At 72.9% G+C, this 56,101-nt stretch carries 56 protein-coding genes (1 of these 56 cut by a window edge); 47 read left to right on the forward strand and 9 right to left on the reverse strand.

Annotated elements, in window-relative coordinates; genetic code table 11:
• Nucleotides 1–163: 163 nt before the first annotated feature.
• Nucleotides 164–862, reverse strand: coding sequence for a class I SAM-dependent methyltransferase (locus AB0C69_RS00005; protein WP_360347661.1), 699 nt, complete (start codon nt 860–862; stop codon nt 164–166).
• Between the two features lie 129 nt (nt 863–991).
• On the opposite strand from AB0C69_RS00005, the gene AB0C69_RS00010 reads away from it, so the two are divergent.
• The 9 genes from AB0C69_RS00010 (at nt 992) to AB0C69_RS00050 (ending at nt 8,016) form a co-directional block, all read left to right on the forward strand.
• A complete protein-coding gene (locus tag AB0C69_RS00010; protein WP_345185728.1) occupies nt 992–1,879 on the forward strand; it encodes a sugar phosphate isomerase/epimerase in 888 nt (295 codons plus the stop codon).
• On the forward strand, nt 1,876–2,475 hold the full coding sequence (locus tag AB0C69_RS00015) for a TetR family transcriptional regulator (protein WP_345185730.1): 600 nt from the start codon (nt 1,876–1,878) through the stop codon (nt 2,473–2,475). The genes AB0C69_RS00010 and AB0C69_RS00015 overlap by 4 nt, the downstream gene beginning before the upstream one ends.
• Before the next feature lie 102 nt (nt 2,476–2,577).
• Nucleotides 2,578–3,330 carry an ABC transporter ATP-binding protein gene (locus tag AB0C69_RS00020; RefSeq protein ID WP_345185733.1) on the forward strand — a complete coding sequence of 251 codons (753 nt, stop codon included), beginning with the start codon at nt 2,578–2,580 and terminating at the stop codon, nt 3,328–3,330.
• Nucleotides 3,327–4,061 (forward strand): ABC transporter permease, encoded by a 735-nt coding sequence (locus AB0C69_RS00025; protein WP_360347666.1) that lies wholly within the window; start codon nt 3,327–3,329, stop codon nt 4,059–4,061. Before AB0C69_RS00020 ends, AB0C69_RS00025 begins: the two co-directional genes overlap by 4 nt.
• A 110-nt stretch (nt 4,062–4,171) precedes the next feature.
• On the forward strand, nt 4,172–5,344 hold the full coding sequence (locus tag AB0C69_RS00030; protein ID WP_360347669.1) for an LCP family protein: 1,173 nt from the start codon (nt 4,172–4,174) through the stop codon (nt 5,342–5,344).
• A 60-nt stretch (nt 5,345–5,404) separates the two neighbouring features.
• On the forward strand, nt 5,405–6,325 hold the full coding sequence (locus AB0C69_RS00035) for a proline dehydrogenase family protein (protein ID WP_360347672.1): 921 nt from the start codon (nt 5,405–5,407) through the stop codon (nt 6,323–6,325).
• Nucleotides 6,326–6,426: 101 nt separating this feature from the next.
• Entirely contained in the window at nt 6,427–7,221 is a 795-nt protein-coding gene (gene proC, locus AB0C69_RS00040) for a pyrroline-5-carboxylate reductase (RefSeq protein ID WP_345185744.1), read from the forward strand.
• Between the two features lie 68 nt (nt 7,222–7,289).
• Nucleotides 7,290–7,724 (forward strand): hypothetical protein, encoded by a 435-nt coding sequence (locus tag AB0C69_RS00045; RefSeq protein WP_360347676.1) that lies wholly within the window; start codon nt 7,290–7,292, stop codon nt 7,722–7,724.
• Nucleotides 7,725–7,860: 136 nt separating this feature from the next.
• Nucleotides 7,861–8,016: a hypothetical protein gene (locus AB0C69_RS00050; protein ID WP_360347678.1), complete on the forward strand. Its 156-nt coding sequence runs from the start codon at nt 7,861–7,863 to the stop codon at nt 8,014–8,016.
• Here the strand turns inward: AB0C69_RS00050 and AB0C69_RS00055 are convergent.
• Complete coding sequence (locus AB0C69_RS00055; RefSeq protein ID WP_345185753.1) at nt 8,013–9,011, reverse strand: alpha/beta hydrolase; 999 nt, start codon at nt 9,009–9,011, stop codon at nt 8,013–8,015. The two genes, AB0C69_RS00050 and AB0C69_RS00055, sit on opposite strands and share 4 nt — an antisense overlap.
• A 158-nt stretch (nt 9,012–9,169) precedes the next feature.
• On the opposite strand from AB0C69_RS00055, the gene AB0C69_RS00060 reads away from it, so the two are divergent.
• The 10 genes from AB0C69_RS00060 to AB0C69_RS00105 all read left to right on the forward strand — a co-directional run bounded on the left by AB0C69_RS00060 (nt 9,170) and on the right by AB0C69_RS00105 (nt 18,660).
• Complete coding sequence (locus AB0C69_RS00060) at nt 9,170–10,384, forward strand: acetoin utilization protein AcuC (protein ID WP_345185756.1); 1,215 nt, start codon at nt 9,170–9,172, stop codon at nt 10,382–10,384.
• On the forward strand, nt 10,381–11,250 hold the full coding sequence (locus AB0C69_RS00065; protein WP_360347683.1) for a phosphatase: 870 nt from the start codon (nt 10,381–10,383) through the stop codon (nt 11,248–11,250). The genes AB0C69_RS00060 and AB0C69_RS00065 overlap by 4 nt, the downstream gene beginning before the upstream one ends.
• Nucleotides 11,251–11,611: 361 nt before the next feature.
• Nucleotides 11,612–11,815: a helix-turn-helix domain-containing protein gene (locus tag AB0C69_RS00070; RefSeq protein WP_021591693.1), complete on the forward strand. Its 204-nt coding sequence runs from the start codon at nt 11,612–11,614 to the stop codon at nt 11,813–11,815.
• 371 nt (nt 11,816–12,186) lie between these two features.
• Complete coding sequence (locus AB0C69_RS00075) at nt 12,187–12,285, forward strand: AURKAIP1/COX24 domain-containing protein (protein WP_018654693.1); 99 nt, start codon at nt 12,187–12,189, stop codon at nt 12,283–12,285.
• Nucleotides 12,286–12,334: 49 nt separating this feature from the next.
• On the forward strand, nt 12,335–13,330 hold the full coding sequence (locus tag AB0C69_RS00080) for an NAD-dependent epimerase/dehydratase family protein (RefSeq protein ID WP_345185812.1): 996 nt from the start codon (nt 12,335–12,337) through the stop codon (nt 13,328–13,330).
• Nucleotides 13,331–13,362: 32 nt separating this feature from the next.
• Nucleotides 13,363–14,310 (forward strand): lysophospholipid acyltransferase family protein, encoded by a 948-nt coding sequence (locus tag AB0C69_RS00085; RefSeq protein ID WP_345185763.1) that lies wholly within the window; start codon nt 13,363–13,365, stop codon nt 14,308–14,310.
• A gap of 30 nt (nt 14,311–14,340) precedes the next feature.
• A complete protein-coding gene (locus AB0C69_RS00090) occupies nt 14,341–15,507 on the forward strand; it encodes a low temperature requirement protein A (RefSeq protein ID WP_360347688.1) in 1,167 nt (388 codons plus the stop codon).
• 154 nt (nt 15,508–15,661) lie between these two features.
• Nucleotides 15,662–16,849, forward strand: a complete 1,188-nt coding sequence (locus AB0C69_RS00095) for a cytochrome P450 (RefSeq protein ID WP_360347691.1) — start codon at nt 15,662–15,664, stop codon at nt 16,847–16,849.
• Nucleotides 16,850–16,921: 72 nt separating this feature from the next.
• On the forward strand, nt 16,922–17,878 hold the full coding sequence (locus AB0C69_RS00100; protein WP_360347694.1) for an ATP-binding cassette domain-containing protein: 957 nt from the start codon (nt 16,922–16,924) through the stop codon (nt 17,876–17,878).
• Nucleotides 17,875–18,660, forward strand: coding sequence for an ABC transporter permease (locus AB0C69_RS00105; protein WP_345185773.1), 786 nt, complete (start codon nt 17,875–17,877; stop codon nt 18,658–18,660). The genes AB0C69_RS00100 and AB0C69_RS00105 overlap by 4 nt, the downstream gene beginning before the upstream one ends.
• On the opposite strand, the gene AB0C69_RS00110 is transcribed toward AB0C69_RS00105, so the two are convergent.
• The 3 genes from AB0C69_RS00110 to AB0C69_RS00120 all read right to left on the reverse strand — a co-directional run bounded on the left by AB0C69_RS00110 (nt 18,657) and on the right by AB0C69_RS00120 (nt 23,818).
• Nucleotides 18,657–21,824 carry a BTAD domain-containing putative transcriptional regulator gene (locus AB0C69_RS00110; RefSeq protein ID WP_360347697.1) on the reverse strand — a complete coding sequence of 1,056 codons (3,168 nt, stop codon included), beginning with the start codon at nt 21,822–21,824 and terminating at the stop codon, nt 18,657–18,659. The two genes, AB0C69_RS00105 and AB0C69_RS00110, sit on opposite strands and share 4 nt — an antisense overlap.
• Nucleotides 21,825–21,897: 73 nt before the next feature.
• Nucleotides 21,898–22,788: an HAD-IB family hydrolase gene (locus tag AB0C69_RS00115; protein WP_345185784.1), complete on the reverse strand. Its 891-nt coding sequence runs from the start codon at nt 22,786–22,788 to the stop codon at nt 21,898–21,900.
• Nucleotides 22,789–23,140: 352 nt separating this feature from the next.
• Nucleotides 23,141–23,818, reverse strand: a complete 678-nt coding sequence (locus tag AB0C69_RS00120; protein ID WP_360347700.1) for a sigma-70 family RNA polymerase sigma factor — start codon at nt 23,816–23,818, stop codon at nt 23,141–23,143.
• Between the two features lie 134 nt (nt 23,819–23,952).
• On the opposite strand from AB0C69_RS00120, the gene AB0C69_RS00125 reads away from it, so the two are divergent.
• The 8 genes from AB0C69_RS00125 to AB0C69_RS00160 all read left to right on the forward strand — a co-directional run bounded on the left by AB0C69_RS00125 (nt 23,953) and on the right by AB0C69_RS00160 (nt 32,627).
• A complete protein-coding gene (locus AB0C69_RS00125) occupies nt 23,953–25,269 on the forward strand; it encodes an antibiotic biosynthesis monooxygenase (RefSeq protein WP_353834318.1) in 1,317 nt (438 codons plus the stop codon).
• Between the two features lie 16 nt (nt 25,270–25,285).
• The gene (locus AB0C69_RS00130) at nt 25,286–25,522 is read left to right on the forward strand and encodes a glutaredoxin family protein (protein WP_360347834.1); all 237 of its coding nucleotides are present in this window, start codon (nt 25,286–25,288) and stop codon (nt 25,520–25,522) included.
• A gap of 235 nt (nt 25,523–25,757) precedes the next feature.
• Nucleotides 25,758–26,498 (forward strand): redox-sensing transcriptional repressor Rex, encoded by a 741-nt coding sequence (locus AB0C69_RS00135; RefSeq protein ID WP_345185792.1) that lies wholly within the window; start codon nt 25,758–25,760, stop codon nt 26,496–26,498.
• A gap of 148 nt (nt 26,499–26,646) precedes the next feature.
• The gene (locus AB0C69_RS00140; RefSeq protein ID WP_360347704.1) at nt 26,647–28,203 is read left to right on the forward strand and encodes a glutamyl-tRNA reductase; all 1,557 of its coding nucleotides are present in this window, start codon (nt 26,647–26,649) and stop codon (nt 28,201–28,203) included.
• Entirely contained in the window at nt 28,200–29,120 is a 921-nt protein-coding gene (gene hemC, locus AB0C69_RS00145) for a hydroxymethylbilane synthase (protein WP_345185798.1), read from the forward strand. The genes AB0C69_RS00140 and hemC overlap by 4 nt, the downstream gene beginning before the upstream one ends.
• 212 nt (nt 29,121–29,332) lie before the next feature.
• Nucleotides 29,333–30,862 (forward strand): bifunctional uroporphyrinogen-III C-methyltransferase/uroporphyrinogen-III synthase, encoded by a 1,530-nt coding sequence (locus AB0C69_RS00150; protein ID WP_345185819.1) that lies wholly within the window; start codon nt 29,333–29,335, stop codon nt 30,860–30,862.
• Between the two features lie 28 nt (nt 30,863–30,890).
• The gene (gene hemB / locus AB0C69_RS00155) at nt 30,891–31,877 is read left to right on the forward strand and encodes a porphobilinogen synthase (protein WP_353834315.1); all 987 of its coding nucleotides are present in this window, start codon (nt 30,891–30,893) and stop codon (nt 31,875–31,877) included.
• Nucleotides 31,878–31,982: 105 nt separating this feature from the next.
• Complete coding sequence (locus AB0C69_RS00160; RefSeq protein ID WP_360347709.1) at nt 31,983–32,627, forward strand: bifunctional DNA primase/polymerase; 645 nt, start codon at nt 31,983–31,985, stop codon at nt 32,625–32,627.
• A 49-nt stretch (nt 32,628–32,676) separates the two neighbouring features.
• On the opposite strand, the gene AB0C69_RS00165 is transcribed toward AB0C69_RS00160, so the two are convergent.
• Nucleotides 32,677–34,380, reverse strand: a complete 1,704-nt coding sequence (locus AB0C69_RS00165) for a serine/threonine-protein kinase (RefSeq protein WP_360347712.1) — start codon at nt 34,378–34,380, stop codon at nt 32,677–32,679.
• Nucleotides 34,381–34,467: 87 nt separating this feature from the next.
• On the opposite strand from AB0C69_RS00165, the gene hemL reads away from it, so the two are divergent.
• Nucleotides 34,468–35,766 carry a glutamate-1-semialdehyde 2,1-aminomutase gene (gene hemL / locus AB0C69_RS00170; protein ID WP_360347715.1) on the forward strand — a complete coding sequence of 433 codons (1,299 nt, stop codon included), beginning with the start codon at nt 34,468–34,470 and terminating at the stop codon, nt 35,764–35,766.
• A 10-nt stretch (nt 35,767–35,776) separates the two neighbouring features.
• Here the strand turns inward: hemL and AB0C69_RS00175 are convergent, their stop codons facing one another.
• Entirely contained in the window at nt 35,777–36,649 is an 873-nt protein-coding gene (locus AB0C69_RS00175; RefSeq protein ID WP_360347718.1) for a dihydrodipicolinate synthase family protein, read from the reverse strand.
• Nucleotides 36,650–36,663: 14 nt separating this feature from the next.
• On the reverse strand, nt 36,664–37,614 hold the full coding sequence (locus AB0C69_RS00180; protein WP_360347721.1) for an EamA family transporter: 951 nt from the start codon (nt 37,612–37,614) through the stop codon (nt 36,664–36,666).
• 72 nt (nt 37,615–37,686) lie between these two features.
• Between AB0C69_RS00180 and AB0C69_RS00185 the strand changes: the two genes are divergently transcribed.
• The 8 genes from AB0C69_RS00185 to AB0C69_RS00220 all read left to right on the forward strand — a co-directional run bounded on the left by AB0C69_RS00185 (nt 37,687) and on the right by AB0C69_RS00220 (nt 44,812).
• On the forward strand, nt 37,687–38,616 hold the full coding sequence (locus tag AB0C69_RS00185; protein WP_345178184.1) for a LysR substrate-binding domain-containing protein: 930 nt from the start codon (nt 37,687–37,689) through the stop codon (nt 38,614–38,616).
• Nucleotides 38,617–38,623: 7 nt separating this feature from the next.
• Complete coding sequence (locus AB0C69_RS00190) at nt 38,624–39,262, forward strand: histidine phosphatase family protein (protein ID WP_345178185.1); 639 nt, start codon at nt 38,624–38,626, stop codon at nt 39,260–39,262.
• A gap of 82 nt (nt 39,263–39,344) precedes the next feature.
• The gene (locus tag AB0C69_RS00195; RefSeq protein ID WP_345178187.1) at nt 39,345–39,947 is read left to right on the forward strand and encodes a TlpA disulfide reductase family protein; all 603 of its coding nucleotides are present in this window, start codon (nt 39,345–39,347) and stop codon (nt 39,945–39,947) included.
• 20 nt (nt 39,948–39,967) lie between these two features.
• Nucleotides 39,968–40,687 (forward strand): cytochrome c biogenesis protein CcdA, encoded by a 720-nt coding sequence (locus tag AB0C69_RS00200; protein ID WP_353834989.1) that lies wholly within the window; start codon nt 39,968–39,970, stop codon nt 40,685–40,687.
• A 1-nt stretch (nt 40,688) separates the two neighbouring features.
• Nucleotides 40,689–42,383 carry a cytochrome c biogenesis protein ResB gene (locus tag AB0C69_RS00205; RefSeq protein ID WP_360347727.1) on the forward strand — a complete coding sequence of 565 codons (1,695 nt, stop codon included), beginning with the start codon at nt 40,689–40,691 and terminating at the stop codon, nt 42,381–42,383.
• Nucleotides 42,384–42,387: 4 nt separating this feature from the next.
• Complete coding sequence (gene ccsB / locus AB0C69_RS00210; RefSeq protein WP_360347730.1) at nt 42,388–43,380, forward strand: c-type cytochrome biogenesis protein CcsB; 993 nt, start codon at nt 42,388–42,390, stop codon at nt 43,378–43,380.
• Between the two features lie 137 nt (nt 43,381–43,517).
• On the forward strand, nt 43,518–44,492 hold the full coding sequence (locus AB0C69_RS00215) for a hypothetical protein (protein WP_345178195.1): 975 nt from the start codon (nt 43,518–43,520) through the stop codon (nt 44,490–44,492).
• Nucleotides 44,493–44,542: 50 nt separating this feature from the next.
• Nucleotides 44,543–44,812, forward strand: a complete 270-nt coding sequence (locus tag AB0C69_RS00220; RefSeq protein WP_360347733.1) for a hypothetical protein — start codon at nt 44,543–44,545, stop codon at nt 44,810–44,812.
• Between the two features lie 225 nt (nt 44,813–45,037).
• Here AB0C69_RS00220 and AB0C69_RS00225 read toward each other — a convergent pair whose 3' ends face one another.
• Nucleotides 45,038–45,241 carry a BldC family transcriptional regulator gene (locus tag AB0C69_RS00225; protein WP_141580358.1) on the reverse strand — a complete coding sequence of 68 codons (204 nt, stop codon included), beginning with the start codon at nt 45,239–45,241 and terminating at the stop codon, nt 45,038–45,040.
• Nucleotides 45,242–45,477: 236 nt separating this feature from the next.
• Between AB0C69_RS00225 and AB0C69_RS00230 the strand changes: the two genes are divergently transcribed.
• The 11 genes from AB0C69_RS00230 to AB0C69_RS00280 form a co-directional block, all read left to right on the forward strand.
• Nucleotides 45,478–46,491 (forward strand): threonine/serine dehydratase, encoded by a 1,014-nt coding sequence (locus AB0C69_RS00230; RefSeq protein ID WP_360347738.1) that lies wholly within the window; start codon nt 45,478–45,480, stop codon nt 46,489–46,491.
• Between the two features lie 12 nt (nt 46,492–46,503).
• Entirely contained in the window at nt 46,504–46,761 is a 258-nt protein-coding gene (locus tag AB0C69_RS00235) for a DUF4229 domain-containing protein (protein ID WP_345178206.1), read from the forward strand.
• A gap of 45 nt (nt 46,762–46,806) precedes the next feature.
• Nucleotides 46,807–47,520 carry a demethylmenaquinone methyltransferase gene (locus AB0C69_RS00240; protein ID WP_345178209.1) on the forward strand — a complete coding sequence of 238 codons (714 nt, stop codon included), beginning with the start codon at nt 46,807–46,809 and terminating at the stop codon, nt 47,518–47,520.
• A gap of 135 nt (nt 47,521–47,655) precedes the next feature.
• Entirely contained in the window at nt 47,656–48,912 is a 1,257-nt protein-coding gene (locus AB0C69_RS00245) for a geranylgeranyl reductase family protein (protein WP_345178210.1), read from the forward strand.
• Between the two features lie 157 nt (nt 48,913–49,069).
• On the forward strand, nt 49,070–49,429 hold the full coding sequence (locus AB0C69_RS00250) for an NADH-quinone oxidoreductase subunit A (RefSeq protein WP_089315506.1): 360 nt from the start codon (nt 49,070–49,072) through the stop codon (nt 49,427–49,429).
• 1 nt (nt 49,430) lies between these two features.
• On the forward strand, nt 49,431–49,976 hold the full coding sequence (locus tag AB0C69_RS00255) for an NADH-quinone oxidoreductase subunit B (RefSeq protein WP_185028681.1): 546 nt from the start codon (nt 49,431–49,433) through the stop codon (nt 49,974–49,976).
• Nucleotide 49,977: 1 nt separating this feature from the next.
• Nucleotides 49,978–50,724, forward strand: coding sequence for an NADH-quinone oxidoreductase subunit C (locus AB0C69_RS00260; protein WP_345178214.1), 747 nt, complete (start codon nt 49,978–49,980; stop codon nt 50,722–50,724).
• Nucleotides 50,721–52,067 carry an NADH-quinone oxidoreductase subunit D gene (locus AB0C69_RS00265; RefSeq protein WP_345178215.1) on the forward strand — a complete coding sequence of 449 codons (1,347 nt, stop codon included), beginning with the start codon at nt 50,721–50,723 and terminating at the stop codon, nt 52,065–52,067. The genes AB0C69_RS00260 and AB0C69_RS00265 overlap by 4 nt, the downstream gene beginning before the upstream one ends.
• Nucleotides 52,064–52,843 carry an NADH-quinone oxidoreductase subunit NuoE gene (gene nuoE / locus AB0C69_RS00270; protein WP_360347745.1) on the forward strand — a complete coding sequence of 260 codons (780 nt, stop codon included), beginning with the start codon at nt 52,064–52,066 and terminating at the stop codon, nt 52,841–52,843. The genes AB0C69_RS00265 and nuoE overlap by 4 nt, the downstream gene beginning before the upstream one ends.
• Nucleotides 52,840–54,138, forward strand: a complete 1,299-nt coding sequence (gene nuoF, locus AB0C69_RS00275; RefSeq protein ID WP_360347748.1) for an NADH-quinone oxidoreductase subunit NuoF — start codon at nt 52,840–52,842, stop codon at nt 54,136–54,138. Before nuoE ends, nuoF begins: the two co-directional genes overlap by 4 nt.
• Nucleotides 54,135–56,101 carry the 5' portion of an NADH-quinone oxidoreductase subunit G gene (locus tag AB0C69_RS00280; protein WP_360347751.1) on the forward strand. 499 nt of this gene lie beyond the right edge of the window, so 1,967 of the gene's 2,466 nt are visible here — the first part of the coding sequence; the start codon lies at nt 54,135–54,137; its stop codon lies beyond the right edge, outside the window. Before nuoF ends, AB0C69_RS00280 begins: the two co-directional genes overlap by 4 nt.

Raw genomic sequence — 56,101 nt, forward strand, 5'->3', positions numbered from 1 at the left:
GGCGGCGCATGGCGCGGCGCTGGGCGACCAGCCCGGCGCCGGCGCCGGCCGCGCCGAGGGCGGTGGCGGCGAGGAGACCGCCGAGCGCCCTCCCGGCGGTGACTCGGCTCGTGGCGGCGCGACCCATGGTGCGTTCCTCCCGAATTCCCAACCGACTGGTAACTCAGGGGCAACGCCACCACAAATTCACGGCATAGTCCACCTCCAGGCCGGGGAGTTCGCGCAGGCAGGCGTCGGCGAGATCGCGGGGGAACTCGATCCGCAGGACGGCGGCCAGGTCCTCGCGGCTCTGGAACGCCCACCGGATCGTCAGCGCTTCCCGGTGGAAGCCGCGCCGCGTCCAGAACCGCTCGACGGCGCCGGGGTCGTACTTCGGCAGGCTCCGCTGGAACCAGCGGCCGAACGTGGAGCGGGTGGCGTCGTTGTCGATGATGAGGATCGCGCCGCCCCGCCGGACGACCCGGTCCAGTTCGGCGAGGCCCGGCTCGCATCCGGGGCCGAAGAAGTAGGCCCACCGCGCGTGGGCGACGTCGACGGACGCGTCCGGGAGCGGCAGCGCCTGCGCGGCGCCCGTGCGCACGGTGACGTGGGGAAGGTCCCGCGTGCGGCGCGCCGCGGCCGAGGCGAGGCCGGCGTGCGGCTCCACGCCGATCACCCGGCGCGCGTCCTCGGCGAAGAACGGCAGGTGGAAGCCGGTGCCGCAGCCGACGTCGAGGACGTCGGCGCCGTCCCAGGGGCGGATCGCGCGCATGGCGCCGGCCAGCACGCCGTCGGGGTCGACGGCGCGGTTCTCCAGCTCGTAGACCTGGGGGGAGTTCCAGATGTTGGGGCTGGGCACGGCGCCCCGCGCGATCTCGGCCACGGAGACAGAGGGTAGCCGCGCCGCGGGCGGAGCAAGCGAGATCACTCCCGGCGAGTGTTTCATCACGGCCGCGGCGGCATAGGCTCTCTTCTACGACACAGCCGAGCGATCATTCATGGCGAGGAAGCCTTGGCCCCGCAGCACAACGGCGCCCCTTCACCGGCGCTCCGCGTACCGGACGCGCCGATCACGCTCTCCACAGCGTCGGTGTACCCGGAGAAGGTCCCGAGCGCCTTCGAGATCGCCTCGCTGCTGGGCTACGACGGCATCGAGGTCATGGTCTCGACGGACGCCTCGTCGCAGGACCTGAACGTCCTGCGCCGGCTGTCGGACTACCACCAGGTCCCCATCAAGTCGATCCACGCGCCGTGCCTTCTGCTCACCCAGCGGGTCTGGGGGCGCGACCCCTGGGGCAAGCTGGTGCGCTCCAAGGACGTCGCCGAGGAACTGGGCGCCGAGGTCGTCGTCGTGCACCCGCCGTTCCGCTGGCAGCGCGACTACGCGAAGGAGTTCGTCGAGGGCCTCGCCCGGATGCAGGACGAGACGGACGTGCTGTTCGCGGTCGAGAACATGTTCCCGCTCAAGGCGCGCGGCGCCGAGGCGGGCATGTACCTGCCCGACTGGAACCCCGTCGACCAGGACTACCCGCACGTGACCCTCGACCTGTCGCACACCGCCGTCTCGGGGTCGGACGCCATCGACATGGCGGGGAGCCTGGGCGACCGTCTGCGCCACATCCACCTCGCCGACGGGGTCGGCATCACGAACAAGGACGAGCACCTCGTTCCCGGCCGGGGCAACCAGCCGTGCGGGACGATGCTGGAGAACCTCGCCGAGGGCGGGTTCAAGGGGCACATCGTCCTGGAGGTCAACACGCGGCGCGCGTCCAGCCGGATCGAGCGGATGGAGGACCTCGCCGAGGCCCTCGCGTTCGCGCGCCTGCACCTGGCCGCCGCCGCCCACACCTGGGAGGTCACCTCGGCCGGGGAGATCACCCGCCGGGGCGTGCGCCGGTGAGCGACCCCCGGGGCCGGACGCGGGGGCGGGGCCCGGGGCGCAGGCCCGGTCCGACGGAGACGCGCGAGAAGATCCTCGCCGCGGCGCGGGACCTGTTCGCCGAGAAGGGCTACGACGGCGCGTCGCTGCGCGCCATCGCCCGCGCCGCGGAGGTCGACCCCGCGCTCGTGCATCACTTCTTCGGCAACAAGGAGGGCGTGTTCGTCGAGGCGATGCGCTTCCCGGTGGACCCGTCGGTCCTGCTGCCGCGCATCATGTCGTTCCCTCCCGACCGACTCGGCGAGGGGCTGATCCGCACCTTCCTGCACGTCTGGGAGGACGACGAGCGCCGCGCCCCGCTGCTCGCGATGATCCGCTCGGCGATGACGAACGAGCGGGCGGCCGCGCTGCTGCGCGAGTTCGTCGCGTCCGCGCTGTTCGGGCGGGCCTCGCAGGCCACCGAGGCGTCGCCGCTCGGCATCCAGGCGGCCGCGGGCCAGATGATCGGCCTGATGGTCCTGCGCCACGTCCTGCGCGTCGAGCCGCTGGCATCCGCCTCCGAGGACGAGCTGATCGAGCTGGTGGCCCCGACCCTCCAGCGCTACCTCACCTCCTGAGCCCTCATCCCTCTCCGCCCCCGCGTCCCGGGCGGGTCCTCCCCTTTCCTGTGGGGCCTTCGGCCCCTTGACCGCGGTCTCGCACCGGCCTAAATTCAACACATGATGAGTTCTAGTCCGGCGGGCGGCGCGTCCGAGCCCGCGGTGCGGGTGCGCGACCTGCGGGTCGACCGGGGCGGCCGGGAGGTGCTGCACGGGATCACCTTCGACGTCCCGCGCGGTTCGATCGTGGGGCTGCTGGGCCCGAGCGGCTGCGGGAAGACGACCCTGATGCGGGCGCTCGTCGGCGTCCAGATCGTGCGGAGCGGCGCGGTGACCGTGCTCGGCGAGCCCGCCGGGTCGCCCGGCCTCCGGCGCCGCGTCGGGTACGCGACGCAGAGGCCGGCCGTCTACGCCGACCTGACCGTCGCCGAGAACCTGCGCTACTTCGCGTCCGTGCTGCGCGCCCCGCGCTCGGACGTGGCCCGCGTCATCGACGAGGTCGGGCTCGGCCGCAGCCGCGACCAGACGGCGGCGACGCTGTCGGGCGGGCAGCTCAGCCGCGTCAACCTCGCCGCGGCGCTGCTCGGCGCGCCCGAGCTGCTCGTCCTGGACGAGCCGACCGTGGGGCTCGACCCGGTGCTGCGGCAGGAGCTGTGGGAGCTGTTCCGCGAGCTCGCCGAACGGGGCGCCACGCTGGTCGTGTCCAGCCACGTCATGGACGAGGCGGGGCGCACCGACCGCCTGCTGCTGATGCGCGAGGGCGCGGTCCTCGCCGACGGCACCCCGGACGGCCTGCGCTCGCGCACCGGCGCCGCCGACCTCGAAGAGGCGTTCCTCCACCTGATCCACGAGAGGGCCGGGAGCCCGTCATGAGCACCGCGATCACCTTCGCCACGATGCGGCGCATCCTGGCGCAGCTCAAGCACGACCACCGCACGCTCGCCCTGCTGATCGGCGTGCCGACGCTGCTGATGATCCTGCTGCGGTACGTGTTCGACCAGCCGATGGTGTTCGACCGGATCGGGCCCATGCTGCTCGGCCTGTTCCCCTTCATCGTCATGTTCGTCGTGGCCAGCGTCGCCACCCTCCGCGAGCGCACCGGCGGCACCCTCGAACGGCTGATGACGATGCCGCTCGGCAAGCTCGACCTGCTGCTCGGCTACGCGCTGGCCTTCGGCCTGCTGGCGCTCGTCCAGGTCGCCGTGGTGCTGGCCGTCTCGCTGACGTGGCTCGGCCTCGATCTGAGCGGCTCGCTGGCGTCCCTGGTCCTGGTCTCCCTGCTGGACGCGCTGCTCGGCATGGCCCTCGGGCTGTTCGCCAGCGCGTTCGCCCGGACCGAGTTCCAGGCCGTCCAGTTCATGCCGGCGTTCGTCCTGCCGCAGCTGCTGCTCTGCGGCCTGATCGTCCCGCGCGCGGACATGGCGTCCTGGCTGCAGGCGATCGCGGACGTGCTGCCGCTGTCCTACGCGGTCGAGGGCATGCAGGAGATCAGCTCCAGCCCCGACTTCACCGGCACCCTGGCTCTGGACGTCTCCGTGATCGCCGGCTTCGTGGTGGTCGCGCTGCTGCTCGGGGCGGTCACGCTCCGCCGCCGGAGCGGGTGAGCGACCCGCGAACGGGGAGCCGGGTTTACACGGACGCCCCGTTGCGCCGCAACCGGACAGGTGGGCCGAAGTCGGCCATCCCTGCCGGGTGCTGCTGGTAGCTTCGCGCCATGACCTCCCCAGATCTTCACGGCTCTCCGGTGCCCCCGAGGCCCGACGAGGGGGCGCCCGAGCCCGCGGGGCCCGGGGTGCCGGGGGCACCGCAGGCCCCGGCGCCGGACGCCGACGCCGCGTTCTGGGGCGGCGGCCCGGACGGCGGCGCCGAGACGCGGCGCAGGCGGCGGTGGCCCCGCGTCCTGATCGCGGTCGGGGTGTTCGTGGCGCTGGTCGTGGCCGGGCTCGGCGGGCTGGCGTGGCAGCGGCAGTCGTCCTACAACGGCAACATCGACCGGCTCAAGGGCGTGATGCCGGACGACTCCCCGAACCGCCCGGGCGCGAACGTCGAGGGGACGGAGAACTGGCTGCTCGTCGGCTCGGACTCGCGGGCCGACGCGACGACCGGCGAGGGCAACCAGGTCTGGAAGCCGGGGCAGCAGCGCACCGACACGATCATGCTGCTGCACCTGCCGGCGGACCGGAAGAAGGCCTACATCGTCTCCTTCCCGCGCGACTCGTGGGTGGAGATCCCCGGCTACGGGCCGCAGAAGATCAACGCGGCGTTCTCGTTCGGCGGGCCGAAGCTGCTGATCGAGACCATGGAGAACCTCACCGGCATCCGCATCGACCACTACGGGGCGATCGACTTCGAGGGCTTCAAGTCGATGACGGACGCGCTCGGCGGCGTCACGGTCAACATCAAGCAGGGCGTGTACGACCCGGCGCGCAAGAAGCGCTGGGAGGCGGGACGGCAGAAGCTGAACGGCGAGGACGCGCTGCTGTTCGTCCGGCAGCGCTACAACCTGCCGAACGGCGACTTCGACCGGATCAAGCGGCAGCAGGCGTTCCTCGGCGCGCTCGCCAAGCAGGCCGCCGACCGGGGCACGCTCACCAACCCGCTCAAGCTCGACCGGTTCCTGTCGGCGCTCACCAAGTCGATCAGCGTGGACGAGGGGGTGTCGGCGGGCGACCTGCGCTCGCTGGCGCTCAGCATGCGCAGCGTCCGCGCGTCCGACGTGATGTTCATGACGCTTCCGCACAAGGGCACCGGCATGCGCAAGCGGCAGAGCGTCGTGTTCCTGGACGGGACGAAGGCGAAGGCCCTCTTCGAGGCGGTCAAGACCGCGCGGATGAAGGAGTACGTGCAGCAGTACGGCGCCGGGAACAGCCTCGGCACCGTGTCGTGAGCCCGGAGCCCCGGCGGCATAACCTGGGACGGTAGGCCCAGGGGACGAGGGGTTCGCACAGTGCTTCGTCAGGCGTTGCTGGTCGCGTCGCGCAGCGGAGGCGCGCGCAGAGTGGTGGAGACCGCGCCGTTCACCGGCGACGTGGTCCGCCGCTTCGTCGCCGGTGAGACGATCGACGACGCCCTGCGCGTCACGGCCGGGCTGACCGGCGAGGGCCTGCTCGTCAGCCTGGACGTCCTCGGCGAGGACACGCACGACGAGGGCCGCGCCGAGGCGAACGCCGCGCACTATGTCGAGCTTCTGGGACGGCTGGGCGCCGCCGGGTTCGGGACGCGCGCCGAGGTGTCGCTCAAGCTGTCGGCCATCGGGCGGACCTTCGACGAAGGACTCGCCCTGGAAAACGCGCGGCGGGTGTGCGCCGCCGCCCGCTCGGCCGGCACGACGGTCACCCTCGACATGGAGGAGCACACGGCCGTCGACACGACGCTGCGAGCCGTCCACGAACTGCGGCGGGACTACCCGGACGTGGGCGCGGTGGTCCAGGCGTATCTGCGTCGGGCAGAGGAACACTGCGCGGAACTGGCCTACGAGGGGTCGCGGGTAAGGCTGTGCAAGGGCGCCTACGCGGCGCCCGCGGCGGTCGCCTTCACCGACAAGGAGGAGGTCGACAGGTCGTACGTGCGGTGCATGAAGGTGCTGATGGCAGGCAAGGGGTACCCGATGCTGGCCACGCACGACCCCCGGCTCATCGAGATCGCCGGTGCGCTGGCGGTGCTGTACGACCGCGACGACGACAGCTTCGAGTACCAGATGCTCTATGGGATCCGCCCGCAGGAGCAGCGGCGCCTCGCCGCGGAGGGCGCCCAGGTCCGCGTCTACGTCGCCTACGGCCGCGAGTGGTACCAGTATTTCATGCGGCGGCTCGCCGAGCGGCCCGCCAACCTGCGCTTCTTCATGCGCTCCCTCATGGGGCGGTCCTAGGGCGGACCCGGGAGCGGCCCCGCGGCCGGTCGCCGGGCGGCGCCGACCGGCCCGGCGATAGGCTGGACCGGTCGTTTGGAACCCCACGTCAAGGTATGTCGATGATCGCGATTCTGGGTGCCGGGAAGATGGGCGAGGCGCTGCTGTCCGGAGTGCTCCGGGCCGGCCGCCGCCCGTCCGAGCTGATCGCCACCGCGCGCCGGGAGGAGCGGGGGGCGCTGCTGCGGGAGCGCTACGGCGTCGAGGTCGTGCCGAACGCGGAGGCCGCCGCGACGGCCGAGACCCTGGTCCTCGCGGTGAAGCCGCAGGACATGGGGGCCCTGCTGGACGAGGTCGGCCGGCACGTGCCGCCCGGCCGGCTGGTGATCTCGATGGCGGCGGGCATCACGACGGGGTTCGTCGAGGCGCGGCTGCCGGAGGGGGTGCCGGTCGTCCGCGTCATGTCGAACACGCCCGTCCACGTGGACGAGGCGATGAGCGTCATCTCGCCCGGGTCGCACGCGGGCGAGGAGCACCTGAAGCTGGCCGAGGAGCTGCTGTCGCCGGTCGGCAAGGTGCTGCGCATCCCCGAGTCGCTCCAGGACGGCGCCACCGCCCTGTCCGGCAGCGGGCCGGCGTACTTCTACTACCTCGTCGAGGCGATGGTGGACGCGGGCATCCTGCTCGGCATGCCGCGCGCCGCCGCGCTGGAGATGGTCATCCAGTCGGCGGTCGGCGCCGCGATCATGCTCCGCGACTCCGGGGAGCACCCGGTGCTGCTGCGCGAGGCCGTGACGTCCCCGGGCGGGACGACGATCTCGGCGATCCGCGAGCTGGAGCGGCACGGCGTCAGGGCCGCCGTCCTGGAGGCCATCGAGGCGGCCCGCAACCGGGGACGCGAGCTCGCGAGCGGCTGACGCCGTGACGGCGGCCCGTGATCGCCCGGAGCGTTGAGCCGGGCCGCGGCCGCGTCCGTGTAAGAGGTATGGGACTCATCATCCGCCTGATCGTCGCCGCCGGGCTGGCGGCCGACGCGATCGTGCACTGGAAGTTCGCGCCCGACATGGCCTTCGTGCGGGGCGGCTCCATCGACGGTGACCTGCTGTTCCGCCTCCAGGCCGCGGTCGCCGGGGTGGTCGCGGTGATCGTCCTGACCTACGCGACCCGCTGGGCGTACGCGCTCGCCTTCCTCGTCGCGGCCAGTGCGGCGGGCGCCGTCGTGCTCTACTACTACGTCGACGCGGGCGCGCTCGGCCCGCTGCCGGACATGCACGAACCCGTCTGGTACCTCGAGAAGACGATCAGCCTTGCCGGCGAGGGCGGCGCGGCGCTGGCCGCGCTGGTGGGCTTCCTCACCACCGGCCGCGGCCGCCGCGCGGGCGACGAGACCCTCGACCCCGAGCCCGCCGGCCGCTTCTGACCCGGAGCCGCGAACGCGCGATGCGGACTGAGCGTGACGAGGTCCGTGCGGGGCGTAGGAAAAGATCATTATTTCGGCGGCATGGCCGGGGCCACCCGGCTACCATCGATTTGATCTTGGAGTTCTGGGGGCCCGGATGGATGAACGGCGCGAACGTCCGAGCGGGACGCCGCTCCCGGCGTCCGCCCTGCACAGGGCGCTGCTCAGGGCGCGGGTCCCGCGCTTCATGGCCGACCACGCGGCCGCCCTGCTGGCCGGGCTCCTGGCGAAGCGGCCGGACCGCCGGGACTAGGCGGCCTTGGAGCGCTTCCTCGCCCGGGGGTGCTTGCCCGTCCCGCCCGTGACGGTCCGGACGAAGTGGGCGGCGTCCCGCATGGCGGCGCTCGCTTCCGGGAGGACGCGGTTCAGGATCTGGAAGACGTGCATCTGCCCCTTCCAGATCTGGAGGTCGCAGTGGGCGCCGGCGCGGCGCAGGGCGTCGGCGAACGCCTCGGCCTCGGTGCGCAGGACCTCGGCGCCGCCCACCTGGATGAGGACGGGCGGCATGTCGTTCCAGGCGCAGGTGAGCAGGGCCAGCCGCGGGTCCGCGAACCCGGTCGGACCGACGACGAGGCGTGCGACCCGGCGCGCCGACGACGCGCTGATGTAGGGGTCGCGGGCGCGGCTCTGCGCGCCCATCGACAGCTCGCAGGTCAGGTCGACCCACGGGGAGAACAGCATGAGCCCGGCCGGGCCCGGCAGGCCCTGGCGGCACAGCTCGCCGGTCAGCGCGGCGGACAGGTGCCCGCCCGCCGAGTCGCCCGCGAGGACGATGCCGGACGCCGGCACGCCCCGCGCGAGCAGCCAGCGGTAGGCGGCGACGGCGTCCTCCAGCGGCGCCGGGAACGGGTGCTCGGGCGCGAGCCGGTACCGGGGGGCGAGGATCGGCAGGCCCGTGTCGAGCGCGAGCCGCGAGGTGATGGGGCGGTGGGTGCGGGGCGAGCAGAAGACGTAGCCGCCGCCGTGCAGGTAGAGGACGGCGCCGGGGGCGTTCTCCTCCGCGGCGTCGCGCGGAACGATCCACTCGCCCCTGACCGGGAGGCCGCCGTCGTCCCCGGGCGCGGGGGCGTTCAGCGACTCGACCCGCACGTTCGGGCTGTGTCGCAGCAGCAGGGACGCGGCGTCCACCGTCGAGCGCGCGGTGCGGATGCTCGTCGCGTGGCCGGGCATGTAGTGCAGGAACGGGCGGACGCTCAGACGGAGCGCGTTGCTGATCGCTCGGCTTCGAACGCTCGGGTCGCCGTCCATTTGCACCCCCCGGAGGAGATATCTGCCTGACGGATGTATGCCCGTTTCCGGCATGTAACTCACGTCACAGATATGTTGCGGCGGCGAGCTCGGGGCGGGGCGTCGCGGGGCGGGAGCCTGTGGGCCAGGTCACATGCCCTGCGCGATACCGTGAGGTCATGAGCAGTTCCGATTCGTCCCAGTCCGCCGGTCCCGAGAACTGCGGCCTGGAGATCTTCTGGGACGAGCGGCTCATCTCCTACGACTTCGGCCCCGGCCATCCCATGAACCCCGTGCGGGTCGAGCTGACGATGGCGCTCGCCCGCGGGCTCGGCGTCCTGGACCGCCCGAACGTGCGGGTCTCGGCGTTCGAGGCCGCGGACGACAAGCTGCTCCGGCTCGTCCACGAGGAGTCCTACATCGCGGCGGTCAAGCACTCCGGCGCCACCGGGCTGCCGGAGCTCGGGCACGGCCTCGGCACCCCCGACAACCCGGTGTTCCTCGGCATGCACGAGGCGTCCGCCCTGGTCGCGGGCGCGTCGGTGGCCGCCGCCGAGGCGGTGTGGACGGGCCGCGCCGAGCACGCCGCGAACATCTCGGGCGGCCTGCACCACGCGCTGAGCGACGCCGCCAGTGGGTTCTGCGTCTACAACGACCCGGCCGTCGCGATCGCGTGGCTCCTGGAGAACGGGGCCGAGCGCGTCGCGTACGTCGACATCGACGTCCACCACGGCGACGGCGTCCAGGCCGCCTTCTACGACGACCCGCGCGTGCTGACGATCAGCCTCCACGAGTCGCCGCGGACGCTGTTCCCCGGCACCGGCTTTCCCGACGAGACCGGCGCGGACGGCACCTCGGTCAACATCTCGCTCCCGCCCGGCACCGGCGACCGGCCGTGGCTGCGCGCGTTCGAGGCGATCGTCCCGCCGCTGCTGCGCCGGTTCCGCCCGGACGTCCTCGTCACCCAGCAGGGCGCCGACGGCCACGCGCTGGACCCGCTCGCCCATCTGATCCTCAGCGTGGACGGGCAGCGGACGGCGTACGCGATGCTGCACCGGCTGGCGCACGAGACGGCCGGCGGCCGGTGGGTCCTCACCGGCGGCGGCGGCTACGAGCTGGTGCAGGTCGTCCCGCGGGCGTGGACGCACCTGCTCGCCGAGGCGGCGGGCGGCCCCGTCCCGCCGGGCACCGCGACCCCGGACGACTGGCGCGAGTTCGTCCGGCAGCGGACCGAGGAGATCGCCCCGCGCCGCATGACGGACGGGACGGAGACGGTGGAGATCAGCAGGTGGGGGGACGGGTACGACCCCGGCAGCCCCGTGGACCAGGCGGTCCTGGCGACGCGCCGCGCGGTGTTCCCCGAGCACGGCCTCGACCCGATGACCGACGAGTGAACCGGCCCGCTCCGGCGTCCGGAGGCCCGGCGCCGACCAGGGACGAGCTGCGCGCCCACCTCGTCCGGACGATGATCGCCGGCGACGTGGCCACGCCGCGCCAGAACAACCTGCTGCACTACCGGCGGATGGCCAACGGCAACCCGTACTACCAGTTCGGCCTGGAGCTGAAGCCTTCGTGGTCGGAGCGGTCCGTGCTGGAGATGATGGTGGAGCGGTGCGGCGTCCACCCCGATCCGATGCACCTGTACGGGGACGACACCATCGATCCCGAGATCACCCTCGACACGCTGGAGGCGATGGGGGAGCGCATCGGCCTCGCGGCCCGGCGCGGGGAGAGCGTGCTCCTCGCGACCGGGCATCCGTCCACGCTGACGCCGCTGTACCAGGCGGTCGCGCGGGCGCTGGAGGAGGCGGGCTGCCGGGTGCTGACGCCCGCGGCCGGCTGGACCTACGAGGTCGACGCCGGGTACGGCGGCTCGGAGCTGCGCCGCATCGTCTACGCCGCCCCGGGCGTCGCGATGCTGGAGGGCGAGGACCTCCGCACGCACCACACGCACGACTCGCGCCCGATGGAGGCCATGCTCAGCGAGCTGGCCGATAGCGGGTCCGAGGAAAATGTGGAAGCTAAACCACATATTTGGCCGGATCTGGCCATCGCCGACCACGGGTGGGCCGGAGCGGCCGGGCAGGCGGGCATCGACACCGTGGGGTTCGCGGACTGTAACGACCCGGCCCTGTTCGCCGGGGCCGCCGAAGGCAAGATCGACGTGGTCGTCCCGCTCGACGACGGCGTCTCCGCGCCCCACTACGCGCCCCTGACCGCCTACATCCTTGATCGCGCGGGCCTGCGGCCGTCCGGCTGAGCCCCCGATCCGGAGGCTTACTCCGTGGGGACGCCTGGGTGGCGACCGCTCGCCTGTCACGCCCTGTGACAGGGTTGCCGTAACGGGGCGCATGGGCTTGCCGAGAGGCATCTGACGCTGCGGAACCGAAGGTCGTTTCGTGGTTTTGGTTAACAAATTTTCGTCACGACACGCGCGGTGCCGTCGCGTCCACCCTCTGTAAGGAATCAGCACTGTATCCCCGGGGTCAGGTCGGGTACGGAAATGTGCGGAACTCCCCTCTTGCGACTGCCGGTACGCGATTTACGCTGGAGGAAGTACACGTGCGTGATCAAAGTCACCCGAAGGGCCGGTGCGCGGCACGTGTGGAAGAGGGCGTCCGATGACCTCAGGCGAGCGACCTCTCAGTGAGGTCAGGTTCCTGACCGTCGCCGAAGTGGCGGCGGTGATGCGGGTGTCCAAGATGACCGTCTACCGCCTCGTCCACTCGGGCGAGCTCCCCGCGATCCGCGTGGGCCGCTCGTTCCGGGTTCCCGAGCAGGCCGTCCACGATTACCTGCGCGACGCGTACATCGAAGCCGGATAACGGGTAGGGGCGGGGCATGACCCCGCCGCGAACTCAGCACCCGGCCGCGCAGGGGGCGTCGGGAGGGCCCCGAGGGGCCGTCCCGAAGCTGGGGAAGAAGGACGAGGACCGGCAGAGCGGTCCGGACACCGAACGGACGGGCGATGGCCGGCGGCCACGCCCGCCCGGAAGGGACGGTGCCCGGCGCCGTGCGACGCGCGGTGCCGGCCGCCGTCCGCGCCGGTCGTCCCCGGGCCGCGGGGCAGGCCGCGGCATGATCTCCACCCACGCAGCGGTACCCTGGGGCCTCGGACCGTGCGCGCCTACCGAGACTCGCTCTCCGGCGGCACGCAGGTCTCCTGCACATCACCCGAGACTCCGAGCGAGGTTCCGTGGGCTCTGTCATCAAGAAGCGCCGCAAGAGGATGGCCAAGAAGAAGCACCGCAAGCTTCTGAAGAAGACGCGCATCCAGCGCCGCAACAAGAAGTAGCGACCACACCGGCCGTCCAGCCGTGAAGGGGTAGGGCCCAGTGTCGTCCATGCCCGCCGCCGCGGCCCGTGTCGTCCTCGTCACGGGCGTCTCCCGTTTCCTGGGGGCGCGGGTCGCGAACACCCTGCAAGCCGACCCGGGGATCGAGCGTGTCATCGGGGTGGACACGGTGCCGCCGGCCGAGTCGCTCGGCCGCACCGAGTTCGTCCGGGTCGACATCCGCACGCCCGGCATCGCGAAGATCATCTCGTCGGCCGCGGTGGACACGGTGGTGCACCTCAACCTGGTGACGTCCTCGTCGGTTCCGCGGGCGAAGGTCAAGGAGCTGAACGTCATCGGGACGATGCAGCTCCTCGCGGCCTGCCAGCGCTCGCCCGACATGCGCAAGCTGGTCGTCCGGTCGTCGGCCGCCGTCTACGGCTCCTCTCCGATGGACCCGGCCGTGTTCACCGAGCGGGACGAGCCCGTCGAGGCGCCCAGGTCCGGCTACGCCAAGGACGCCGTCGAGGTCGAGGGCTACGTCCGCGGGCTGATGCGGCGACGCTCCGACCTGGCCGTGTCGGTGCTGCGGTTCGCGAACTTCCTCGGGCCCGGCGTCGACTCGCCTCTCACCCGGTACCTGCGCCTCCCGGTCGTCCCGACCGTGCTCGGGTTCGACCCGCGGTTGCAGTTCGTCCACGAGGACGACGGCGTCGAGGTGCTGAGGCGCATGACGGTCGAGGACCACCCCGGCTGCTACAACGTCGCCGGGGACGGCGTGCTGCTGCTGTCGCAGGCCCTGCGCCGGGCCGGGCGGCCGTACCTGCCGGTCCCGTCGCCGTCCATCGCGGTCCTCGGCGACATGGGGCGCCGCTTCGCTGGCCTGTCGGGGTTCTCGCCCGAGCTGCTGCGCTGGCTGACCTACGGCCGGGTCCTCGACACCACCGCGCTGGAGCGCGAGCTGGCGTGGCACCCGAAGTACAGCTCCGAGGCCGCCTTCGCCGACTTCGCCGCCGCCCGCGGCTTCGTCCGCGGCGGCCTGACGGCCCTGCTGGGACGGACCTGACCCGTTTGGACCCGCCTGAGAGGAGAGCCGAGATGATGGACGACGCGCACCCCGGGGACGACGAGGGCGCGCAGGTCATCCGGCTCGCCTCGGTCCGCGAGGACGCCCCGGGCGGGGAACCGCCCGGCGACGACCGGCCGCCCGAGCGCGGCGGGTTCGAGCAGGCCCTGGCGTCCGGGCTGGCGTTCCTGCGGCGCCGGCTGACGGGCGAGTACGAGATCGACGAGTTCGGCTACGACCCCGAGTTCAACTCCACCGTCCTGCTGCCGCTGGCCCGAGCCCTCTACGAGCACTGGTTCCGCGTCGAACTCGACGGGCTGGACAACATCCCCGAGGGCGGCGCCCTCCTCGTGGCCAACCACTCCGGCACGATCCCCCTCGACGCGCTCATGCTGTCGGTCGCCCTGCACGACCACGCCGGCCGGCAGGTCCGCCTCCTCGGCGCCGACCTCGTCTACCAGATCCCCTTGCTCGGGCATCTGTCCCGCAAGGCCGGTCACACGCTCGCCTGCCAGGCCGACGCCGCCCGCCTGCTCGCCAAGGGCGAGCTGGTCGGCGTCTTCCCCGAGGGCTTCAAGGGCGTCGGCAAGCCCTTCTCCGAGCGCTACAAGCTCCAGCGCTTCGGCCGCGGCGGCTTCGTCGGCACCGCGCTGCGCGCCGGGGTCCCGATCGTGCCCTGCGCCATCGTCGGCGCGGAGGAGATCTACCCCAAGATCGCCGACCTGCGTCCGCTGGCCCGCCTCCTCGGCCTCCCCTACTTCCCGATCACGCCGACGTTCCCGCTGCTCGGCCCCGCCGGGCTCGTCCCGCTCCCGTCCAAGTGGGTGATCCGGTTCGGCGAGCCGATGACGCTGGACGGCTACGACGCGGACGCCGCCGACGACCCCATGACGGTCTTCGAGATCACCGACCATGTGCGCGAGAACGTCCAGCACATGCTCTACGAGACGCTGCTGCGCCGGGGCCCCGCCTTTCTCTGACCGGTCGTGGGCGGCCCTAGAGTGTGCGCCATGCCGCTCCGCAGCCGCATGGTCGCTCGCGACCTGGGCGAACCCCACCGCGTCTCCAGCCCCCTGGAACTGCTCTTCGACCTGACGTTCGTCGCGGCGGTCTCCCAGGCCGCCGGACGGTTCGCCCACGCCGTCGAGAGCGGCCACGTGGGCGACTCGCTCGCGCCGTTCCTCATGACGTTCTTCGCGATCTGGTGGGCGTGGATGAACTTCACGTGGTTCGCCTCCGCCTACGACACCGACGACGTCCCGTACCGGCTCTTGACGTTCGTGCAGATGGCGGGCGTCCTCGTCCTCGCGGCCGGGGTCCCCGACGCGTTCGACGGAGACTTCACCACCGTCACGATCGGCTACCTCGTCATGCGGGTCGGCCTCGTCGCCCTCTGGCTGCGCGCGGCCGCCGCGCATCCCGAGGGCCGGGCCACGGCCCTGCGGTACGCGATCGGCCTGTCCATCGTCCAGGTGTTCTGGGTGGCGCGGCTCGCCCTGCCAGACCAGGGCCCGATGTGGGTGTTCTTCGTCTGCGCGGCGCTCGACCTGGCCGTCCCGCCGGTCGCGGAGCGGCCCGGCATGACGACCTGGCACCCCCACCACATCGCCGAGCGGTACGGGCTGTTCACCATCATTCTGCTGGGGGAGAGCGTGCTCGCCTCCACGAACGCGGTGCAGGACGCCGTGAAGCGCGGCGTGGGCGGTGAGCTCGTCACGATCGCCCTCGCCGGGCTCGCCATCCTGTTCGCGATCTGGTGGATCTACTTCTCCGAGCCGGCGGGCGAGGGCCTGGAACGGCGCCGCGACCGGTCCTTCCTGTGGGGATACGGCCACTACTTCGTCTTCGCCGCGCTCGCCGCCCTCGGCGCCGGCCTGGAGACCGCGGTGGCCTCCTCCGGTCATCACATCGAGGCGGGCGCCCGGCTGGTGGCCGCCTCCGTCGCCGTCCCCGTCGCCGTCGTGCTGGTCATGCTGTGGGCGCTGCACGCCCCGATGCGGCGCATGAACACGCATCCGGGGCTCCTCGTCGCCACGGCCGTCCTGGTGCTCCTCACGATCTTCGCCGCACCCGCCCTGGGCATCCCGGGGACCCTCCTCCTGACGGCCGCGCTCCTGGCGCTCCTCATCACCGCCACATACGCCCGTCCCGCGCCGAAACCCGCGCCGTCGACGTAGGACCCCCGAGTTGATCTACGACGGGGGTCGGCCGACTCCTGGTCTCGCGTCCGGGCCCTCTTCGCTGCTGAACTGTCCTCCTCGTGACGGGCGGGCGGTCCTGGACGAGGCGTGTCATCCTGGCCAGCGGGAGACACTCCGTGGGGAGGCCGTGATGCGGGACGGGACGGAACGCGGCGAGGCAGGCGGCCCGCAGGTGGACTTCGACCCGTTCGCCGGGCCGCGGCCCGCCGGGACGGCCCACGCGCGGATGGACGAGCTGCGGGAGACGCATCCGGCGTTCCGCAGCACCGCCGGGCCGGGGTTCTGGGTGCTGACGCGGTACGACGACATCCTCGCCGCCTTCCAGGACCCGGGGACGTTCTCCAGCCGCGCGATCGCCGTCATCGACCCCGACCCGGCGCACCAGTGGATCCCGGTCATGCTGGACCCGCCGCTGCACACGACGTGGCGGCGGTTACTGCGGCCGTTCTTCACCCCCGTCGCCGCCGCCGTGCTCCGGGAGCGGATCACCCGGCACTGCGCCGCCCTGATCGACGGTTTCGCGTCCCGCGGCTCCTGCGACTTCGTCACCGACTTCGCGCGCCTCTTCCCCACCGCCATCTTCCTGGAACTCGTCGGCCTGCCCACCGAGCGGCTGGAGGAGTTCCTCGGGTGGGAGCGCGCCATCCTGCACTCGCGGCCCTCCACCGGCGACCGGGCCGAGGCCATGGGGGCGCTGACGGCCTGCCTCGGCGAACTCATCCGGGACCGCCGCGCCCGTCCGCGCGAAGACCTGGTCAGCGCCGCGACCGGGTTCGCCGTCGACGGGCGGCCCGTCACCGACGACGAGCTGCTCCAGCTGTGCGTCCTGCTCTTCCTCGCCGGTCTCGACACCGTCGCCGCCCAGCTGTCCTACACCTTCTGGCACCTGGCGAGGGAGGACGCCGACCGCGTCCGCATCGCCTCCGACCCCGACGTCGTCCCGGACGCGATCGAGGAGTTCCTCCGCGTCTACGCGCCCGTCCTGCCCGCCCGCAAGCTCACCCGCGACGTCGAGGTGCGCGGCTGCCCGATGAGGGCGGGGGAGATGGTCATGCTGCCGACCGGCATGGCGACCCGCGACCCCCGCGCCGTGCCCGCCGCCTCCACCGTCGACATCGACCGCCCGCCGGCCCGCCACCTCGCCTTCGGCGCGGGTCCGCACCGCTGTCTCGGCGCGCACCTGGCCCGGCTCGAACTCCAGATCGCGCTGCGCGAATGGCACGCCCGGATACCGGACTACCGCGTCGCCCCCGGCGCCGAGCCCCTGGAGCACGCGAGCCTCGTCCTGGGGCTGGACACGCTGCCTCTGGCCTGGTGACTTTCAGCCGCCCGGACTGGTCGAAACCGGGGTGAAAGCGGGCTGAAGCCGCGGGCGCGCACGCTTCGGGGCATGAACATCGAGGCACGGCAGACGGCCATCCAGGTGACCGGGCTGCGCAAGGCGTTCGGGGACACGACCGTCCTCGACGGGATCGACTTCGAGGTACCGCGCGGGACGGTCTACTCGCTGCTCGGGCCGAACGGCGCCGGGAAGACGACGGCGGTGCGCATCCTTTCCACGCTGCTCCGCGCGGACGGCGGCGAGGCCAGCGTCGCAGGGCGGGACCTGCGGAGGGACCCCGACGGGGTGCGCCGGGCGATCGGCGTGACCGGGCAGTACTCGGCCGTGGACGGGCTGCTGACGGGGCGGGAGAACCTGATCCTCATGGCGGACCTGCACCGGCTCGGCAAGGCCGCCGGGCGGAGGGCCGCCGACGAGATGCTGGAGCGGTTCGACCTGGTGGAGGCGGCCGGCAGGAAGGCCGGCACGTACTCGGGCGGGATGCGGCGGCGGCTCGACATCGCGATGACGCTGATCGGCGCCCCGCAGATCATCTTCCTGGACGAGCCGACGACCGGGCTCGACCCGCGCAGCCGCCGGACCACGTGGGAGCTCATCCGCGGCCTGGTCAGGAGCGGCGTGACGATCTTCCTGACCACGCAGTACCTGGAGGAGGCCGACCACCTCGCGGACCGGATCGCGGTCCTGGACGGCGGACGGCTCGTCGCCGAGGGGACCTCGGAGGAGCTGAAGCGGCTCGTCCCGGGCGGGCACGTCCGGCTGCGGTTCGCCGACCTGGCGGCGCTCGACGCGGCGGCGCGGACGCTCGGCTCGGTGACGCGGGACGACGACTCGCTCGCCCTCCAGGTGCCCGGGGACGGCGGCGTCGCCTCCCTGCGGACGCTGCTCGGACGGCTGGAGGCCGCCTCGGTCGAGGTCGCCGAGCTGTCCGTGCACACCCCCGACCTCGACGACGTCTTCCTCGCCCTCACGGGCACGGACCACGAGAAGGTGACCTCGCGATGACCACGCTCACGCACGCGGCGGCCGACTCCGCGACGATGCTGCGCCGCAACCTGCGGCACGCGCTGCGCTACCCGTCGCTCACGATCGGCGGGATGATGATGCCGATTATGATCATGCTGCTGTTCGTCGGCGTGTTCGGCAACGCACTGGGGGAGGGCGTCGGCGGCGCGGCCAAGGGCGACTACATCCAGTACGTCGCCCCGGGGATCATCCTGATGGCCGTCGCGTCCGGCTGCATGGCGACGTCGGTGTCGGTCTGCGTGGACATGACCGAGGGCATCGTCGACCGGTTCCGGACGATGCCGATCTCGCGGTCGTCGCTGCTCACCGGGCATGTCGCGGGCAGCATGATCCAGACGCTGCTGAGCACGGCCGCCGTGGTCGCCGCCGCGGTCGCGATGGGATTCCGGACGAGCGGCGGCGCGGTGGACTGGCTCGCGGCCGCCGGCCTGCTGGTGCTGCTCACGTTCGCGCTGACCTGGGTCGCGGTCATGCTCGGGCTGCTGGCCAAGAACCCGGAGGGCGCGAGCAACACGCCGCTGATCATCCAGTTCCTGCCGTTCGTCGGCAGCACGATCGTCCCGCCGGAGTCGATGCCGGCCGGGGTCCGGTGGTTCGCGGAGTACCAGCCGTTCACCCCGATGATCGAGACGCTGCGGGGGCTGCTGACCGGCACCCCGAGCGGGCAGGACGCGGCGGTGTCCGTCGCGTGGTGCGCCGGCCTCGCCGTCGTCGGCTACGCCTGCTCCAAGGTGCTGTTCGACCGGAAGGCGCCCCGCTAGCCCCGCCGGTCCCGCGAGAACCCGCGCGCGAGCTCGCGGGCGGCGGCCAGCAGCTCCGCACGGCCCAGGCCGGCGAACTCCGACACCGCGTCGGAGTACGCCGGCCCGTCGGCGTCCTCGGCGGCGCGGCCGGCCGCCGCCGAGGACATCGTCGGCTGGAACGACCGGACGTGGTGGAGGCGCCGCGCCAGCGCGATCGCCCGCGCCGCCCGCCTGCGGACCTCCGGCGTGGCGCCGGGACGGGCCAGGTCGACCATGGCGAGCGCCAGCAGCAGACCGCCGGTGACCGGCAGGTCCATGTAGAAGGCGGGCATCGGGAACGGCGGGCCGTCGGCCAGCGCCGCCAGCTTGGCGGGGAGCCCGGCGACGATGTCCTCGACCAGGTCGACGCGCCCGTGCCGGGCGTGCGCGACGACGGTGACGCAGTGGGCCTCCAGCGTCCACGGGTCGAGGCCGGTCGGCGCCATCGGGCCGTCCTCCGCGGCGAGCCGCTCCACCGCCTCCCGCCAGAGGCGCAGACCGGTGTCGGCGTCGCCGCGGCCGAAGGCGATCTCCGCGCGCGCTCCCAGGTTGAAGGAGGCCGTGCCGAAGGACTCGTCCGGCCCGTGGACCAGCGACTGGTCGAGCCACCGCTCGGCCTCGTCGTACTCGCCCAGCGCGACGTGGGCCGATGCGAGTGCCCACATCAGCCCGAACATGTCGGGCCACCGGTACCGCTCCAGCAGCTCCATCGATATCCGCAGATGGTGCAGGGCCCGGTCGGCCTGGTCGAGCTGCATCAGCAGTTCGCTGAGCCGCGAGTGGGCGAGCAGCCGGCACCAGGGGATGTCCGGCGAGCAGCCGACCCCGATCATCGCCTCGGTCGCCGCGAGCGCGCCCGACACGTCCCCGTCCCGTTCGCGGATGTATCCGGCGGCGCAGTTCGCGATGGCGGCGACGAGCGGCTCGTCCCGGCCGCACAGCTCCTCCAGGACGGAGCCGCCGGGCGCGAGGATCTCCGGCAGGGCGGCCAGCACGGTCGCCATCGCGGGGACGAGGCCCTCCGGCGGCGCGGGCGGGAGACGGCGCAGCGCGACGAGCGTGCGAGTCGCCTGCGGCCCCTGGACCAGGCCCGTCGCGAGCACGTTGAGCGTCAGCGCCGTCCGCGTGACCTCGACGTCCCCGGGGCCGGGGCGCAGGCGGCTCAGGAGCCCGGCGGTCTCCGCCGCCATGGCGGCCAGCCGGGTGTAGGCCGCCTCCAGGGTCCACAGCCCGCCGAGGACGGCGGTCACCGCCGCGACGGCCGGGCCGTCCCGGCGGTCGAGGCCGTGGCGGAGCGCCTGCTGGAGGTTGTCCTGCTCGGCCCGCACGCGTTCGACGGGCGCGAACGGGTCGGCGCCGAACAGCGCGTCGTGGTGCGCCGCGCCGAACTCCCGCGCCCAGGCGAGCAGGCCGCCCACCGCGCGGCCGGTCTCCCCTTCGGCCTCCCGGTGGGCCGCGCTGAACTCGCGGACGCTCTCCAGCATCCGGAAGCGCGTCCCGGGGCCGCCCTCGACGGGTTCCAGGAGGGACTGGTCGACGAGGTCCTCCAGGACCTCCAGCGCGTCGCCGCCGTCCAGGACGTGGCGGGCCGCGTCCGCGGTGAAGCCCCCCGGGAAGACCGACAGCGCCCGCATGGCCGCCCGGCCGTGCGGGGAGAGGAGGTTCCAGCTCCAGTCCACGACCGCGCGCATGGTCCGGTGCCGGGACGGCGCGTCGCGCGCGTTGCCGCGCAGCAGGGCGAAGCGGTCGTCCAGGCCGCGCGCGATCTCGGGCACGGACATGACGCGGACGCGCGCCGCCGCCAGCTCGATCGCGAGCGGCAGCCCGTCCAGGCGGCGGCAGAGCTCCTCCACCGCGCCGGAGGGCAGCGCGGCGCCGGGACGCGCCGCGTGCGCCCGCCGGCGGAACAGCTCGGCCGACGTCGCCGGGTCCAGCGCGGGCAGCGGGTACACCGACTCCGACGACAGCCCGAGCGGCGCGCGGCTCGTGGTGAGGATCCGCAGGTCCCGCGTCATCGACACCAGCGCGCCGGCGAGGTCGGCGGCGCCCGCGACGACGTGCTCGCAGTTGTCCAGCACGAGCAGGACCGAGCCGGGCCCGAGCACCTCCGCGATCGCCGAGACGAGGTCGGAGGGCCCGCCGACGCGTCCGTGGGCCCTCGGCGACTCGCCGACCCCGAGGACGGACGCGACCTCGCCCGCCACGTCCTTGTCCCGCGCGACGCCGGCGAGGGGGACGTAGTGCACCGCCCGCTGCGGCGCCTCGCGCGCGACGGCGTTCGCCAGCCGCGTCTTGCCCAGCCCGCCCGCCCCGACGATCGAGGTGACGCGGGACGCGCGCACGAGGTCGAGCACGGCGGCGAGGTCCCCGGCCCGGCCGAGCAGCGGGTTCGGCTCGTGCGCCACGCCGCGCCGGACGGCGGGCGCCTCGTCCTGGAGCAACTCCCGCTGGACGCGCTGGAGCGCGCCACCCGGATCGGTGCCGAGGTCGTCGCGCAGCGACCGCCGGTAGGACTCGTACCGCGCCAGCGCCGCCGACGGCCCGGCCGTCGCGGCCTCACACCGCAGCAGCTCCGCGAACAGTTCCTCGTCGCGCGGATACTCCCGGACGGCGCGGGTGAGCGCCTCGAAACCCTCCGCGTGCCGGCCGAGCCGCGCGAGGGCCAGGGCGCGGGCTCGCGTCAGCGCCCAGTAGGTCGGGATCCGGGCCGCGCGCAGAACGGAGACCGGATCGTCCGCGTCGTCCGGTTCGGGTGGGGCGTCCCAGAGCGCCAGGCCCGCCTCGGCGTGCGAGAGCGCGCCGGCGTGGTCGCCGTCGCGGGAGCGGCGCGCGCTCGCGGAGGCCGCGAGCTCCACCGCGGAGGCGTCGACCGCGGACTCGTCCAGGCCGATGCGGTACCCGGTCGGCGTGCTCGCGACGACGTCCGCGCCCAGCTGCGACCTCGCCCGGGACACGACGACCTGGAGCGCCTTGGCCGGATTCTCCGGACGCTCCTCGGGCCACAGCCCCTCCACCAGCCGGGCGACGGACACGCCCGCCCGCGGCTCGCCCGCGAGGAGCGCGAGCAGGCCGCGCAGGCGCGGGCTCGTCACGTCCCGCCCCCGGCAGGCGACCCCGGACAGGACCCTCAGCTCCACGCTCACGGGGACAGGGTAGGACGTGGGGGACAAACGCGTTAGGTCGCGTTCGCCGGTCGATGTCGGGAAGCGGCGGCGGTCAGTTCGTCCGGTAGTGGCGGCGCAGCGCGATGCCGGCCGCGACGCCGCCCGCGAGGGCCCCGGCGCCCGCGGCGGCGGGCAGCGCGACCATCGTGACCTTGCGGCCCGTGCGGAAGTCGTGGATCGGCCAGCCGTGGTCGCGGGCGTGGGCGCGCAGCTCGGCGTCCGGGTTCACGGCGTGCGGGTGGCCGACGGCGGTCAGCAACGGCAGGTCGTTGATCGAGTCGCTGTAGGCCGAGCAGCGCGCGAGGTCGAGCCCCTCCCGCTGCGCCAGGGCCCGCACGGCCTCCGCCTTGGCGGGCCCGTGCAGCAGGTTCCCGACGAGCCGGCCGGTGTAGAGGCCCTCGCGGGTCTCGGCGACCGTGCCGAGCGCGCCGGTGAGGCCGAGCCGGTGCGCGATCGTCCGGGCGACCTCGACGGGCGTGGCGGTGACGAGCCACACCTGCTGCCCGGAGTCGAGGTGCTGGAGGGCGAGGGTGCGGGTGCCGTGCCAGATGCGGTCGGCCATCACCTCGTCGTAGATCTCCTCGCTCAGCCTGACGATCGCGCTGACCTTCTGCCCGGCGACGAACGCGAGCGCGGCCTCCTTGGCGCTGCCGATGTGCTCGGAGTTCTCGCTGCCGCGCAGCCGGAACGCGGCCTGCCCCCAGGCGAACATGGCGAGGTCGCGCATGGTGAACAGCTTGCGGGCGGCGAGTCCGCGCGCGAAGTAGTAGATCGACGCGCCGCGCATCATCGTGTTGTCGACGTCGAAGAACGCCGCCGCGGCGGGGTCGGGGGCGGGGAGGGGGGCGGGCTCGGCCGCCGCGGCGGCGGCCACCTGCCCCGCGCTCTTGTGGTCCTCGTCCTTGCCGCGTCCCCAGAATCCGGACTGCCAGAATCGCCGCATGAGGCGAAGCCTAGTCAACCGCCTCTCCGCGGCCCTCCCCGCGGCCGTGATTGCGACAGTCCTCACTCCTGTCGCTCGCGGCCGCCATCAGCCGCTCGCGCAGCACGGCGCGGAAAAGCGGGTCCGGTCCCGCGGTGCTCTCCCGCAGCCGGGCCAGCGCGTTCCCCTGCTCCGTGATCTTCTCTCGCCTCGTCAACACCGGGTTCTCACTGGCCGCTCCCTTGCGGACTCGTGGCGCGAGCGCGCTCCTGCCCGCTTGAACGATCGGTAGGTGGGCCGGGTTACGGCCCGAAAGTTCATTAATAAACTATCTGAGGGCCGCGCGGTCCCGCAGGGGGGCGGGGCGACACGGTCATCCGCGCAGGTCGTCCGGGAGCATGCGAGCCAGCGAGCGGACCGCGCGGTACTGCAGCGCCTTGATCGCGCCCGGCTTCTTGCCCATGATCAACGCGGTCTCGGCGACCGACAGGCCGTGCAGGAAGCGCAGCACCACGCACTCCTGCTGCTCGGAGTTCAGCCGCTGGACGGCCCGCAGCAGGGTCCGGTTGGTCATCGCGTCCAGGACGGCCCGTTCCGGGCCCTCCTGCGGGCGGTCCGGCTCGACCAGCTCGGCGGTGCAGACCTCCAGCCGGTAGCGGCCGGACTTGAAGTGGTCGGCGACCAGGTTGCGGGCGATCGTCACCAGCCAGGCCCCGAAGTCCTTGCCCTGCCAGTGGAAGTCGCACATGCGGCGGAGGGCGCGCAGGAACGTCTCGCTGGTGAGGTCCTCGGTGAGCTGGTGCGTGCCGACCCGGTAGTAGACGTACCGGTAGACGAGCTCGACGTAGTGGTCGTAGAGGGAGCCGAACGCCTCGGCGTCGCCGTCCCGCGCCCGCAGGACCAGCGCCTTGAGCATCTCGGCCCGCTCGGAGGCCTGGTCGGCGGTGCGGTCGGCGGTGCGGTCCCCGGCCCGGTCGGCCGGACGCGCGAGAGGGCTTCGAGAATGGCGAGGAAGTGGGATGACCCCGGCATCGAGGGTCAAGCTGCTCATGCAGTTCTCCTCGGGGCTTACGCGACCTCCGGCGTGAAGTGCCACTCTAGAGACCGAAAGGTACGCGAGGCAATGGTGCGTTCCTTGGCCGCGGTTACCCGTCAACCCCCCGGATCGGGCACCATGGGTGCGCGATGGTCGATGCTCTTCTCGCGTTGCTGGCGACCCTTGGTGCCCTGGCGGCCACCGGGTTGCTGGTTCAGCGCGCCTACAAGGACCGGCTGCTCTACCTGATCGCCTGGTCGTTCACGCAGGTCGGGCTCACGCTCGCGCTGCTGTCCATGAGCCTCGGCTTCATGATGGGGTTCAACGGCGCCTTCTTCCGCGTCATGGAACTCGGCGCCGCGCTGGTCGGGCCGGTGTGGCTCGCGCTCGGCATGATCGAGCTGATCGCGCGGTACGTGCAGGTCCGGTTCGGCGCCTGGCTCTTCACGATCTCCTACACGGTCGTCGCGATCGTGATCCTGATCCTGGACCCGCTGAAGGGCACGCTCGGCAAGAGCCTGCCGAAGCCGAGCGCCACCTACGACGCGCTTCCGCTGCTGCTGGTCGACGGCGCGCACGTCGTCGCCGTGCTGGCGCTCGCGGGGTGCACCGGCGTGACCGCCTGGCTGGCCAGCAAGCGCGACCAGGAGGCCGCCGAGCTGCTCATCCCGGTGGCGCTGGTCGCGCTCGCGGGCGTGCTGGTGGTCAGCGGCACCCGCGGCTTCCTGCCCGCCCCGCTCGCGGTGATCGCGCTCGGCGCGGCCGCCGGCCTCGTCTGGTACGGCTCGATGCGCACGATCCCCGTCTACGACGAGGACGCCGAGGGCTACGACGAGTACGGGGACGAGCCCGCGACGGGCTACGAGGAGCAGGGCTACGCGCAGGGCGCCAAGGCCGAGCCCGTCCCGGCGCCGACCCCGTCCCCCGAATCCCGGCGCGGCGAGCTGCGCTTCCCGGAGCCGGCTTCGGAGGAGCTGCGCTACCCCGAGAACACCAGCATCCCAGCGCCGCCCGCCTTCCCGGCGGGCGGCGACCCGGCGGGCGCCACGTCGATCGACGGCCCGCTCGGCGGCCCGCTCGACCGGTCCCCGCTCGCCGGTCTCGCCAAGCCCGGCGCCCTCGGCGGCGACCTGGCGAACGCGTGCGGCCAGATCACCGTCTACACGCTGCTGGACGGCCGCGAGGAGGCCTTCGACCGGCTCGCCGCCGACCTGGTGAAGGCCGCGCTGGCGGCCGAGCCCGAGACGCTGGTCTTCGCCTGCCACGAGGTGGTCGGCGGCCCCACGCAGCGGATCTTCTACCAGCTGTTCCGGGACCAGGCCGCGTTCGCCGCGCACCGCCGCCAGCCGCACCTGCAGCGCTTCCTGGGCGAGTCGCGCACCCACGTGATCGCCACGAACGTGATCGAGCTGAAGCTCGGCCCCGCCAAGGTGCCGCTCCCGGCGCCGGAGTTCCCCGGGAGGTGACGTGGCGCGCGACATCATGATCACGCTGCTCGGCAAGCCCGGCTGCCACCTCTGCGAGGACGCCCGCGCGGTGATCGAGCGGGTCGCCCGCGACCTGGACGTGCCGTGGGAGGAGCGCGACATCACGCTCTCCGAGCAGGACACCGAGCAGTACTGGGAGCAGATCCCCGTCACGCTGATCAACGGCGTCCAGCACGACTTCTGGCGCGTCGACGAGGCCCGCCTGCGCGCGGCGATCGCGGGCCTTCGCTAGCCGCCCGCGCCGGACCGTTCCCGTGCCGCCGTCCGGGCGCCTGCCCGGGCATGTCTGGTCGGTCACACCCGGCCGCTTCCTGGCACTTCGCCCGTATGCTGAAAAGTCCCTGATTGACGTCGTTTCTGGGACGTCGCCCCGAACGCTCGCGGTCCGCCGAACCGGGGGCCCACTTTGTGCGCGTATTCACAAGGGCTTAACCTGGGGGACACACCGTCGAGCCGAAGAGCAGGCCGTGACACCTCGACAGAACCGGCACCGCGACCGCGCGGGCCGCGGAATCCCCGAAGCCACCGTGGCGCGGCTCCCGGTCTACCTGCGCGCCCTCACCGGGCTCCAGGAGCGCGGCGTCGCGACCGTCTCCTCCGAGGAGCTCGCCGCCGCGGCCGGCGTCAACTCGGCCAAGCTCCGCAAGGACCTGTCCCACCTCGGCTCCTACGGGACCCGCGGCGTCGGCTACGAGGTGGAGTACCTCGTCTACCAGATCTCCCGCGAGCTCGGCCTCACCCAGGACTGGGTCGTCGCCATCATCGGCGTCGGCAACCTCGGCCGGGCCCTGGCCGGCTACGGCGGTTTCGCGTCCCGCGGCTTCCGCGTGGCGGGCCTGCTCGACGCCGACGAGTCCATCGTCGGGCAGGAGATCTCCGGCATGACGGTGGAGCACACCGACCGGCTGGAGGACATGATCGCCGGGCACGGGGTGTCCATCGCCGTGATCGCGACCCCGGCCGGCGCGGCGCAGGGGGTGTGCGACCGCGTGGTCGCCGCCGGCGTGACGAGCGTTCTGAACTTCGCCCCGGTGGTGCTGTCGGTGCCCGACGGGGTGGACGTGCGCAAGGTCGATCTGTCCATCGAGCTGCAGATCCTCGCGTTCCACGAGCAGCGCAAGGCGGGCGGCCCCGACGGCTTCGCCCCGCTGGCGGCCGGCGAGACGCCGGCCGGTGCTGCGCACTACGTGGAAACGGTGGAAGCATGAGGGGGGCAAACCCGGGGGCGTGGAGGATCGCCCCCGTTCGACCGACGGCCGGAAGTGGAGCGGACCGAGGGGCCGTGGACGGCCCCTTCTCAGCAGGAGCTCGCACGGCGCGGGTGGGCGGAGACTCGGAAGATGCTGGAGACGGCGAATGAGCATTCTGGTCGTAGGCCTCAGCCACCGAAGCGCGCCCGTGGCGGTGCTGGAGCGGGCCGCGGTCGCCGGTGACGATCTCGTCAAGTTGTTGCACGCCGTGCACGCCTCCCCGAACGTCGCCGAGACCGCGATCGTCTCGACCTGCAACCGGGTCGAGATCTACGCGGTCGTCGGCAAGTTCCACGGCGGCGTCTCGGCGATCTCGGAGCTGCTGGCCCTGCACTCCGGCGTCCCGATGGACGACCTGTCGCGGCACCTGTACGTCCACTACGAGGAGCGTGCCGTCCAGCACGCGTTCGCGGTGGCGTGCGGGCTGGAGTCGATGGTCGTCGGCGAGGGGCAGATCCTCGGGCAGATCCGGCAGGCGTTCCGGCTGGCCCAGGACGAGGGCACGCTCGGCCGCGACCTGCACGACGTCCTGCAGCAGGCGCTGCGGGTCGGCAAGCGCGCCCACCACGAGACGGGGATCGACAAGGCCGGCGCGTCGCTGGTCAGCGTGGGCCTGGACGTCGCCGCCCGGCACCTCGGCCCCCTCCGCGACGTCCGCGCGCTGGTGGTCGGCGCCGGTTCGATGAGCTCGCTGGCCGCCGCGACGCTGAGCCGCGCCGGGGCGCGGGAGATCACCATCGCCAACCGGACCCCGGCGCGCGCGGAGCGCCTCGCCGGGTCACTGGACGTCCCGGCCCGCGGGATCGGGCTGGCGGAACTGGACGCGGCCCTCGGCGAGGCCGACCTCGTGGTGTCGTGCACCGGCGCCGCCGGCCTGGTGATCACCGCCGAGCAGCTCGCGGCCCAGGGGGTCGGGACGGACGGACGGCGCCGCTTCCTCCTCGACCTGGCGCTCCCGCACGACGTGGAGCGCGCCGTCCGGAACCTGCCGGACGTCGAGCTGGCCGGGCTCGACGACCTGCGGACCGCGCAGGAGGCCGCGCAGGCCGTGGGCCCGGAGGCGGTCGAGGCCGTGCGGCGGATCGTGTGCACGGAGGTCGAGGCGTTCCTCAGCGCCGCCCGCGCCGCCGCCGTCGCGCCCACCGTCGTCGCCCTCCGCAGCAAGGCGGCCGGGGTGGTGGAGGCCGAGCTGAACCGGCTGAGCGGGCGGGTGCCAGAGATGGACGTCCGGGCCCGCAAGGAGATCGAGCAGACCGTGCGGCGCGTCGTGGACAAGCTGCTGCACGCGCCGACCGTCAAGGTCAAGGAGCTGGCGGCGGCGCCGGGCGGCGACTCCTACGCCGACGCGCTGCGCGAGCTGTTCGACCTGGACCCGAAGGCCCCCGAGGCGGTGGCCCGCGCCGACATGGGAGAGGGCGACGTCCGCGAGGGCGCGACGGCCTGGGACCCGAACCCGGACTGCGCGGAGGCCGACTGCGTCAGCCCCGCGTCCGCGCCGGGGCAGGACGCCCTGCCCGAGGCGATGCCCGACACCGTGGCCGAGGCGATGGCCGGGCCGCCCGCGGACGGTGTGAACGTCGAGACGGTGAACGCGCAGGCCGCGAGCGTGCGGGCGGTCAGCGCCCGCGACGCCGTCCCGGCGCACGAAGGAGACGAAGCGTGAGTACCGGGAGCAGGAGCCCGCTCCGGCTGGGCACCCGCAAGAGCCTGATGGCGACGACCCAGTCCCAGGGCGTCGCCGACGCGTTGTCGCGGCTCACGGGGCATGCTGTGGAGCTTGTCGGGGTAACGACGCAGGGTGATGTCTCCAAAGCCCTGCTCGCCCAGATCGGCGGGACGGGCGTGTTCGTCAACGCGCTTCGCGACAAGGTGCTGTCGGGCGAGGTGGACTTCGCGGTGCACTCGCTGAAGGACCTGCCGACGTCGGAGACGCCCGGGATCGCCCTCGCGGCCACCCCGGCCCGCGACGACGCCCGCGACGCGCTGTGCGGCCCCGCGAAGCTCGCCGACCTGCCGCGCGGCGCGCGGATCGGCACGGGCTCGCCGCGCCGCGTCGCGCAGCTGCGGGCGCTCCGGCCGGACCTGGAGATCGTCCCCATCCGCGGCAACGCCGACACCCGGCTGCGCAAGGTCGCCGACGGCGAGCTGGACGCCGTGGTGCTCGCGCACGCGGGCCTGAAGAGGATCGGCCGGCTGGACGCCGTGAGCGAGGTCTTCGACCCCGACCAGATGCTGCCCGCCCCGGGGCAGGGGTCGCTGGCGCTGGAGTGCCGCGCCGACCGCGACGACCTGCGCGCCCTGCTCGGGACGATCGACGACCCCGCGACCCGGCGCGCCGTCACGGCCGAGCGGACGGTGCTGGCCGTGCTGGAGGCGGGCTGCTCCGCGCCCGTGGGAACATACGCTGCCGAAGTAGATGAAAGGCTGCATCTGACGGCGACCGTCGCGGCGTACGACGGCAGCAGGCAGGTGCGGCTGTCCGCAAGCGGCCACCCGGACGCCGCGGAGCAGCTCGGACGCGATCTCGCGGACCGGCTGCTCGCGCAGGGGGCCGACCAGTTGATGGGGGAACGCGAGTGAGCCCCGCCGCGAAGAGCGCCACGGCGAAGAGCAGCGCCGACGAGAGCAAGACCGACCCGACCGCCGCCGACGAGACCACCGCCGCCGACCAGGCGACCGCCGACAGCGCCGACAGCACCGTCCGGCCCGTGAGGGCCGCGAAGACCGGCAGCCCCTCCAGGGGCGCGGCTCCGGCCGCGCCGCGCCGGACGGCCGGCCCGGGGACGGTCGCGATCGTCGGGATGGGGCCGGGCGACCCCGGCCTGCTGACCCTGCGCGCCGCCGCCGAGCTGGAGCGCGCCGACACCGTCGTCGTGAGCCGCGCGCACTGCCCGGCCGAGATCCTGACCCACTGCCGCCCGGACGCCGAGATCCTCGACACGGCGGACGGCGACCCCGTGAAGCTCGCCGCGCGGGCCGCCAAGGCGGGGCGCCGGGTCGTCCGGCTGTTCCGCGGCGACCCCGGAGTGGCCTGCAACTACGCCGCCGAGGGCGGCGCGCTGGCCAAGGCGGGCGTGCCGTTCGAGGTGGTGCCCGGCGTGTCCTCCGTGACCGCCGTGCCCGGGTACGCGGGCATCCCGCTGACCGACGCCGCGAACCGCGAGATCCGCGTCGTCGACGCCTCCGAGGGCGGCGTCGACTGGGAGCGGTTCGCCGCCCCGGACACCACCCTGGTCGTCCTCGGCGCCGAGGGCGCGGTCGCCGAGCTGTCCAAGGGCCTGGTCGCGGCGGGACGGCCCGACTCCACCCCGGCCGCGATGACGAGCCTCGGCACCACCACCGAGCAGGAGACCGTCGTCTCCACGCTGGGCAGGCTGGCGTCCGACACCAAGGGCATGGAGGCGCCCGCCCTGATCATCGTCGGGGACGTGGTGAACTGGCGCGACAAGCTGTCCTGGTTCGAGACGAAGCCGCTGTTCGGCTGGCGGGTCCTCGTGCCGCGCACCAAGGAGCAGGCCGCCTCCCTGTCGGACCAGCTCCGCGGGTACGGGGCCGTCCCGGACGAGGTCCCGACGATCTCCGTCGAGCCGCCGCGCACGCCCCAGCAGATGGAGCGGGCGGTGAAGGGCCTGGTCACCGGCCGGTACGAGTGGGTGGTGTTCACCTCCACGAACGCGGTCAAGGCCATCCGGGAGAAGTTCACCGACTACGGCCTGGACGCCCGCGCGTTCGCCGGGCTGAAGGTCGCCGCCGTCGGCGAGCAGACCGCCGCCGCGCTGGTGGAGTTCGGCGTCCACCCGGACCTGGTCCCCTCCGGGGAGCAGTCCGGCGAGGGCCTGGCCCGGGAGTGGCCGCCCTACGACGAGGACCTCGACCCCATCAACCGGGTCCTGCTGCCGCGCGCCGACATCGCCACCGACGTGCTCATCGCCCGGCTCACCGAGCTCGGCTGGGAGTGCGAGGACGTGACCGCCTACCGGACGGTCCGCGCCGCGCCGCCGCCCGCGCCGATCCGTGAGGCGATCAAGGGCGGCGGGTTCGACGCCGTGCTGTTCACCTCGTCCTCCACGGTGAAGAACCTGATCGGGATCGCGGGCAAGCCCCACAACGTGACCGTGATCGCCGTGATCGGGCCCCAGACGGCCAAGACGGCGGAGGAGTACGGGCTGCGCGTCGACGTCATGGCCGAGACTCCGTCGGTGTCGGCTCTCGCGGAGGCTCTCGCGGAGTACGGTGCCGGGCGGAGGGCGGCCCAGATCGAGGCGGGCGACCCGCTCCGCAAGCCCAGCCAGATGCGCCGGGGCGCCCGGCGTCGTAAGTAGACCCCGAAGCGGAGACACAAGAGGGATCATGTCTGCACAGTTCCCCGTCGCACGCCCGCGGCGGCTGCGGCGCACGCCCGCGATGCGCCGGCTCGTCGCCGAGACCCGGCTCGGCCCGGCCGATCTGGTGCTGCCCGTGTTCGTCAAGGAGGGCATCTCCGAGGCGCAGCCGGTCGCGTCCATGCCGGGCGTGTTCCAGCACACCCGGGACAGCCTGCGCAAGGCCGCCCACGAGGCGGCCGAGGCCGGCGTCGGCGGCCTCATCCTGTTCGGCGTCCCGGCCGTGAAGGACGGCACGGGGTCCGCCGCCGACGACCCGGACGGCATCGTCCAGCGGGCGCTGCGCGACCTGAGGTCCGACCTCGGCGACGCGACCGTGGTCATGACCGACCTGTGCCTGGACGAGTACACCGACCACGGGCACTGCGGCATCCTCACCGAGTCCGGCGAGATCGACAACGACGCCACGCTGGAGCGGTACGCCTCCATCGCCCTGGCCCAGGCCGAGGCGGGCGCGGCGGTCGTCGGCCCGTCCGGGATGATGGACGGCCAGGTCGGCGCGATCCGCGAGGCCCTGGACGGCGCCGGCCACACCGACATCGCCATCATGGGGTACTCGGTGAAGTACGCCTCCGCCTACTACGGCCCGTTCCGCGACGCCGCCGAGTGCGCCCCGCAGTTCGGCGACCGGTCCACGCACCAGCAGGACCCGGCCAACGCCGACGAGTCGCTCCGCGAGGTCTTCCTCGACCTCGACGAGGGCGCCGACATGGTCATGGTCAAGCCCGCGGGGCCCTACCTCGACATCGTCCGCCGCGTCCGCGACGCCGTCGACGTCCCCGTGGTCGCCTACCAGGTGAGCGGCGAGTACGCGATGATCGAGGCCGCGGCCGAGAAGGGCTGGATCGACCGGGAGCGGACGATCATGGAGTCGCTGACGTCGATCCGCCGCGCCGGCGCCGACATCGTCCTCACCTACTGGGCCACCGAGGTGGCCCGCCGGCTGGCCCTCTAGTCACTTAGGATCGTTTTCTCGGGGTTGCCGTGTCCGGGGTTCGCTCCGGCGGGCATCATCGTTAACCAAGAACCCACGTGCGACCTTGGGTATTGGGGGGCGGAGATGCTGGCGGTCTCGGGGAGCAGACGGCAGCGGGCGGCACGCGACCGGATGGCCGCGGCGGCGCGGGAGTACGCCGAACTGGGGTGGCCCTGCTATCCCGGCGCCCACCCCCCGGTGGGCGGTGACCGGGCGTGTTCGTGCGACCGCCTCGGCTGTCCCGACCCGGGCGCGCATCCGGTGTCGGCCGCCTGGGCGCACCAGGCGAGCGTCGACGGGGCCGTGATCAAACGCTGGTGGGCGGAGCGGCCGCAGGCCAACATCATCCTGCCGACGGGCCGGGTGTTCGACGTGTTCGACGTACCGGCCGCGGCCGGGACCATCGCCCTCGACCGGATCGCACGGGACGACCTCCCCGTCGGTCCGGTCGCGTCTTTCGGGGGCGACCGGCACCTGTTCTTCGTCGCCACGCGCGGCGCGCCCGTCGACGAGGACGAGTGGTGGTCCTGCCAGCTGGACTGCTCCCCGGAGGACGTCGCCGAGACGCCGGGGATGCGCTGGCACTGCCGCGACAGCTACGTCGTCGCGCCGCCGTCCGTCCTGCCGTACGGGCGCGAGGCGGCGTGGCTGCGCCCGCCGTCCCGCGGCCCGCTGCCCGACCCGCTGCGCCTCCTGGAGGTCCTCTCGGACGCCTGCGAGGACGCCTAGCCGCTCATGCGGCCGCCTCGCCGGGCGAGGCGGCCGCGCGCGGCGGTCGTCAGCGGGGCGCCTTGATGGGGGCCTTGCGGCCCCAGCCGCTGTAGGAGCCGCGCTGCATCTGGTTGCGGCCGTCCTCGGGTCCGGCGCGCACCCAGAACTTCACGGGGCGGAAGCCGGCGTCGAGCCTGACGGCGAACGCGATCTGCTGCGCGCCGGTCGCCTGCGACATCTGCGCGTACAGGGGGCCGACGCCGGGCGCCTGCGCCAGCTTCGCGGCGGGCGCCTCGCCCTCGTAGACCGCTCCAGACTTGCTGAGCTTCGTCGCCGCCCGCAGCAGCGCGGTCAGGTTCGCGACGGACCCGCCCTGGCGCACCCGGTCGCCGGCGGCCGGGTAGCCGTGGCCTCCGAGCGGCGACTGCCGCCACTTCTTCCCGGCGCGGACGTACAGCCGGTCCTGGACGATGACGGCCCTGACCGGCTTGCGGGCCGAGCCCGTCCCCGCCAGCGTCAGGGTGTAGGACGGGGCGCCGCCCTGGACCAGCCCGATCGTGCCCTGGCCGGTGACCGGGAAGCCGCAGCAGCCGGTCTGGCGGTAGCTGAACGCGGCGCCGGGCGTCTGGGCGACGGCCTGGTCGATGCGGGCGATGAGCGGCCCGGGGTCGACGCCGCCGACCGGCAGCGTCGGCTGCGGGCTGCTGCTCTGCGCGGGCGTCGGCTGGGGCGGCTGCTTTTCGCCGCCGAGCGAGGTGCCGCCCTTGAGCAGGACCGCGGCGCCCGCCCCCGCGGCGACGAGCACGACGGCGACGGCGGCGACCACCCAGCGCGTCCGGGACCGGCCCCCGCTCTTCGGGCCGGCGGTGACCGGGGTGCGGCCGCTGCCGCGGGACGGCTTCGGCTTGGGCGGCTCGGGCTGCTGCGCGGCCCGCGCGGCGAGCTCGGTGAGGCGGCCGCGGCCCTGCGCCTCCCAGGACGGCCCGTAGGCGGAGACGGCGGCGTCCTCCAGCGCGCCGAGGAAGTCGGCGGCGGACTTCGGCCGCTTCTCCGGCTCCTTGGCCAGGCCCTGGTGGATCAGGTCGCGCAGCGGCCCGGGGACCTCCTCGGCGGGGATCGGCGCCTCGCGGTGCTGCCGCGCCATGTTGCGGCCCGCGTACGGGGGCCGCCCGGTGAGGCACTCGTAGAAGATCGCGGTGGCGGCGTACAGGTCGGTGGCGACGGTCGCGGGCGCGCCGTCCCACAGTTCGGGCGCCGCGTACTGCGGGCCGTGCTGCGCCTCGGTGCCCGCGGCCGCCGTCGCGAAGTCGGTGAGGCGGGCGTTGCCCTCGGTGTCGACCATGATGTTCGCCGGGCGCATCGAGCCGTGAACGAGATCATGGTCGTGCGCGACCGCGAGGCCGAGGAGCGTGCCGCCCAGCATCGACAGGGCGGCGAGGGGGCCGCACGGACCCTGCGCGGCGAGCATCCGCCGCAGGCTCACGCCCTCGACGTGCTGCGTCACGATCGCGGCGCCGTCGGCGGTCTCCACGAAGTCGTAGAGGTCGACCACGTTGGGGTCTTCGAGCTGGGACAGGCCCCGGGCCGCCACGCGGTAGCGCGCGAGAAACGCCTCGTCGGCGCCGAGCGCCGGGTCGAGGTATCTGATCGCGACTCGCGTGCCGGTCATGTCGTCGACCGCCAGCACCACCCGGCCCGAGGCTCCGCCGCCCAGTTCGCGTTCGTGGGTGAAACCCGGGACCGTCCAGCCGTTGACCACGGTGAAAGCCATCCCTCCGATGTCGTACTTGGTGGAATATCGGCCCGTACGCCACCGGGTCAAGGCAAGTCGCCGAACTGCAACTGAGAGACTGCAACCGTGACTGACTTCGATCGCTCCCGGCAGTTGTTCGACCGTTCCGCCGCCGTTGTCCCAGGTGGCGTCAACTCCCCGGTGCGGGCCTTCGGTGCCGTTGGCGGAACGCCCCGTTTCATGGCGTCCGGGCGTGGTCCGTACCTTACCGACGCTGACGGCAATACCTATGTCGATCTGGTGTGTTCGTGGGGACCGATGATCCTCGGGCACGCGCATCCGGCCGTCATCGAGGCCGTTCGGGACGCGGCCGGGCGCGGAACGTCCTACGGCGCGCCCACCGAGGGCGAGGTGGAACTCGCCGAGGAGATCGTGTCCCGCACGCCGGCGGCGAAGGTCCGGCTGGTCAACTCCGGGACCGAGGCGACGATGTCGGCGATCCGGCTGGCCCGCGGGTTCACCGGCCGCACCAAGATCGTGAAGTTCGCGGGCTGCTACCACGGGCACGTGGACTCGCTGCTCGCCGCGGCGGGGTCCGGCGTCGCCACCTTCGGGCTCCCCGACACGCCGGGCGTGACCGGCGCGACCACGGCCGACACGCTGATCCTCCCCTACAACGACGTGACCGCCGTGGAGACGGCCTTCCACGACCACGGCACCGACATCGCCTGCGTGATCACCGAGGCGGTGCCGTGCAACATGGGCGTCGTCCCGCCGCTGGCCGGGTTCAACGCGCTGCTCAAGCGGCTGTGCGAGCGCCACGGCGCGCTCCTGGTGATCGACGAGGTGCTCACCGGGTTCCGGGCGTCGCGGTCCGGCTGGTTCGGGATCGAGGGTGTGGCCGGCGACCTGGTGACGTTCGGCAAGGTGATGGGCGGCGGGCTGCCCGCCGCGGCGTTCGGCGGCCGCGCCGACGTCATGGACCATCTCGCCCCCGCCGGGCCCGTCTACCAGGCCGGGACCCTGTCGGGGAACCCGCTCGCCACGGCCGCCGGGCTCGCCACGCTGCGCGGCGCCACCGACGAGGTGTACGCCGCGATCGACCGCTCGGCGGAGATCGTCTCGAAGGCCGCGTCCGAGGCGCTGGAGCGCGAGGGCGTCCCGCACTCGCTGCAGAACGCGGGCAACCTCTTCTCGATCTTCTTCACCGAGGGCGCGGTGGGCGACTTCGCCGCCGCGCAGCGGCAGGACCCCAAGGCGTACGCGGCCTTCTTCCACGCCGCCCTGGAGCGCGGGGTGTACCTGCCGCCTTCGGCGTACGAGGTGTGGTTCCTGTCGGCCGCGCACGACGACGAGGCTCTGGGACGCGTCCTGGAGGCCCTCCCGCACGCCGCCCGCGCCGCCGCCCGCGCGGCGGCGTCCTGAGGACGGGGTCCTAGAACGGCAGGCGGCGGAAAGCCTTCAGGGCGTTGACGACCGATTCGGGGCGCGGTGCGTGCAGGGGTGCGCGCACCGCCGGGTCGTCGATCAGGCCCTCGTCGGCCAGGCACGCCTTCAGGACGGCCGGGGACGGCTCGCCGAACAGCGCCTCCGCCATCGGCAGCAGGGCGTTGTGGAAGGTCAGCCCCCGCGCCCCGTTCCCCTCCCGTACCGCCCGCGCCATCGCGGCGTAGGCGGACGGGGCGAGGCACGCGCACGCGGCGACGCCGCCCGCCGCGCCGAGCTGGAGCATGGGGTAGATGAAGGCGTCGTCTCCGGACAGGATCGCCTTGCCGGGATTGGCCGCCAGCACGGCGAGGGTGTCCTGGTCGATCGCGCCCGCGCAGTGCTTCATGCCGGCGACGCAGTCGAGCGCGAGGATCTCCAGGAGGGCGTCGGCCGACAGGGGCCTCGCCGTCCGGTACGGCACGTTGTACGGGATCAGCGGGACGTCCACGGCCGCGCCGACGGCGGCGAAGTGGTCGATGACGCCCTCCTCCGACGGCCGCAGGTAGTACGGGACGACGACGAGCAGCGCGTCGGCGAGCGGGGCGCGCTCGCGGGCCTGGCGGATCGAGTCCTCGGTGCCCATCGTCCCGGCGCCCACCGTCAGGGGCGTCCCGTGCTCGATCGAGACGCCCCGGCACACCTCCAGCACCGTCCGCTGCTCGGCGGCGGTCAGCAGCGCGGCCTCGCCTGTGGTGCCGAGCGCGACGAGGCCGTCCGCGCCGTTCTCCAGGCAGTGGCGGGCGAGGCGTTCGAGGGACTTGGCGTCCACCTCGCCGGAGCCGGTGAACGGCGTGACGAGCGGCGCGTGGATTCCGTGCATGGATCTCACCTCGTTCAGGCGGCCGGCGCGTTGGGCGCGGGCGGTGCGGACGGCGCGGGCGGTGCGGGCGGCGCCGGCAGGCTGCGGGCGCGGGACCGCGGCCGGACGCTGCCGGCGGCGACCCCCGCGATGATCAGAGCGGCGCCGGCGAGCCGGACCGCGTCCACGTGCTCGCCCAGCAGCAGGGCCGCCGAGACGAGCCCGAACGGCGGGACGAGCAGCGAGTACATGGCGACCGTGCCGGCCTCGTACCGGCGGATCAGCCAGGCCCATCCGCCGAAGCAGAACAGCGTCGCGACGTAGGCGATGAACGCCAGCGAGCCCACCCCGGCGACCGAGAGGTCGCGCGCCGCCTCCGGCACGGCCCCGGGCCCCTCGAAGACCAGCGACAGGGCGAGCAGGGGGAGCGGCGGCACCAGCGACATCCACACCATGAACGCGAACGGGTCGACTGGCTCCTCGGTGGACTGGTTCATCCGCCGCATGGCGACGTTCGCCAGCCCCCAGCCGGCCGCGCCGCCGAGGCAGACGAGGAACGCCCCCAGCGGGCTCCCGCCCTCGCCCTGCGCGACGCCGAGCACGGTGATCCCGGCGAACGCCACGACCATCCCCGCGACCTGGCGGCCCCCGACGCGCTCGCCCAGCAGCAGGCCCGCGAACAGGGCGGTGAAGACGGCCTGGACCTGGAGCACGACCGACGCCAGGCCGGCGGGCATGCCCATGCTCATGCCGATGAACAGAAGGCCGAACTGCCCCACGCCGAGCGGGACGCCGACCAGGACGAACCAGCGCGCGGCGACCGGCGGGCGGCGGACGAGGAAGACCGCGGGCACCGCCGCGGCCGTGAACCGCAGGGCGGCCATCAGCAGGGGCGGGAAGTCGTCCAGGGCCACCTTGATGGGCACGAAGTTGAAGCCCCACAGCGCGGCGATCAGCGTGGCCAGCAGGACGTGGCGCGATCTCATCCCTCGATCGTGAGGAAACACTTGATTTAGGACAAGCGAGAACTTCTTGACACCTCGTTTTAGTATTGCTTCATGCTTGATCTGGAACGGCTGCGCGCCCTGCACTCGGTCGCGACGTACGGGTCGGTCAGCGCCGCCGCGGACGTCCTGCACGTCACCACGTCCGCCGTGTCCCAGCAGCTCGCGAAGCTGGAGCGCGAGACCGGGCAGAAGCTGCTGGAGCGCAACGGCCGCGGCGTCCGCCTCACCGACGCCGCCGAGCTGCTCGTCGCGCACGCCGAACGGATCCTGTCGCTCGTCGAGCAGGCGCAGGCCGACCTGGAGGCGCACCGCGGCTCCGTCGTCGGCCAGCTCACCGTCGCCTCGTTCCCGACCGCGATCCGCGGGCTGATGCCCGTCGCGCTGCGCGCCCTGCGCGCCGACCACCCCGATCTGCGCGTCCTGCTCCGCGAGGAGGACCCCATGCGCAGCATGCCGCTCGTCCTGCGCGGCGACTTCGACATGGCCGTCGTCCAGGACTGGAACAACGAGCCGCTCCCGATCCCCGAGGGCCTGTGCAAGGGCGTCATCTGCGACGACGTCGCGGACGTGGCGCTGCCCGCGGGCCACGAGCTGGCCGGGCGCGACACGATCGACCTCAAGGAGCTCGCCGGGGACCCGTGGATCAGCTCCTCGCCCGACAGCATCTGCTGCGACTGGCTCCTGCGCACGCTGCGCGCCGTGGACAGCGAACCCCGGATCGACCACCAGGCCTACGAGTTCGCCACCCAGCTGTCCCTGGTCGCCGCCGGGCTCGGCAACGTCATCCTGCCCCGCCTCGGCCGCTGCGACGTCCCGCCGGGCGTCGCGATCGTCCCGCTCTCGGCCCCCCTGTCGCGCCGCGTCTACGCCGTCTGGCGCGAGGAGGCGGCCCGCCGGCCCGCGATCCGCGCCGCCGTGACCGCCCTGCGCGCCGCCGTGCCGGCCGGTTGCGGGGAGGAGGCGTCAGCGCGGGTAATCTGACGACGCCATGACTGACACGACGATCGTTCACCTCCTGCGGCACGGCGAGGTGCACAACCCCGAGGGCGTCCTCTACGGGCGGCTGCCCGGTTACCGCCTCAGCGAGGACGGCGTCCTCATGGCGAAGGCCGCCTCCCGGTGGTTCGCCGACAGGGACGTGACCGCGCTGTTCTCCTCGCCGATGCAGCGGGCGCTGGAGACGGCCGCGCCGCTCGCCGACGCGCTCGGCCTGCCCGTCACGGTGGACGACCGCCTGATCGAGGCCGGCAACCACTTCGAGGGGCTCACGTTCGGGGTGGGGACCGGCTCGCTGCGCCGCCCCGAGCACTGGCGCCACCTCGTCAACCCGTTCCGCCCGTCCTGGGGCGAGCCGTACAAGCTGCTCGCCGCCCGGATGCGCGCCGCCGTCATCCGGGCCCGGGAGGCGGCGCGCGGCCACGAGGCCGTCTGCGTCAGCCACCAGCTGCCGATCTGGATCCTGCGGCTGTCGGCCGAGCGCCGCCGGCTCTGGCACCACCCGGCCCGCCGGGAGTGCTCGCTCGCCAGCCTCACCAGCCTGACGTTCGAGGGCAGCCGGCTCGTGGAGGTCGCCTACTCCGAGCCCGCCGCCGGGATCGCGAAGGGCCCCAGTGTCGCGGGCGCCTGACCGCACCGCTAAGTTCGTACTACATCCTGTAGTACTCCACGTCTTGTACTGAACGCCCTGTAGTACCACCGAGGAGGGGCACGTGAACCCCCGCCGCATCTCGCCCTCGCGCGCTCCCTTCCGCGCGGGCGCCGCCGTCGCGCTCTGCGGCCTGCTCGCGGGCTGCGCCGGCACCGGCGCCGCGGACGGCGGCCCCGACGGCGGCGACAACCGCTTCATCTCGGGCGACGGCAACGTGACCGAGTACCAGGCGGCGCAGCGCAAGAGCCTCGCGAGCGTCACCGGGGAACGGCTCGACGGCGGATCCTTCAGGCTGGCCGACCTCAGGGGCAAGGTCGTCGTCGTCAACTTCTGGGCGTCGTGGTGCGCGCCCTGCCGGGGCGAGGCGCCGTCCCTCCAGCACGTCTACGACGGGAAGAAGGCGCAGGGCGTGGAGTTCCTCGGCGTCAACTTCAAGGACTCCAAGCCCAACGCGCAGGCGTTCGAGCGCAAGTTCAAGGTCACCTACCCGAGCCTCTTCGACGCCGACGGCCGCGTCACGCTCGCGTTCCGCGAGGTCCCGCCGAGCGCGATCCCGAGCACCCTCGTCCTGGACCGGCAGGGCCGCGTCGCCGCGCGCATCATCGGCGCGACCACGTTCACCAAGCTGGACCCCCTGGTCGGCAAGGTCCTCGCGGAGAAGTGAGCTCCCTGGACGAGACGGTCGTGAGCGGGTCGTTGGTGGCGGCGGCGCCGCTGGCGGCCCTCGCCGGGCTCGTCTCGTTCGCCTCCCCGTGCGTCCTGCCGCTGGTCCCGGGCTACCTGTCGTACGTGACGGGCATGACCGGCGCCGACCTCGCCGAGCAGCGGCGGGGGCGGCTCCTCGCCGGAGTCCTGCTGTTCGTCGCCGGGTTCAGCGTCGTCTTCGTCAGCTACGGCGCGGTCTTCGGCGGGCTCGGACGGTGGCTGCTGGAGTACCAGGACACGATCACCCGCGTCCTCGGCGTCATCACGATCGTGTTCGGCCTGGCGTTCATGGGCTTCGTCCCCGGGCTCCAGCGGACGGTGAAGTCGGGGCGCCTCCCGGCGGCCGGGCTCGCCGGGGCGCCGCTGCTCGGCGTGCTGTTCGGGCTGGGCTGGACGCCGTGCATCGGCCCGACACTCGGCGCGGTGCAGGGCCTGGCGATCACCGAGGCCAGCGCCGGGCGCGGGGCGCTGCTGTCGCTGGCGTACTGCGCGGGTCTCGGCCTGCCGTTCGTGGCCACCGCGATCGCCTACCGTAGGGCGCTCGGCGCGTTCGGCGCCGTGAAGCGCCACTACCCCCTGGTCATGCGGATCGGCGGGGGGATGCTCGTCCTCATCGGGGTGCTGCTCGTGAGCGGCCTGTGGGGTGACCTGACCATCGAGCTGAGGTCGTGGATCAGCGGCTTCGAACCGGTGATTTGAGATGACTGACACCAACACGGACCACGCCGGCGCCGGCCCCGCCGAGGACCAGGCCGCCGGGGACGCCGGCACCGACGCGCCCGCCGCGCGGCAGGCCCCGCAGGAGGTGCCGCGCCCCTCCGGCATCGGCCCGTTCGGCTGGCTGCGGTGGGGCTGGCGGCAGCTCACCACCATGCGGACCGCGCTGATCCTGCTGTTCCTGGTGGCGCTCGGCGCGGTGCCGGGCTCGATCCTGCCGCAGCGGGGCCAGGCGCCCGAGAAGGTCGCCGCCTACCTGGAGAAGCACGAGAGCCTCGGGCCGTGGCTCGACAGGTTCTCCATGTTCGACGTGTTCGCGGCCCCCTGGTTCGCGGCCATCTACATCCTGCTGTTCGTCTCGCTCGCCGGCTGCGTCGTGCCGCGCGCCGTCAAGCACTACCGGTCGATGCGGGCGCGCCCGCCGGCGGCCCCCCGGAACCTGGCGAGGCTGCCGCAGTCGGCGACGTACGAGACCGACGCCTCCCCGGAGGACGTCCTCGCCGAGGCCCGCACGGCGCTGCGCTCCCGCCGCTTCCGCGTGGACGTGTCCGACGGCGCCGCGGCCGCCGAGAAGGGCTACCTGGGCGAGACGGGCAACCTGCTCTTCCACCTCGCGCTGCTGGCGCTGCTGTTCGCGCTCGGCCTCGGCAACCTGTTCGGCTACCGCGGCAACGTCCTGCTGACCGAGGGCAAGACGTTCGCCAACTCGCTCGGTCTCTACGACCAGTTCCAGCCCGGACGCGCGTTCAGCGGCGGCGAGCTCGCCCCGTTCACGATCACGCTGGACGACTTCAAGGCGGAGTACGAGGCCAAGGGCGCCAAGCGGGGCCAGGCCACGTCGTTCAACGCCAAGATCCGCTACCGGTCGAGTCCGGACGCCCCGAACAAGCCCTACGACCTCCAGATCAACCATCCGCTCAAGGTCGGCGGCGCGAAGGTGTACCTGCTCGGCCACGGGTACGCGCCGGTGTTCACCGTCCGGGACGCCAAGGGGAACGTCGCCTTCCAGGACTCGGTGCCGTTCCTGGAGATGGAGCCGCGGAACCTGACGTCCGAGGGCGTCGTCAAGGTCCCCGACGCCGAGCCCGACCAGCTCGCCTTCTACGCCATCCTGTGGCCGACCGCGGTGGCGAGCGAGGACGGCCGGCAGATCGTCTCGGCGTTCCCGGCGCCGCTGCGCCCCGTCGTCACGATCACCGCCTTCAAGGGCGACCTCGGCCTGGACTCCGGCAGCCCGCAGTCGGTCTACAAGCTGGAGGGCATCGGCCGGACGATCCAGCCGATCAAGGGCGGCCAGAAGCTGCTGGAGCCCGGGGAGTCCTTCAAGCTGCCCGGCGACGCCGGCACGGTCACCTTCGACGGGCTCAGGGAGTGGACGAGCCTGTCGGTCAACCGCGACCCCGGCCGCATCCCCGCGCTGATCGCCGCCATCCTCGCCGTGCTCGGCGTGGCGACCTCGTTCATGGTCCGCAGGCGCAGGGTGTGGGTCCGTGCGAGCGCCGGAGAGGGCGGGCGTACGGTGGTGGAGGTCGGCGGTCTCACGCTGGGGAACCCGACCTCGGAGTTCGACGACATCGTGGCCGCCCTGCGCGGTCCGCAGGACGGGCCCGCATCCGAGCCCGGCGAGACCCCCGCCGCCGACGGCCCCTCGGGTGCGGCGAACGAACCGAAGGAGTGACGAGGTGAGCAACGCCGACCTCGCGAACCTGAGCGACAAGCTCATGCTGACCACCGTGGTGATGTACATCATCGCGCTGGTCGCCTACGCCGCCGACATGGGCTTCGGCCGCCGCCGCGCGGTCGCGGCCGTCCCGGCGAAGAGCGGGGCGAAGGTGCTCGTGGGCGCCGCCGGTGCCGAGGACGACGCCTCGGGAACGGGCGCCGCCCCGGACACGGCCGCCGCCTCGGCGGACGAGGGAACCGAGCGTTCCCGGGTCGACTGGATCCGGCTCGCCGTCCTGCTGAACGTGCTCGGCTGGGGCGCGCAGCTCGGCGTCCTCGTGACCCGCGGGCTCGCCGCGAACCGCTGGCCGTGGGGGAACATGTACGAGTTCCTCACCGCCATCTCGTTCGCGGCCGTCACCGCGTTCATGGTCGTGATGTTCCGCTACAAGGCGCGGTTCCTCGGCGCGTTCGTCATGGCCGCCGCGGTCGTCGCCCTCGGCGTCGCGAACATCTGGCTGTACGACTCGGTGGGGCCGGTCAGCCCGGCGCTGAACTCCTACTGGATCGCCATCCACGTGACCGCCGCGATCATCGCGACCGGCGCGTTCACCGTCGCGGGCGCCGCGACGATCCTGTACCTGCTGAAGGAGCGGGCCGAGTCGCGCGGCGGGGCCGCGGCGGGCGGCGTGCTGTCGCGCATCCCGTCGGTGGAGGCCCTGGACCGCCTCTCGATGCGGGTCACGATGTTCGCGTTCCCGATCTGGACCGCCGCGATCATCATGGGCGCCATCTGGGCCGACCAGGCGTGGGGCCGCTACTGGGGCTGGGACCCCAAGGAGATCTGGTCCTTCGTCACCTGGATCATCTACGCGGCCTACCTGCACGCCCGCGCCACCGCCGGCTGGAAGGGCCGCAAGGCCGCGATCCTGTCGCTGGTCGCGTTCGCCGCGCTGCTGTTCAACTTCTTCGGCGTGAACTACATGTTCTCCGGCCTGCACTCCTACGCCTGACGCCCGGCGGAGCGCCGCGACCGCGCAACTCCACGGGATGACGGAGAGTCGGGTTCCGGCTTACCCTTCCTCAGGGACCCGGTCCGGCGGCGGTCGCCGCCCGATACCCCCGCGGGTCCGGCTGACAGAGGAGCCCGATGCGCTTCAAAGGCGTCCACCGCAAGCCCCGGGAGACGTTCCGCGGCGGACGGTTCCGCGCGGACGCGGCCGGCGACGAGGTCCCCTACGCGCCGTCCCCGCCCGACTCGGGGCAGGTGCGGCCGCGCAGCAACCAGCCGCGCGACCGGTTCGGCCGGTTCCGCAAGGCGGGCCGCGACGACGACTACGCGCTCGGGCCCGATCGTCCGGAGGCGGATCCCGTCGACACGGCGGGCGGCCTGCGCGGGATGACCGGCCGGCTCGGGCGGCGCGGGCAGGGCCGGCCGCGTTCGGGCGACTACTCCTGGAGCGACTTCGAGCTGGAGGACGACCGGCCGCGCGTGGAGCCCCACCCGCCGGGCACGCCGCACGCCGCCGACGGCCGCCGCGACTGCGGCGTGCTGGAGGCCGTCCTGCACCGCCAGTGGGACGTCCGGGAGGGGCCGCCGCCGGACGCGGTCATCGGGGCGGTGGAGAGCCTGGCGTCGCTGCCGGAGGCGCTCAAGGAGAAGCTGGCGAGCGGCCTCGACGGCATCTACGTCGGCCCCGGCGGCGTCCCGCAGCTCGACGACATGGGCCACCTGCGCGACCGCCCGCTGCCGTCCGGCCGCGCCACCTGGGACATCTGCGCCGGCGCGTACGGCGACCGCAAGATCGTGGTGGGGGACCGGCCGTCCCCGACGCCCGACGTGATGCTGCACGAGGTGGGCCACGCGCTCGACGACATCGACGGCGACGACGGCGAGTGGACCTCCGACAGCCCCGCCTTCCGGCAGCTGTACGAGGAGTGCCTGCCGTACCTGGCGAGCGAGTTCCACAAGCAGCCGAACGCGCTCGGCCGCCGCGAGTTCTTCGCCGACGCGTTCGCCGCGATCTCCTCCCGGCAGCGCCCCGCCCTGGTGGATATGCTCGCCGGCAACATCCGCACGGCCCTTGAGGTCATGCTCTTCTTCAACCGCAGGTACGGGATCTAGGACACCGAGATGACAGGCCGCGCGACGACAGACGGCGAAGGTGATCGACGATGTACGTGATCCGGCTTCCCGACGGCACGCTCCGGGTCCCCCACAGCGTTCTCGCCGACGGCGGCGAGCCCGGGCCCGAGGCGAGCGAGGGACGGATCATCGCCGACGCCTACGTCGAGATCGGCCCGGACGATCCCGACTACGACCGGTTGCTGGGCGAGTCGCTCACCGAGGAGGAACTGGCGGAACGGCGGCGCCGCTGGCGTGACGAGGACGCGGACCTGCTCCGCCGGTTCGAGGAATGGAAGGCGGGCGGCGCCGAGGAGTGAGCGCCGAGGAGTGAGCGCCGACAATGAGCGGTGCGGGGTGAGCGCGAAAAGGCGGGCATTGGAGAGCGGGCGCGAGTCCAAGCCCCTGGAGGGCGGTGCCGGAGAAGTGAGCGGAGGCGGGGCGGGGAGCGCCCCGGCCGCCCGGCGAGGACTGCCTTCGGCCAAGGACTGCTTCGGCGGGCGGTCCGGGCGGCTCAGGACCGGGGTCCGGGCGAGGGGCCCAGGTCAGTGGGCCGAATGCTCGGCGACGGGCTCCTCGCCGCGCAGCAGCGCGTGCACCTCGGACTCGCGGAAGCGCCGGTGGCCTCCCGGAGTGCGGATGCTGCTGATCCGGCCCGCGGCGGCCCACCGGGTGACCGTCTTCGGGTCGACCCGGAAGAGGGCGGCGACCTCTCCTGGAGTCAGCAGGCGCTCGCTCGTGCTTTCCACGTTTTCTCTCCCCCTTTGTCCCGCTCTCGGCGCGGGTGGACTGTTTAACAGTGTGGCGGGTCAAGACCGATTTCTCCCTTGTTTTCGGAAAAGATCACCGACCGTAGTCCGCCGAACAGCGGCGATGACGGACGGTGATTCCGGCATGGGCCACAGTGATCACCCTGACCCCCGCTGACCTGCCCTGTCACGCGGTCGAGGCCCCCGCGACCAGCACGGAGAAGTAGTCTCCGGGCATGTCCGACCTCGTAACGCTGCCGGAGATCGAACGGGCCGCCGAGCGCATCGCGGGCGTCGCCGTCCGGACGCCGCTCGTCCCGTTCTCCCGCGACCCCGCCCCGTCCGCCGCCGGCGCGCCGGCGCTGCTGGTGAAGGCCGAGTCGCTGCAGCCGATCGGCGCCTTCAAGCTGCGCGGCGCCTACTCGGCCATCTCCTCCCTCGCGCCCGAGGAGCGCGAGCGCGGCGTCGTCACGCACTCCAGCGGCAACCACGCCCAGGCCGTCGCCTACGCGGCCCGCGCGCTCGGCGTCCGGGCGGTCCTGGTCATGCCGCACACCACCCCCGCCGTGAAGGTCGACGCGTGCATCGCGCTCGGCGCCGAGGTCGTCCACGTCGAGCCGACCGCCCAGGCCCGCGCCGAGACCGCCGGCAAGCTCGCCGCCGCGCACGGCTTCGCCCTGGTCCCGCCCTACGACGACGCGCGGATCATCGCCGGCCAGGGCACCGCCGGGCTGGAGATCGTCCAGGACCGCCCGGACGTGGACGTCGTGCTCGTCCCGGTCAGCGGCGGCGGCCTGATCGCCGGCGTGTCCGCCGCGGTCAAGGCGCTGCGCCCGGAGGCGAAGATCGTCGGCGTCGAGCCGGAGCTCGCCGCGGACGCCCGCGACTCGATGGCGGCGGGGCGCCCCGTCGAGTGGGCCGCGGAGGAGACGGGCCGCACCATCGCCGACGCGCTGCGCGTCCAGCGGGTCGGCGACCTGCCGTACGCGCACATGCGCGCCCACGTCGACGGGATCGTCACGGTCACCGAGGACGAGATCCGGCAGGCGATGCGGCGCCTCGCCCGCGAGGCCCGCCTCATCGCCGAGCCGGCGGGCGCCGTCGCCACCGCCGCCTACCTCTACCGCCGCGCGGAGCTTCCCGAGGGCCGCGCCTACGTCTCGATCCTCTCCGGGGGGAACGTCGACCCGGCCCTCCTGCTGGACGTGCTGGGCCGACCCCGGGGCGAGGGCGGTCAGGACCGGGGATAACCTCGAAAGGCCATGCGTTCCGTCATCCTCTACACCCTGGCCCGGGCCGTGATCTTCGCGGTCACCGCGGGGGTGCTCGCGCTCTTCGGGGCCCGCGGGTTCCTGCTCCTGATGCTGGCGCTGCTGATCAGCGGCGTCGTCAGCTACGTGCTGCTGTCCGCGCAGCGCGATCGCATGTCCGCCGTCGTCGTGCGGGGGGTGCGCTCGCAGCGCGAGAGGTTCGACAGGTCGGTCGCCAAGGAGGACGCTCCGCGCACCCGCGCGGAGTGACCCCCGCCCCCGCGCGCAGGGGCTTGCGCGGCCTAGGCTGGGAGCATGACCCGCGCTTCACTCGACAAGCAGCCCGCCGACGTCGCGGCGATGTTCGACGGCACCGCCGAGCGGTACGACCTCATGAACTCGCTCATGACCGGCGGCCAGGACCGGCGGTGGCGGCGGGAGGTCGTCCGGGCGCTGGGGGCGCGGCCGGGTGAGCGGGTCCTCGACCTCGCGGCCGGCACGGGGACGTCGTCGGTGCCCTTCGCCGAGGCCGGGGCCGACACGGTCGCGTGCGACTTCTCGCTCGGCATGCTGCGCGTGGGCGTGCGGCGCCAGGCGGGCGTCACGGGCCTGCGCTTCGTCGCCGGGGACGCGCTGCGGCTGCCCTTCGCCGACGCCTCCTTCGACGCCGTCACCATCTCCTTCGGGCTCCGCAACGTCGCCGACACCGGCCTCGCGCTGCGCGAGCTCCGCCGGGTCGCCAAGCCCGGCGGGCGGCTGGTGATCTGCGAGGTGAGCCACCCCCCGAACGCGCTGCTGGCGCTCGGCCACAAGGCCCACCTGCGCTACGGCCTGCCGCTGCTGGCGCGGGTCAGCTCCAACCCCGACTCCTACCGCTACCTCGCCGAGTCGACGCTCGCCTGGCCCGACCAGGCGGGGCTGGCCCGGCTCATCCAGGACGCGGGATGGGGCGAGGTGCGCTGGCGCGACCTCACCTTCGGGGTGGTCGCCCTGCACTATGCCGTCAACCCGTCCGTCAAGGCTGCTTGACAGGCGGCGGCCGGTGGTTCGGACCGGTCCAAACTTGGACCGGCCCAGAAGTACCCACCAGTCGTGATAAAGGAATAGACTCCCCACCGGATCCTTGTGAAGTACTTCACAAGCGAACGAGCGAAGAGGACCATCGTGACCGACTCCACCCGACACGCGGATGCCATCGTCGTCGGGGCGGGCCCCGCCGGATCGTCGACCGCCTATTGGCTCGCGCAGGCCGGCCTGGACGTCTTCCTGCTGGAGAAGGCCACCTTCCCGCGCGACAAGATCTGCGGCGACGGCCTCACCCCGCGGGCCGTCCGCGCCCTCATCGGCATGGGCGTCGACATCAACGACCCCGGCTGGGGGCGCAACAAGGGCCTGCGCATCTACGGCGGCGGCGTCAAGGTCGAGCTGCCCTGGCCGGAGCTCGCGTCCTTCCCCGACTTCGGCCTCGTCCGCAAGCGCACCGACCTCGACCAGCTCCTCGCCGAGCACGCCGCCAAGGCCGGCGCCCAGCTGCTGCAGGGCTGCAACGTGACCGGCCCCATCGTCGACGACCGCACCGACCGCATCACCGGCGTCACCGCCGAGTACCAGGGCGAGGAGATCGAGTTCCACGCGCCCCTGGTCGTCGCCGCCGACGGCAACTCCACCCGGCTGTCGCTCGCCATGGGGCTGCGGCGCCGCGAGGACCGTCCGATGGGCGTCGCGGTCCGCCGCTACTTCCAGACCCCGCGCCACGACGACGACTACATGGAGGCGTGGCTGGAGCTGTGGGACGGCCAGCGCCTCCTGCCCGGCTACGGCTGGGTGTTCGGCGTCGGCGACGGCACGTCCAACGTCGGCCTCGGCCTGCTCAACACCAGCAAGGCGTTCCAGAGCGTCGACTACCGCGGCATGCTCAAGCGCTGGTGCGCGCAGATGCCGGAGGACTGGCAGTTCGACGAGGAGCACGCGACCTCCAAGATCCGCGGCGCGGCGCTGCCGATGGGCTTCAACCGGCAGCCGCACTACACCCGCGGGATGCTGCTCGTCGGCGACGCCGGCGGCATGATCAACCCGTTCAACGGCGAGGGCATCGACTACGCCCTGGAGTCCGGCCGGCTGGCCGCCGACATCATGGTGCAGGCGCTCGCCCGCCGCACTCCCGCGCAGCGCGAGCGGACCCTGTACGAGTACCCGCGCATCCTCAAGGACGAGCACGGCGGCTACTTCACCCTCGCCCGCGTGTTCGTCCAGGCGATCGGCGACCCGCGGGTCATGAAGTTCCTGACCGCGCACGGCCTGCCGCACCCCACGCTCATGCGCTTCACGCTGAAGCTCCTCGCGAACCTCACCGACCCCAAGGGCGGGGACGCGATGGACCGCGTCATCAACGCGATGCAGAAGGTGGCGCCGGCGGCATGAACGCGCGCGTGGATTTCAGGCTTCCGCAGGTGAGCGGACTAAAGTGCAGTACCCGACCCCCTGAGGGGAGCGCTATTGATCACCTTGGCTAGGGTGGCGGGTCGCAGGCGGCCCGTCCCGTACAACGTCGTACGTCCCGAGGAGAGGCTGTAGAGATATGGATCTCTATATTCCGATCATCGTGCTGGGGGTGCTCGCCTTCGCCTTCGCCGGCGGTTCGGTGGCGATGGCCGCGCTCACGGGACCCAAGCGCTGGAACCGCGCCCGGCTGGACGCCTACGAGTGCGGCATCGAGCCGACCCCGCAGCCGGTCGGCGGCGGGCGCTTCCCGATCAAGTACTACCTGACGGCGATGCTGTTCATCGTCTTCGACATTGAGATCATCTTCCTTTACCCCTGGGCGGTCGCGTTCGACCGGATGGGGCTCTTCGGCCTTGTCGAGATGGTTCTTTTCATCGTCACCGTCCTCGTCGCGTACGCCTACATCTGGCGGCGCGGCGGTCTGGAGTGGGACTGACATGGGTCTAGAGGAGAAACTTCCCAGCGGCTTCCTGCTGACCACGGTCGAGCAGGTCGCGGGGTGGGCGCGCAGCAGCTCGATGTGGCCGGCGACGTTCGGCCTGGCGTGCTGCGCGATCGAGATGATGGCGACCGGCGACCCCCGGCACGACTTCTCCCGGTGGGGGATGGAGCGCGCCTCGGCGACGCCGCGCCAGGCCGACCTGATGATCGTCGCGGGCCGGGTGAGCCAGAAGATGGCGCCGGTGCTGCGGCAGATCTACGACCAGATGACCGAGCCGAAGTGGGTCATCGCGATGGGCGTGTGCGCCTCCTCCGGCGGCATGTTCAACAACTACGCGATCGTGCAGGGCGTGGACCACATCGTCCCGGTGGACATCTACCTGCCCGGCTGCCCGCCGCGGCCGGAGATGCTGCTGGACGCGATCCTCAAGCTGCACGACAAGGTCCAGAACACCAAGCTCGGGCCGCAGCGCGCGAAGCAGATCGCCGAGCTGGAAGAGGCCAAGCGCCGCCGGCTTCCGCTGCTCGGTCAAGGAGCGTGACGTGAGTTCCGAGAATCCTGAGCAGCGGGCCGAGCAGAACGCCGACAAGCTTCCCGCGCAGGCCGAGGAGGAGCGCCGCGAGCAGCCGGTCGTCCGCAAGGGCATGTTCGGCGCGCGGACCACCGGCGACACCTCCGGCTACGGCGGGCTCGTCATCCGGCAGAGCCCGAAGGTGTCCGCGCAGCGCCCGTACGGCGGGCCCGGCGGCGCCGCGGAGGCGGGCGAGTTCGACGAGGTCGCCGACGAGCTGGAGCGCGCCTACCCGGACTTCGGGGACGCCGTCGAGCGCGTCGTCGTCGACCGCGGCGAGATCACGTTCTTCGTGAAGCGCGAGCACCTGCTGGAGGTCGCGCGGACCATGCGGGACGAGCCGTCCCTGCGCTTCGAGATGTGCTCGGGCGTGTCGGGCGTGCACTACCCGAAGGACGAGGGCGCCGAGCTGCACTCGGTCGTGCACCTGCTGTCGATCACGCACAACCGGCGCGTCCGGCTGGAAGTGACCTGCCCGGACGCCGACCCGCACGTCCCGTCGCTGGTGCCGGTCTACCCGACGAGCGACTGGCACGAGCGCGAGACCTACGACTTCTTCGGGATCGTCTACGACGGCCACCCCGCGCTCACGCGCATCGAGATGCCCGACGACTGGGTCGGCCATCCGCAGCGCAAGGACTACCCCCTCGGCGGTATTCCCGTCGAGTACCGCGGAGCGGAGATCCCCCCGCCCGACGAGCGGAGGTCGTACGTATGAGTTCCACGAAGTACACCGAGTACGACGCCTACGCCGCGGAGGAGGCGGCCGAGGGCAAGGTCTTCGACGTCAACGGCCAGGACTGGGACCAGGTCGTCTCCGGCGCGGAGGACCTCGGCGACGAGCGGCTCGTCGTCAACATGGGCCCCCAGCACCCGTCCACGCACGGGGTGCTCCGGCTCATCCTGACGCTCGACGGTGAGACGGTGAACGAGGCCCGGGTGGGCATCGGCTACCTGCACACCGGCATCGAGAAGAACATGGAGTTCCGCACCTGGACGCAGGGCACCACGTTCTGCACCCGGATGGACTACCTCGCGCCGATCTTCAACGAGACGGCGTACTGCATGAGCGTGGAGAAGCTGCTCGGCGTCACCGAGCAGATCCCGGAGCGGGCCCAGATCATCCGCGTGATGATGATGGAGCTCAACCGGATCTCCTCGCACCTGGTCGCGATCGCCACGTTCGGCCTGGAGCTCGGCGCGACGACGGTGATGCTGAACGGCTTCGTCGAGCGCGAGTACACCCTCGACCTGTTCGAGGAGATCACCGGCCTGCGGATGAACATGGCCTACGTCCGTCCGGGCGGGGTCGCGCAGGACCTGCCGAGCGGCGCCACCAGCAAGATCCGCGACTACCTGGACCGCATGCCGAAGCGGATCCAGGCGCTGCGCAAACTGATGGACGCCAACCCGGTCTACCTGGCGCGCACCCAGAACGTCGCGTACCTGGACCTGACCGGCTGCATGGCGCTCGGCGTCACCGGCCCGGTGCTGCGCGCGACCGGGCTCCCGTGGGACCTGCGCAAGTCGCAGCCCTACTGCGGGTACGAGACCTACGACTTCGAGGTCGCGACGCAGGACACCTGCGACGTCTACGGCCGCTACCTCGTCCGGATGGACGAGATGGAGGAGTCGCTGAAGATCGTCGAGCAGTGCCTGGACCGGCTCCAGTCGGTCAAGGGCCCGGTGATGATCGAGGACAAGAAGATCGGCTGGCCGGCGCAGCTGGCGATCGGCGCGGACGGCATGGGCAACTCGCCCCGGCACATCGCGCACATCATGGGCACCTCGATGGAGGCACTGATCCATCACTTCAAGCTGGTGACGGAGGGCTTCCGCGTGCCCGCCGGGCAGGCGTACGCGCCCATCGAGTCGCCGCGCGGCGAGCTCGGCGCCCACGTGGTCAGCGACGGCGGCACCCGGCCGTACCGCGTCCACTTCCGCGAGCCGTCCTTCGTCAACCTGCAGGCCACCCCGGCGATGGCGGAGGGCGGCATGGTCGCCGACGTCATCGCGGCGGTCGCCAGCATCGACCCGGTCATGGGGGGAGTGGACCGATGACATACGGACCTGAGGTCCGCGAGCGGCTGGAGCGCGACGCCAAGGAGATCATCGGCCGGTACCCCCGGCCGCGCTCGGCGCTGCTGCCGATGCTGCACCTGGTGCAGTCGGTGGAGGGCCACGTCACCGAGGACGGGATCGAGTTCTGCGCGGAGCAGCTCGGCATCACCCCGGCCCAGGTGACCGGCGTCGCGACCTTTTACACGCAGTACAAGCACGCGCCGGTCGGCGAGTACCACGTCGGCGTCTGCATCAACACGCTGTGCGCGGTCATGGGCGGCGACCAGATCTGGAACGAGCTGAGCGAGCACGCCGGTGTCGGCCACGACGAGGCCACCCCGGACGGCAAGGTCAGCCTGGAGCGGATCGAGTGCAACGCGGCCTGCGACTTCGCGCCGGTGATGATGGTCAACTGGGAGTTCTTCGACAACATGACTCCCGAGAAGGCCAAGCAGCTGGTCGACGACCTGCGCTCAGGTAAGCAAGTGCTTCCTTCGCGTGGCCCGGAGAGCCTGGCCACCTGGAAGGAGGCGTCCCGCGTGCTCGCCGGGTTCCCCGACGGGCGCGCCGGCGAGGGCGTCCAGGCCGGGCCCGAGTCGCTGCGCGGCCTGAAGCTGGCGCAGGAGCGCGGCTGGGAGGCGCCCCGCGCGGACGTCGACCGCGAGCGTCCGGAGGAGCCGGTGAAGGCCGAGGAGATGGGATCGCCCCCGCAGGAGCCGGGCAAGCCCATGGGCGGCGCGGCCAAGCCGGGATCGCAGGAGGGGCGGAACAAGTGACCACGCTGACCCCCATCCTCACGAAGAACTGGGACCAGGCCGACTCGTTCACCCGCGCGGGCTACGAGCGCGACGGCGGCTACGAGGCGCTGCGCACGGCGTTCCGGATGGAGCCGGACGAGATCGTCCAGGCGGTCAAGGACTCCGGCCTGCGCGGCCGCGGCGGCGCGGGCTTCCCCACCGGGATGAAGTGGGGCTTCCTGCCGCCGTCCAGCCCGAACCCGCGCTACCTCGTCGTCAACGCCGACGAGTCCGAGCCGGGCACGTGCAAGGACATCCCGCTGATGATGGCCAACCCGCACGTGCTCGTCGAGGGCGTGATCATCAGCTCGTACGCGATCCGGTCGAACCTCGCGTTCATCTACGTGCGCGGCGAGGTGCTGCACGTCATCCGCCGCCTGCACCAGGCGGTGGCGGAGGCGTACGAGGCCGGCTACCTCGGCAAGGACATCCTCGGCTCCGGCTACGACCTGGACGTGGTCGTGCACAGCGGCGCCGGGGCCTACATCTGCGGCGAGGAGACGGCGCTGCTGGACTCCCTCGAAGGGTTCCGCGGTCAGCCCAGGCTCAAGCCCCCCTTCCCGGCGGTCGCGGGCCTCTACGGCGGGCCCACCGTCATCAACAACGTCGAGTCGATCTCCTCGGTTCCCTCGATCATCGCCAACGGGCCGGAATGGTTCGCCTCGATGGGCACCGAGAAGTCCCAGGGCTTCGGGATCTTCTCGCTGTCCGGGCACGTCACCCGGCCCGGGCAGTACGAGGCTCCGCTCGGCATCACGCTGCGGGAACTGCTCGACATGGCGGGCGGCGTCCGCGAGGGGCACCGGCTGAAGTTCTGGACGCCCGGCGGGTCGTCCACCCCGATCTTCACCGACGAGCACCTGGACGTGCCGCTGGACTTCGAGTCCGTCGGCGCCGCCGGGTCCATGCTCGGCACCCGGGCCCTGCAGATCTTCGACGAGACGACCTGCGTCGTCCGCGCCGTGCTGCGCTGGTCGGAGTTCTACGCGCACGAGTCGTGCGGCAAGTGCACGCCGTGCCGCGAGGGCACCTACTGGTACAAGCAGATGCTGAAGCGGCTGGAGGCGGGCCAGGGCTCCGAGGACGACCTGGAGACCCTGCTCGACCTGTCCGACAACATCCTGGGCCGGTCGTTCTGCGCCCTGGGCGACGGCGCCACGAGCCCGGTCGTCTCGTCCATCAAGCTGTTCCGGGACGAGTACCTCCGGCACTTCGAGCTCGGGGCCTGCCCGTTCGACCCGGCCAAGTCGACCCTCTGGGGAGGTGCCAAGTGACCGTCACCGACGACAAGTCGGCGGTGGAGAAGCCGGTGGAGATGGTCTCCTGCACCATCGACGGCTTCGAGATCGAGGTGCCCAAGGGCACGCTGATCATCCGGGCCGCCGAGCTGCTCGGCATCCAGATCCCCCGGTTCTGCGACCACCCGCTGCTGGACCCGGTCGGGGCCTGCCGGCAGTGCCTGGTGGAGATCCCCGACGCCGGCAACGGCCGCGGCATGCCGAAGCCGCAGGCGTCGTGCACCACCACGGTGATGCCCGGGATGGTGGTCAAGACCCAGCTCACCTCGCCGGTCGCCGACAAGGCGCAGCACGGCGTGATGGAGCTGCTGCTGATCAACCACCCGCTGGACTGCCCGATCTGCGACAAGGGCGGCGAGTGCCCGCTGCAGAACCAGGCGATGTCCAACGGGCGCGGCGAGTCCCGGTTCGTGGAGGCCAAGCGGACCTTCCCCAAGCCGATCCCGCTGTCCAGCCAGGTGCTGCTCGACCGGGAGCGCTGCATCCAGTGCGCCCGCTGCACCCGGTTCTCCGACCAGATCGCCGGCGACGCGTTCATCGACCTGTTCGAGCGCGGCGCGAAGGAGCAGGTCGGGGCGGCGGACGGCAAGCCGTTCCAGTCCTACTTCTCCGGCAACACCGTGCAGATCTGCCCGGTGGGCGCGCTGACCGGCGCCGCGTACCGGTTCCGGTCCCGCCCGTTCGACCTGGTCTCGCAGCCGAGCGTCTGCGAGCACTGCGCGTCCGGCTGCGCGCTGCGCACCGACCACCGCCGCGGGAAGATCACGCGGCGGCTGGCCGGGGACGACCCGCAGGTCAACGAGGAGTGGAACTGCGACAAGGGCCGCTGGGCGTTCACCTACGGGACGCAGCCCGAGCGGCTCGCCCAGCCGCTCGTCCGCGGCGAGGACGGCGAGCTGGAGCCGGCGTCCTGGCCCGAGGCGCTCACCATCGCGGCGCGCGGCCTCGCGGCGGCGCGCGGCTCGGCCGGCGTCCTGACCGGCGGCCGCGTCACCCTTGAGGACGCCTACGCCTACGCCAAGTTCGCCCGGATCGCGCTCGGCACCAACGACGTCGACTTCCGGGCCCGGCCGCTGTCGGAGGAGGAGTCGCGGTTCCTCGCCTCGTCCGTCGCGGGCCACCCCATCGAGGTGACCTACGCCGACCTGGAGAAGGCGCCGGTCGTCCTGCTCGCCGGGTTCGAGCCCGAGGAGGAGTCGCCGATCGTCTTCCTGCGGCTCCGCAAGGCGTTCCGCAAGAACCGCCTGAAGGTGTTCGCGGCGGCCCCGTTCGCGACGCGCGGTCTGGCGAAGGTCGGCGGCACGCTGCTGCCGACGCTCCCCGGCGCGGAGGCCGAGGTCCTCGGCTCCCTCATCGGGGACGACGCCAGATCTGACATCCGCACGCTGCTGGAGACGCCCGGCGCCGTCATCCTCGTCGGCGAGCGGCTCGCCACCAGCCCGGGGGCGCTGACCTCGGCGACGCGGGTGGCGCAGGCGACCGGCGCCCGGCTGGCCTGGGTGCCGCGCCGGGCCGGGGAGCGCGGCGCGATCGAGGCCGGGGCGCTGCCCGGGCTGCTGCCGATCGGCCGTCCGGTCACCGACCCCGCCGCCCGCGCCGAGGTCGCCCGCACCTGGGGCGTCGCCGACCTGCCCGCCGACCCCGGCGAGGACACGGCCGGCATCATCGCGGCGGCGGCCGCCGGGCGGCGCGGCGCGCTGCTCGTCGGCGGCGTCGACCCCGACGACCTGCTCGACCCGGAGGCGATGCTGCGGGCGCTGGAGGCCACCCCGTTCGTGGTGAGCCTGGAGCAGCGGCCGAGCGCGGTCACCGACCGCGCCGACGTCGTCCTGCCGGTCGCGGCGGTCGCGGAGAAGTCCGGGACGTTCGTCGACTGGGAGGGCCGCGGCCGCCCGTTCGACGTCGTGCTCAAGTCCGCCGGGCGGATGTCCGACCTGCG

The sequence above is a fragment of the Actinomadura sp. NPDC048032 genome (assembly GCF_040653175.1).
Taxonomy (GTDB): domain Bacteria; phylum Actinomycetota; class Actinomycetes; order Streptosporangiales; family Streptosporangiaceae; genus Spirillospora; species Spirillospora verrucosospora.

Bases quoted from the DNA above. Each gene is read 5' to 3' on its own strand.
- AB0C69_RS00020 (WP_345185733.1), top strand. From the start codon at position 2,578: ATGATGAGTTCTAGTCCGGCGGGCGGCGCGTCCGAGCCCGCGGTGCGG.
- AB0C69_RS00025 (WP_360347666.1), top strand. From the start codon at position 3,327: ATGAGCACCGCGATCACCTTCGCCACGATGCGGCGCATCCTGGCGCAG.
- AB0C69_RS00030 (WP_360347669.1), top strand. From the start codon at position 4,172: ATGACCTCCCCAGATCTTCACGGCTCTCCGGTGCCCCCGAGGCCCGAC.
- proC (WP_345185744.1), top strand. From the start codon at position 6,427: ATGATCGCGATTCTGGGTGCCGGGAAGATGGGCGAGGCGCTGCTGTCC.
- AB0C69_RS00045 (WP_360347676.1), top strand. From the start codon at position 7,290: ATGGGACTCATCATCCGCCTGATCGTCGCCGCCGGGCTGGCGGCCGAC.
- AB0C69_RS00050 (WP_360347678.1), top strand. From the start codon at position 7,861: ATGGATGAACGGCGCGAACGTCCGAGCGGGACGCCGCTCCCGGCGTCC.
- AB0C69_RS00055 (WP_345185753.1), bottom strand. From the start codon at position 9,011: ATGGACGGCGACCCGAGCGTTCGAAGCCGAGCGATCAGCAACGCGCTC.
- AB0C69_RS00060 (WP_345185756.1), top strand. From the start codon at position 9,170: ATGAGCAGTTCCGATTCGTCCCAGTCCGCCGGTCCCGAGAACTGCGGC.
- AB0C69_RS00070 (WP_021591693.1), top strand. From the start codon at position 11,612: ATGACCTCAGGCGAGCGACCTCTCAGTGAGGTCAGGTTCCTGACCGTC.
- AB0C69_RS00080 (WP_345185812.1), top strand. From the start codon at position 12,335: ATGCCCGCCGCCGCGGCCCGTGTCGTCCTCGTCACGGGCGTCTCCCGT.
- AB0C69_RS00085 (WP_345185763.1), top strand. From the start codon at position 13,363: ATGATGGACGACGCGCACCCCGGGGACGACGAGGGCGCGCAGGTCATC.
- AB0C69_RS00090 (WP_360347688.1), top strand. From the start codon at position 14,341: ATGCCGCTCCGCAGCCGCATGGTCGCTCGCGACCTGGGCGAACCCCAC.
- AB0C69_RS00095 (WP_360347691.1), top strand. From the start codon at position 15,662: ATGCGGGACGGGACGGAACGCGGCGAGGCAGGCGGCCCGCAGGTGGAC.
- AB0C69_RS00100 (WP_360347694.1), top strand. From the start codon at position 16,922: ATGAACATCGAGGCACGGCAGACGGCCATCCAGGTGACCGGGCTGCGC.
- AB0C69_RS00105 (WP_345185773.1), top strand. From the start codon at position 17,875: ATGACCACGCTCACGCACGCGGCGGCCGACTCCGCGACGATGCTGCGC.
- AB0C69_RS00115 (WP_345185784.1), bottom strand. From the start codon at position 22,788: ATGCGGCGATTCTGGCAGTCCGGATTCTGGGGACGCGGCAAGGACGAG.
- AB0C69_RS00120 (WP_360347700.1), bottom strand. From the start codon at position 23,818: ATGAGCAGCTTGACCCTCGATGCCGGGGTCATCCCACTTCCTCGCCAT.
- AB0C69_RS00125 (WP_353834318.1), top strand. From the start codon at position 23,953: ATGGTCGATGCTCTTCTCGCGTTGCTGGCGACCCTTGGTGCCCTGGCG.
- AB0C69_RS00130 (WP_360347834.1), top strand. From the start codon at position 25,286: ATGATCACGCTGCTCGGCAAGCCCGGCTGCCACCTCTGCGAGGACGCC.
- AB0C69_RS00140 (WP_360347704.1), top strand. From the start codon at position 26,647: ATGAGCATTCTGGTCGTAGGCCTCAGCCACCGAAGCGCGCCCGTGGCG.
- hemB (WP_353834315.1), top strand. From the start codon at position 30,891: ATGTCTGCACAGTTCCCCGTCGCACGCCCGCGGCGGCTGCGGCGCACG.
- AB0C69_RS00160 (WP_360347709.1), top strand. From the start codon at position 31,983: ATGCTGGCGGTCTCGGGGAGCAGACGGCAGCGGGCGGCACGCGACCGG.
- AB0C69_RS00165 (WP_360347712.1), bottom strand. From the start codon at position 34,380: ATGGCTTTCACCGTGGTCAACGGCTGGACGGTCCCGGGTTTCACCCAC.
- AB0C69_RS00175 (WP_360347718.1), bottom strand. From the start codon at position 36,649: ATGCACGGAATCCACGCGCCGCTCGTCACGCCGTTCACCGGCTCCGGC.
- AB0C69_RS00180 (WP_360347721.1), bottom strand. From the start codon at position 37,614: ATGAGATCGCGCCACGTCCTGCTGGCCACGCTGATCGCCGCGCTGTGG.
- AB0C69_RS00185 (WP_345178184.1), top strand. From the start codon at position 37,687: ATGCTTGATCTGGAACGGCTGCGCGCCCTGCACTCGGTCGCGACGTAC.
- AB0C69_RS00190 (WP_345178185.1), top strand. From the start codon at position 38,624: ATGACTGACACGACGATCGTTCACCTCCTGCGGCACGGCGAGGTGCAC.
- AB0C69_RS00205 (WP_360347727.1), top strand. From the start codon at position 40,689: ATGACTGACACCAACACGGACCACGCCGGCGCCGGCCCCGCCGAGGAC.
- AB0C69_RS00215 (WP_345178195.1), top strand. From the start codon at position 43,518: ATGCGCTTCAAAGGCGTCCACCGCAAGCCCCGGGAGACGTTCCGCGGC.
- AB0C69_RS00220 (WP_360347733.1), top strand. From the start codon at position 44,543: ATGTACGTGATCCGGCTTCCCGACGGCACGCTCCGGGTCCCCCACAGC.
- AB0C69_RS00230 (WP_360347738.1), top strand. From the start codon at position 45,478: ATGTCCGACCTCGTAACGCTGCCGGAGATCGAACGGGCCGCCGAGCGC.
- AB0C69_RS00235 (WP_345178206.1), top strand. From the start codon at position 46,504: ATGCGTTCCGTCATCCTCTACACCCTGGCCCGGGCCGTGATCTTCGCG.
- AB0C69_RS00240 (WP_345178209.1), top strand. From the start codon at position 46,807: ATGACCCGCGCTTCACTCGACAAGCAGCCCGCCGACGTCGCGGCGATG.
- AB0C69_RS00250 (WP_089315506.1), top strand. From the start codon at position 49,070: ATGGATCTCTATATTCCGATCATCGTGCTGGGGGTGCTCGCCTTCGCC.
- AB0C69_RS00255 (WP_185028681.1), top strand. From the start codon at position 49,431: ATGGGTCTAGAGGAGAAACTTCCCAGCGGCTTCCTGCTGACCACGGTC.
- AB0C69_RS00265 (WP_345178215.1), top strand. From the start codon at position 50,721: ATGAGTTCCACGAAGTACACCGAGTACGACGCCTACGCCGCGGAGGAG.
- nuoE (WP_360347745.1), top strand. From the start codon at position 52,064: ATGACATACGGACCTGAGGTCCGCGAGCGGCTGGAGCGCGACGCCAAG.